55 protein-coding genes (1 of these 55 running past the window's edge) are annotated in these 57,671 nt (G+C 31.3%); all 55 read left to right on the top strand.

Annotated elements, in window-relative coordinates; genetic code table 11:
- Positions 1-987, top strand: partial view of a flagellar motor switch protein FliM gene (fliM, locus tag B5X81_RS13755; RefSeq protein WP_079492452.1) — the 3' portion only. It extends 9 nt beyond the left edge of the window; 987 of the gene's 996 nt are visible here — the last part of the coding sequence; the start codon falls outside the window, past its left edge; the stop codon is at positions 985-987.
- Positions 980-2,122, top strand: coding sequence for a flagellar motor switch phosphatase FliY (gene fliY / locus B5X81_RS13750; RefSeq protein WP_079492451.1), 1,143 nt, complete (start codon positions 980-982; stop codon positions 2,120-2,122). The genes fliM and fliY overlap by 8 nt, the downstream gene beginning before the upstream one ends.
- A gap of 21 nt (positions 2,123-2,143) precedes the next feature.
- Positions 2,144-2,506, top strand: coding sequence for a response regulator (locus B5X81_RS13745; RefSeq protein WP_079492450.1), 363 nt, complete (start codon positions 2,144-2,146; stop codon positions 2,504-2,506).
- Between the two features lie 25 nt (positions 2,507-2,531).
- Positions 2,532-2,855: a flagellar biosynthetic protein FliO gene (locus B5X81_RS13740; protein ID WP_079492448.1), complete on the top strand. Its 324-nt coding sequence runs from the start codon at positions 2,532-2,534 to the stop codon at positions 2,853-2,855.
- A 38-nt stretch (positions 2,856-2,893) separates the two neighbouring features.
- On the top strand, positions 2,894-3,676 hold the full coding sequence (gene fliP, locus B5X81_RS13735) for a flagellar type III secretion system pore protein FliP (protein ID WP_079492447.1): 783 nt from the start codon (positions 2,894-2,896) through the stop codon (positions 3,674-3,676).
- A gap of 10 nt (positions 3,677-3,686) precedes the next feature.
- The gene (gene fliQ / locus B5X81_RS13730; protein WP_079492445.1) at positions 3,687-3,956 is read left to right on the top strand and encodes a flagellar biosynthesis protein FliQ; all 270 of its coding nucleotides are present in this window, start codon (positions 3,687-3,689) and stop codon (positions 3,954-3,956) included.
- Between the two features lie 44 nt (positions 3,957-4,000).
- Positions 4,001-4,774 (top strand): flagellar biosynthetic protein FliR, encoded by a 774-nt coding sequence (gene fliR / locus B5X81_RS13725; protein WP_079492443.1) that lies wholly within the window; start codon positions 4,001-4,003, stop codon positions 4,772-4,774.
- Positions 4,775-4,778: 4 nt separating this feature from the next.
- Positions 4,779-5,861, top strand: a complete 1,083-nt coding sequence (gene flhB / locus B5X81_RS13720) for a flagellar biosynthesis protein FlhB (protein ID WP_079492442.1) — start codon at positions 4,779-4,781, stop codon at positions 5,859-5,861.
- An 18-nt stretch (positions 5,862-5,879) separates the two neighbouring features.
- On the top strand, positions 5,880-7,907 hold the full coding sequence (gene flhA, locus B5X81_RS13715) for a flagellar biosynthesis protein FlhA (protein ID WP_079492440.1): 2,028 nt from the start codon (positions 5,880-5,882) through the stop codon (positions 7,905-7,907).
- Positions 7,908-9,044 (top strand): flagellar biosynthesis protein FlhF, encoded by a 1,137-nt coding sequence (gene flhF, locus B5X81_RS13710; protein ID WP_079492439.1) that lies wholly within the window; start codon positions 7,908-7,910, stop codon positions 9,042-9,044. It abuts the gene before it with no gap.
- Between the two features lies 1 nt (position 9,045).
- Positions 9,046-9,933 (top strand): MinD/ParA family protein, encoded by an 888-nt coding sequence (locus B5X81_RS13705; RefSeq protein ID WP_170917419.1) that lies wholly within the window; start codon positions 9,046-9,048, stop codon positions 9,931-9,933.
- 67 nt (positions 9,934-10,000) lie between these two features.
- Entirely contained in the window at positions 10,001-10,663 is a 663-nt protein-coding gene (locus tag B5X81_RS13700; protein ID WP_170917418.1) for a flagellar brake protein, read from the top strand.
- Positions 10,664-11,746, top strand: a complete 1,083-nt coding sequence (locus B5X81_RS13695; RefSeq protein ID WP_079492435.1) for a protein-glutamate methylesterase/protein-glutamine glutaminase — start codon at positions 10,664-10,666, stop codon at positions 11,744-11,746.
- Positions 11,747-11,755: 9 nt separating this feature from the next.
- A complete protein-coding gene (locus B5X81_RS13690; RefSeq protein WP_330397381.1) occupies positions 11,756-13,780 on the top strand; it encodes a chemotaxis protein CheA in 2,025 nt (674 codons plus the stop codon).
- A gap of 152 nt (positions 13,781-13,932) precedes the next feature.
- Positions 13,933-14,367 carry a chemotaxis protein CheW gene (locus tag B5X81_RS27090; RefSeq protein ID WP_139380336.1) on the top strand — a complete coding sequence of 145 codons (435 nt, stop codon included), beginning with the start codon at positions 13,933-13,935 and terminating at the stop codon, positions 14,365-14,367.
- Positions 14,368-14,394: 27 nt separating this feature from the next.
- A complete protein-coding gene (locus B5X81_RS27085) occupies positions 14,395-15,015 on the top strand; it encodes a chemotaxis protein CheC (protein ID WP_139380335.1) in 621 nt (206 codons plus the stop codon).
- The gene (locus tag B5X81_RS13680; RefSeq protein ID WP_208985063.1) at positions 15,008-15,493 is read left to right on the top strand and encodes a chemotaxis protein CheD; all 486 of its coding nucleotides are present in this window, start codon (positions 15,008-15,010) and stop codon (positions 15,491-15,493) included. Before B5X81_RS27085 ends, B5X81_RS13680 begins: the two co-directional genes overlap by 8 nt.
- Positions 15,494-15,570: 77 nt before the next feature.
- Positions 15,571-16,308 carry a sigma-70 family RNA polymerase sigma factor gene (locus tag B5X81_RS13675; protein ID WP_079492431.1) on the top strand — a complete coding sequence of 246 codons (738 nt, stop codon included), beginning with the start codon at positions 15,571-15,573 and terminating at the stop codon, positions 16,306-16,308.
- Between the two features lie 25 nt (positions 16,309-16,333).
- Positions 16,334-17,749 (top strand): DUF342 domain-containing protein, encoded by a 1,416-nt coding sequence (locus B5X81_RS13670; RefSeq protein ID WP_208985062.1) that lies wholly within the window; start codon positions 16,334-16,336, stop codon positions 17,747-17,749.
- Positions 17,750-17,753: 4 nt separating this feature from the next.
- The gene (locus tag B5X81_RS13665) at positions 17,754-18,038 is read left to right on the top strand and encodes a hypothetical protein (protein WP_079492428.1); all 285 of its coding nucleotides are present in this window, start codon (positions 17,754-17,756) and stop codon (positions 18,036-18,038) included.
- A gap of 11 nt (positions 18,039-18,049) precedes the next feature.
- The gene (locus tag B5X81_RS13660; RefSeq protein ID WP_079492427.1) at positions 18,050-18,565 is read left to right on the top strand and encodes a DUF6115 domain-containing protein; all 516 of its coding nucleotides are present in this window, start codon (positions 18,050-18,052) and stop codon (positions 18,563-18,565) included.
- Between the two features lie 270 nt (positions 18,566-18,835).
- Positions 18,836-19,588, top strand: coding sequence for a 30S ribosomal protein S2 (gene rpsB / locus B5X81_RS13655; RefSeq protein WP_079492425.1), 753 nt, complete (start codon positions 18,836-18,838; stop codon positions 19,586-19,588).
- Positions 19,589-19,706: 118 nt separating this feature from the next.
- A complete protein-coding gene (gene tsf, locus B5X81_RS13650) occupies positions 19,707-20,357 on the top strand; it encodes a translation elongation factor Ts (RefSeq protein WP_079492424.1) in 651 nt (216 codons plus the stop codon).
- A 252-nt stretch (positions 20,358-20,609) separates the two neighbouring features.
- On the top strand, positions 20,610-21,335 hold the full coding sequence (pyrH, locus tag B5X81_RS13645) for a UMP kinase (RefSeq protein ID WP_139380334.1): 726 nt from the start codon (positions 20,610-20,612) through the stop codon (positions 21,333-21,335).
- Positions 21,329-21,883, top strand: a complete 555-nt coding sequence (gene frr, locus B5X81_RS13640; RefSeq protein WP_079492421.1) for a ribosome recycling factor — start codon at positions 21,329-21,331, stop codon at positions 21,881-21,883. The genes pyrH and frr overlap by 7 nt, the downstream gene beginning before the upstream one ends.
- A gap of 5 nt (positions 21,884-21,888) precedes the next feature.
- Positions 21,889-22,086: a hypothetical protein gene (locus B5X81_RS13635; protein WP_079492419.1), complete on the top strand. Its 198-nt coding sequence runs from the start codon at positions 21,889-21,891 to the stop codon at positions 22,084-22,086.
- Between the two features lie 207 nt (positions 22,087-22,293).
- Entirely contained in the window at positions 22,294-23,043 is a 750-nt protein-coding gene (locus B5X81_RS13630; RefSeq protein WP_079492504.1) for an isoprenyl transferase, read from the top strand.
- 92 nt (positions 23,044-23,135) lie between these two features.
- Positions 23,136-23,921, top strand: coding sequence for a phosphatidate cytidylyltransferase (locus tag B5X81_RS13625; RefSeq protein ID WP_079492418.1), 786 nt, complete (start codon positions 23,136-23,138; stop codon positions 23,919-23,921).
- 43 nt (positions 23,922-23,964) lie between these two features.
- Positions 23,965-25,110 (top strand): 1-deoxy-D-xylulose-5-phosphate reductoisomerase, encoded by a 1,146-nt coding sequence (locus B5X81_RS13620; protein WP_079492416.1) that lies wholly within the window; start codon positions 23,965-23,967, stop codon positions 25,108-25,110.
- 11 nt (positions 25,111-25,121) lie between these two features.
- On the top strand, positions 25,122-26,129 hold the full coding sequence (rseP, locus tag B5X81_RS13615; RefSeq protein ID WP_079492415.1) for an RIP metalloprotease RseP: 1,008 nt from the start codon (positions 25,122-25,124) through the stop codon (positions 26,127-26,129).
- A 13-nt stretch (positions 26,130-26,142) separates the two neighbouring features.
- Positions 26,143-27,207 (top strand): flavodoxin-dependent (E)-4-hydroxy-3-methylbut-2-enyl-diphosphate synthase, encoded by a 1,065-nt coding sequence (ispG, locus tag B5X81_RS13610; RefSeq protein WP_079492413.1) that lies wholly within the window; start codon positions 26,143-26,145, stop codon positions 27,205-27,207.
- 106 nt (positions 27,208-27,313) lie between these two features.
- Positions 27,314-31,588: a PolC-type DNA polymerase III gene (locus B5X81_RS13605; protein WP_079492412.1), complete on the top strand. Its 4,275-nt coding sequence runs from the start codon at positions 27,314-27,316 to the stop codon at positions 31,586-31,588.
- 180 nt (positions 31,589-31,768) lie between these two features.
- Positions 31,769-32,245 carry a ribosome maturation factor RimP gene (locus B5X81_RS13600; RefSeq protein WP_079492410.1) on the top strand — a complete coding sequence of 159 codons (477 nt, stop codon included), beginning with the start codon at positions 31,769-31,771 and terminating at the stop codon, positions 32,243-32,245.
- 3 nt (positions 32,246-32,248) lie between these two features.
- A complete protein-coding gene (gene nusA, locus B5X81_RS13595; RefSeq protein WP_079492409.1) occupies positions 32,249-33,304 on the top strand; it encodes a transcription termination factor NusA in 1,056 nt (351 codons plus the stop codon).
- Positions 33,305-33,337: 33 nt separating this feature from the next.
- Entirely contained in the window at positions 33,338-33,610 is a 273-nt protein-coding gene (gene rnpM / locus B5X81_RS13590) for an RNase P modulator RnpM (protein ID WP_280175278.1), read from the top strand.
- On the top strand, positions 33,600-33,908 hold the full coding sequence (locus B5X81_RS13585; protein ID WP_079492406.1) for a L7Ae/L30e/S12e/Gadd45 family ribosomal protein: 309 nt from the start codon (positions 33,600-33,602) through the stop codon (positions 33,906-33,908). The genes rnpM and B5X81_RS13585 overlap by 11 nt, the downstream gene beginning before the upstream one ends.
- Before the next feature lie 27 nt (positions 33,909-33,935).
- The gene (gene infB, locus B5X81_RS13580; RefSeq protein ID WP_079492404.1) at positions 33,936-36,017 is read left to right on the top strand and encodes a translation initiation factor IF-2; all 2,082 of its coding nucleotides are present in this window, start codon (positions 33,936-33,938) and stop codon (positions 36,015-36,017) included.
- 241 nt (positions 36,018-36,258) lie between these two features.
- Complete coding sequence (rbfA, locus tag B5X81_RS13575) at positions 36,259-36,642, top strand: 30S ribosome-binding factor RbfA (protein ID WP_079492403.1); 384 nt, start codon at positions 36,259-36,261, stop codon at positions 36,640-36,642.
- Positions 36,629-37,594 carry a DHH family phosphoesterase gene (locus B5X81_RS13570; RefSeq protein WP_079492401.1) on the top strand — a complete coding sequence of 322 codons (966 nt, stop codon included), beginning with the start codon at positions 36,629-36,631 and terminating at the stop codon, positions 37,592-37,594. The genes rbfA and B5X81_RS13570 overlap by 14 nt, the downstream gene beginning before the upstream one ends.
- 8 nt (positions 37,595-37,602) lie before the next feature.
- A complete protein-coding gene (truB, locus tag B5X81_RS13565; RefSeq protein ID WP_079492400.1) occupies positions 37,603-38,499 on the top strand; it encodes a tRNA pseudouridine(55) synthase TruB in 897 nt (298 codons plus the stop codon).
- Positions 38,500-38,537: 38 nt separating this feature from the next.
- Positions 38,538-39,464: a bifunctional riboflavin kinase/FAD synthetase gene (locus tag B5X81_RS13560; protein WP_079492398.1), complete on the top strand. Its 927-nt coding sequence runs from the start codon at positions 38,538-38,540 to the stop codon at positions 39,462-39,464.
- Between the two features lie 131 nt (positions 39,465-39,595).
- Positions 39,596-39,865 (top strand): 30S ribosomal protein S15, encoded by a 270-nt coding sequence (gene rpsO, locus B5X81_RS13555; RefSeq protein ID WP_079492397.1) that lies wholly within the window; start codon positions 39,596-39,598, stop codon positions 39,863-39,865.
- Positions 39,866-40,057: 192 nt separating this feature from the next.
- Entirely contained in the window at positions 40,058-42,160 is a 2,103-nt protein-coding gene (locus B5X81_RS13550) for a polyribonucleotide nucleotidyltransferase (RefSeq protein ID WP_079492395.1), read from the top strand.
- A 120-nt stretch (positions 42,161-42,280) separates the two neighbouring features.
- Positions 42,281-42,988: a polysaccharide deacetylase family protein gene (locus tag B5X81_RS13545; protein WP_079492394.1), complete on the top strand. Its 708-nt coding sequence runs from the start codon at positions 42,281-42,283 to the stop codon at positions 42,986-42,988.
- A gap of 98 nt (positions 42,989-43,086) precedes the next feature.
- Positions 43,087-44,358 (top strand): M16 family metallopeptidase, encoded by a 1,272-nt coding sequence (locus tag B5X81_RS13540; protein ID WP_079492392.1) that lies wholly within the window; start codon positions 43,087-43,089, stop codon positions 44,356-44,358.
- Between the two features lie 59 nt (positions 44,359-44,417).
- The gene (locus B5X81_RS13535; protein ID WP_079492391.1) at positions 44,418-44,687 is read left to right on the top strand and encodes a YlmC/YmxH family sporulation protein; all 270 of its coding nucleotides are present in this window, start codon (positions 44,418-44,420) and stop codon (positions 44,685-44,687) included.
- Positions 44,688-44,830: 143 nt separating this feature from the next.
- Positions 44,831-46,069 (top strand): aspartate kinase, encoded by a 1,239-nt coding sequence (gene dapG / locus B5X81_RS13530; RefSeq protein WP_079492389.1) that lies wholly within the window; start codon positions 44,831-44,833, stop codon positions 46,067-46,069.
- Between the two features lie 366 nt (positions 46,070-46,435).
- Complete coding sequence (locus B5X81_RS13525; protein ID WP_079492388.1) at positions 46,436-47,236, top strand: ClpP family protease; 801 nt, start codon at positions 46,436-46,438, stop codon at positions 47,234-47,236.
- A 159-nt stretch (positions 47,237-47,395) separates the two neighbouring features.
- Positions 47,396-49,660, top strand: a complete 2,265-nt coding sequence (locus tag B5X81_RS28475; RefSeq protein ID WP_079492502.1) for a DNA translocase FtsK — start codon at positions 47,396-47,398, stop codon at positions 49,658-49,660.
- Between the two features lie 96 nt (positions 49,661-49,756).
- Positions 49,757-50,803: a tRNA 2-selenouridine(34) synthase MnmH gene (gene mnmH, locus B5X81_RS13515; RefSeq protein ID WP_079492386.1), complete on the top strand. Its 1,047-nt coding sequence runs from the start codon at positions 49,757-49,759 to the stop codon at positions 50,801-50,803.
- Between the two features lie 122 nt (positions 50,804-50,925).
- Positions 50,926-52,272, top strand: coding sequence for a 30S ribosomal protein S12 methylthiotransferase RimO (gene rimO / locus B5X81_RS13510; RefSeq protein ID WP_244282099.1), 1,347 nt, complete (start codon positions 50,926-50,928; stop codon positions 52,270-52,272).
- A complete protein-coding gene (gene pgsA / locus B5X81_RS13505) occupies positions 52,256-52,789 on the top strand; it encodes a CDP-diacylglycerol--glycerol-3-phosphate 3-phosphatidyltransferase (RefSeq protein WP_079492383.1) in 534 nt (177 codons plus the stop codon). The genes rimO and pgsA overlap by 17 nt, the downstream gene beginning before the upstream one ends.
- A gap of 37 nt (positions 52,790-52,826) precedes the next feature.
- Positions 52,827-54,068, top strand: coding sequence for a competence/damage-inducible protein A (locus B5X81_RS13500; RefSeq protein WP_079492382.1), 1,242 nt, complete (start codon positions 52,827-52,829; stop codon positions 54,066-54,068).
- Between the two features lie 357 nt (positions 54,069-54,425).
- Positions 54,426-55,484, top strand: coding sequence for a recombinase RecA (recA, locus tag B5X81_RS13495; RefSeq protein WP_079492380.1), 1,059 nt, complete (start codon positions 54,426-54,428; stop codon positions 55,482-55,484).
- Between the two features lie 432 nt (positions 55,485-55,916).
- Entirely contained in the window at positions 55,917-57,458 is a 1,542-nt protein-coding gene (rny, locus tag B5X81_RS13490; RefSeq protein ID WP_079492501.1) for a ribonuclease Y, read from the top strand.
- Positions 57,459-57,671: the final 213 nt, after the last annotated feature.

The raw sequence follows: 57,671 nt of genomic DNA, 5'->3' as shown, positions 1-57,671 counted from the left end.
GTCCTTTCACAAAATGAAATTGATGATTTGCTACAAGCCCTGAGCACAGGAGAAGTGGACGTCAAAGAATTCCAAGAAGAAACAAAAGAGAAAAAGGTGAAAAAGTATGATTTTAGAAGACCTGATAAATTTGCCAAGGATCAATTACGTACACTTCAGATTATTCATGAGAATTTCTCTAGGCTTTTAAATACTTTTTTATCCGGTTATCTAAGAACTATAATCAATGTAGAAGTTCTTTCGGTAGAACAACTAACCTATTATGAGTTTAGTAATTCAATATCCGATCCGGCTATACTAGGAATTATTAATTTTAAGCCTCTAAATGGTCAAATAATAATGGATATTTCTACTGATATAGCCTTTACAATGATTGAAAGAGTATTAGGAGGAAGTGGGGGAACCCTTAAAGAACTTCGTGGTTTCACAGAGATAGAGCTGACTCTTTTAAAAAGGCTTCTTGTAAAAATAAATAAGCTTTTAATTGAATCATGGGAGAATATTATAGAGCTAAATCCATCATTGGAAAAAATAGAAACCAATTCTCAATTTGCTCAAATTGTCTCTCCAAATGAGACTATAGCATTGGTAACTTTAAATGTTAGAATTGGTGAAGTGGAAGGCATGATAAATATGTGTATTCCCCACTATGTTCTTGAGCCAATTATTCCAAAGCTAAGTACTAGGCTTTGGTATTCAAATACTAATAAAGAAGTCACAAGCGAAGAAAAAAATGCAATAAAAATAGGATTGGAAAAAACTTATGTAAATATTAGGGCAGTTATTGGTAGTGCAAGAATAACTGTTGGAGATTTTTTGAATTTACAGATAGGAGATGTGATTCAATTAGATACGAAGGTTAATGAGGATATAAAGGTGATTGTTGGAAATCAAAAGAAATTCACTGCAAAGCCTGGCGTTAAAAAGAAAAAAGTTGCAATAAAAATTAGTGAATTTATCCAGGAAGGAGATGATCTAAATGGCTGATATGCTTTCTCAAGAAGAAATAGATGCTTTGTTGAAGGGAACAGCTACCGATATTGAAGAAGATGATACGCTTACAAATGATGAAAAGGATGCATTGGGAGAAATAGGCAATATTAGCATGGGAACATCTGCCACAACCTTATTCACGCTATTGGGGCAAAAGGTTACTATTACCACTCCAAATGTATCTATAACAACCCTTGATGAATTATCTGAAGAATACGAAATTCCTTGTGTGGCTGTTACTATAAACTATAGAGAGGGAATAGAGGGACTTAACCTTCTTATATTAAATGAAAAGGATGTAAAGATCATTACCGATTTAATGATGGGTGGTGATGGTAGAAATGTTTCTCAAGATTTAACAGATATTCACTTAAGCGCTATTGGAGAAGCTATGAACCAAATGATTGGTTCAGCATGTACATCTCTTTCTGAAATATTTAATAAAAAAATTGATATTCTTCCGCCAAATGCTGTTTCTGTAGATTTGCCAAATAAGAAATATGATAATATATCAATAAGCGGTGATGAAAAGATTGTTAAAATAGCATTCAAAATGACTGTTGGAGATTTGATAGACAGTGAAATAATGCAGGTTATACCTATTGATTTTGCTAAACAATTAGTGGCGCCGCTATTAAGTGGTAGTTCTAAAGCCGTACCTGACCAGTCTGAGAAAAAGGAGCCACAAGAGAGCAAGAATAAGGAAAACCTTCAGAAATCTAGAGTATCTCAGGAAAGTCATGAGAATGTCGCCAAAAGTAGTAGTATTGGCAGTAATAAAAACATAAATGATAAGCCGCAAAACAATCCGGTTAACGTTAAGCCTCTACAATTTGAAAGTTTTGATCAGGAGGATGAAGGGTATAATTCCTATAGCGATATAGACCTTATAAAGGATGTCCCATTAGGTATAACTGTGGAATTAGGAAGAACTACAAAAAAAATAAGTGAAATTCTTGATTTTGGTCCCGGAACTGTTATAGAATTAGATAAGCTTGTAGGAGAACCATTGGATATTCTTGTAAATGGTAAACAAATTGCAAAAGGTGAAGTAGTGGTTGTTGATGAAAATTATGGTATTAGAATCACAGATATTATTAATCCGCAAAAGCGAATGAATAATTTCTAGTTAATTAAAGGAGGATGTATTATGGCAAATGGAATATTAATAGTTGATGATGCAGCATTTATGAGGATGATGATTCGTGATATCTTGACAAAAAATGGTTATGAAATATTGGGGGAAGCAGAAAATGGGCAAAAAGCAGTAGAGAAGTTTAAAGAGCTAAATCCAGATTTAGTAATCATGGATATTACTATGCCTGAGGTTGATGGAATACAAGCTGTTAAGGAAATAAAGAAGATTTCACCCGATGCTAAAATAGTTATGTGTTCAGCTATGGGACAGCAGGCTATGGTTATTGAATCAATACAGGCTGGGGCTAAGGATTTTATAGTTAAGCCTTTTCAGGCTGATAGAGTACTTGAGGCTGTTAAAAAGGTCCTAGGTTAAATAGGAAGGGAGTAAATGGATATAAATGGGACGATATTATCCGATTATTGTTTTTTGTGCCTCAATATTTATTATTATATTGGCTTTTTTCACAACAAGGATTATTTCAGGAGGAATTAACTCTAAAATTTCTAATAGAAATATTAAATTTATTGAAAAAATGCCCCTTGGAGTAGATAAATCTCTTATTTTGATAGAGCTGGACAATCATTTTTATCTTATGTATTTAAGTAAAAATGGTGCACAATTAATTGATAAGCTGGATTCATTGAAGATTAAAGAGCAGGTATCAGAGAATATTTCTTTTAAAGATATTTTATCTAATTTTAAGAAATTTAAGGATAAATAGATACACAGCATAATCTATTTATAGGTAAGGATGAAAAAATGAATAAAATATTGAAGTTCTTTATTATTATATTAACTATTACATTAGTAATTAGTGGTTTATGTGTTTTTTCTAATAATTATTTTGCGTATGCACAGCCTGAATTTTCAATTCCCAAAATAAGCTTAGATATTGGTGAGGCCAATAGTCCAAAGGATATTGCAACAAGCATTGAAATAATTGTGCTTCTTACTATTTTAACTTTAGCGCCATCGATACTTATAATGATGACCAGCTTTACAAGAATAATAATAATATTGTCTTTTTTGAGAAAAGCATTGTCTACCCAAACGACTCCTCCTAATCAGGTGTTAATTGGGCTGGCTTTATTTCTAACATTTTTTGTAATGGCACCAACTTTTGATGATATCAACCAAAATGCCATTATACCTTATACAAATGGTGAAATATCCTTTGAAGAAGCTACGGATAATGCAATAGAGCCTTTAAGGAAATTTATGTTTAAGCAAACAAGACAAAAAGATTTAGCTTTGTTTGTAAATATAATTGGTATGGAAACACCTAAAAGTATAAATGACATACCTACCAGAGCCTTAATTCCTGCATTTATAATAAGTGAGCTCAAGACTGGTTTTGGAATAGGATTTTTATTGTTTATACCTTTTATTGTTGTAGATATGGTAGTTGCTAGTACATTAATGTCGATGGGCATGATGATGCTACCGCCAGTTATGATTTCTTTACCCTTTAAAATATTACTTTTTATAATGATAGATGGCTGGAATCTGATAGTAAAGCATATTTTACTTGGATTTAATTAGGAGTGTTAAAATGGATGAGGGATTAGTGCTGGATTTATTCCAGCAGGCAATGTTAAATATAATAATCCTGGCATCACCATTGTTGTTGGCTGGATTATTTGTGGGGCTGGCCGTAAGTATATTTCAAGCAACCACTCAAATTCAGGAAGCTACTTTAGCCTTTGTTCCTAAAATATTAGCAGTATTTTTCACCTTGATTTTGCTAGGACCTTGGCTTCTAAAAAAGGCCACTGAATTTGCTACTTATATTTTTTCTAATATTAATAATTTTGTAAAGTGAAAAAGTTAGTAATCTGTTGAGCTAAATAGATTGGAAGAAAACTAATGAATATAATGGAAAATACAATTTTACTATTTTTGGTTTTTGCAAGAGTTAGTGGTATTTTCTTGTTGACGCCAATATTTGGTAGTACAAATATTCCCAAAAGATTAAAAATTGGATTAGCTGGATTCATGACTTACATTGCTTTTCCACTTGTTTCAGTTTCCGAAGCCATGAATGTTGTTAATATTTATCAAGTATTGTATTTTATATTAATAGAATTTTTTATTGGTTTGGTTTTTGGATTTGTATCTTTTTTGATTTTAACTTCAATAAATCTTGCAGGAATTATAATAGATAGAAATATTGGCTTTTCTATGGTTAATGTTATTAACCCTCAAGATCAGTCTCATATACCTGTAACTGCAAATTTCTTTTATATAATAGCGATGTTAGTTTTTTTAATTACTAATTCCCATCATATCCTCATTAAAGCTGTATTACATAGCTTTAATGTGATACCAATAGGATATGAAAGTGTAAATCTATTATTAGTCGATAAAATTATAGAAATACTTAGAACTTCATTTGTTCTTGGCTTTAAGATGGCTGCTCCAATAGTAATTACTATTTTAGCAACAAACGTTCTATTGGGAGTTTTAGCCAGGGCTATGCCACAAATGAATGTTTTTATAGTAGGGATGCCCCTAAAGATTTTTATTGGATTAATTACCATCTTTATAGTATTACCACTTTATTTTAAAATATTCAATAATATTTTTGAAATTATGTTTGAGTATATCAGAGACTTCATAAACGGCAGTGTAAGAGGATGATTGAATGAATCATTTTAGAATAAATCTACAGCTTTTTAACGAAGAAAAAACTGAAAAGGCAACTCCCAAAAAAAGAAGGGAAGCGAGGGAAAAGGGTCAAGTACTTCAAAGTAAAGAAATAAATTCTGCTTTAATATTAATTATTGCCTTTTTAGCTATAAATTTTTTGAACAAGTATTGGTTTAAGGAATTTTATTTGTTTTATCATAAGGTTCTAAATTATTCATCTAATATAGGGGTGGCTTACTCCTATAGAAATATAACTGCTTTTTTAAATGAAACTTTATTATTGATAATAAAGTTATCTTTACCCTTACTGCTTATTTCTATGGCTGTTGGACTCATATGTAACTATATGCAAGTAGGTTTTCTTTTTACAACTAAAACTCTTGCTGTTAAGTTTGATAAATTAAACCCTATAAGTGGATTTAAACAAATGTTTTCAGTAAAATCCCTTGTAGAACTTTTAAAGTCACTTTTGAAAACGTCTATACTTATTTATATAACAGCCAGTTATTTGTTAAAGGAATATGGTAATATTATAAAAGTCTTTGATATGGATATTCCACAGATGATGAAATATGCATGGGGTTTAATTCTAAATATTGCTATTAGGTCAGGAATTGTACTCATAATATTAGCTGTATTTGATTATTTTTTCAAAAAATGGGAGTACGAAAAGGGACTTAAGATGTCTAAACATGAAATAAAGGAAGAATATAAACAAACCGAGGGAGATCCGCAAATAAAATCAAAAATTAAAGAAAAGCAGCGTCAGATAGCCATGAGGAGAATGATGCAGGATATCCCCAAGGCCGATGTAGTTATAACTAATCCAACACATTTTGCTGTTGCGTTAGCTTATAATGATGACTCATATGAAGCTCCACAGGTTATAGCAAAGGGCAAGGATTTAATTGCCCAGAATATTAAGAGGATTGCAAGGGAAAATGATATTCCTCTCTTTGAAAACAAGCCTCTTGCAAGGGAACTTTTTTTTAACGTTGATGTAGGAGAATTTATTCCTCCTGATTTATATCATGCTGTTGCAGAAGTTTTGGCATATATCTATAGCTTGGAAAATTAATTTTTAGGAGGATTTTAGATGAAGTTTGGCGATATTGTTGTTGCCTTGGCTATAATAGCAATAGTTATTATTATAATAATTCCAGTACCATTAATGGTTTTAGATTTATTGTTAAGTATAAATATATCACTGGCGTTACTGATATTACTTATCTCAATCTATAATAAAGAACCTTTGCAATTTTCAATATTTCCATCATTGCTACTGATAACCACACTTTTTAGGTTATCTCTCAATATATCTACAACAAGGAATATTCTTTTAAAGGCCAATGCAGGAAATGTAATTGAAGCCTTTGGTAATTTTGTTATCGGTGGGAATGCAATTGTTGGTTTTATTGTTTTCATTATTATTATAGTTATACAATTTCTTGTAATAACTAAAGGTTCTGAAAGGGTATCTGAAGTTGCAGCAAGATTTACTTTAGATGCCATGCCTGGAAAACAAATGGCCATAGATGCAGATTTAAACTCTGGTCTGATTACAGAAAATGAAGCAAGGGAACGAAGAATGAGAATTCAGAAAGAAGCTGATTTTTATGGAGCAATGGATGGTGCCAGTAAGTTTGTTAAGGGTGATGCCATAGCTGGTATTGTAATTACTATAATAAATATTGCTGCTGGACTTATAATTGGATATTTGATCCATGGAATGGAGCTTGGTGAAGCAATACAAAAATACACACTCCTTACTGTTGGGGATGGTCTTGTTAGTCAGATTCCTGCTCTATTAATTTCAACGGGTACAGGTATTGTTGTTACAAGGGCAGCCTCTGATACGGATCTGGGAACTGATTTGATCAAGCAATTATTCAGACAGCCTAAGATAATGTTTATAATAGCAGGAGTTTTGTTTTTTTTAGGAATCACTCCATTACCAAATACCCCTTATTTTATGCTTTCAGCCACATTTATATATCTAGGTTATATTCTACGTAGTGAAATAATTAAAAGCGAAGGTAAGGGTGAAGAAGAAGAGGAAGAAGCTGAAGTAGAAGAAATAAGGAAGCCTGAGAATATCATTCCACTACTTCAGGTTGACCCCATTGAACTGGAATTTGGATATGGAATTATACCACTGGCAGATCCTAACCAGGGGGGAGATTTGTTTGACAGACTAGTAATGATTAGAAGGCAAATAGCTCTAGAGCTAGGAATGGTTGTCCCTATGATTAGGCTTAGAGATAATATTCAATTAGAAGCAAATAAATATTTGGTAAAAATAAAAGGAACCGAGGTTTCAGAGGGAAGTATTATGTTCAATCACTATCTTGCTATGAACCCTGGAAATGTAGAAGGTGATATTGAGGGTATTGATACTGTTGAACCAGCCTTTGGATTGCCTGCTAAATGGGTGACTGAAGAGAATAGAGAAAAGGCTGAAATCCTTGGATATACAGTTGTGGATCCGGCTTCAATAATCTCAACCCATTTGACGGAAATCATAAAGAAACATTCCTATGAATTGTTAGGAAGACAGGAAGTAAAGACTCTTATTGATAATGTTAAAGAAACTCAGTCTGCTTTGGTTGATGAGCTAGTTCCTAAGTTAATGTCCTATGGAGAAATACAAAAAGTCTTGTCCAATTTATTAAGGGAGAAAGTTTCTATAAGGGATTTAGTAACAATTTTAGAAACCCTTGCTGACTATTGCCTTATTACAAAGGATGTTAATATGCTAACTGAATATGTAAGACAAGCCTTAGGAAGAAATATAACAAGACAATATATACCGGGGAAAAAAGCTAAAGTAGTTCTATTAGACCCGCAAGTAGAGAGGTTAATTATGGAGTCAATTAAGCAATCGGAGCATGGATCCTATTTATCTTTAGAACCTAATGTAACTCAGGGTATACTAAATAATCTTTCTGTTGAGATACAAAAGCTAGTGTCTATAGGAGAACAGCCTTTAATTGTTACAGCACCAATTGTAAGATATTATTTTAAAACTTTAACAGAACAATTAATCCCGGATTTGATTGTTCTATCATATAATGAGATAGACCCTGATGTTGAGATTCAATCTGTAGGGGTGGTGAAATTATAAATGAGAGTTAAAAGATATTTAGCTAAAGATGTGCAAGAAGCTATGATAAAAGTCAAAAGTGAATTAGGCAGGGAAGCAATTATACTACATACTAGAAAAATAAAGAAACCAGGACTTATAGGTTTACTTAAAAAACCTTTAGTAGAAGTTGTAGCTGCAGTAGATTCTGTGAAGAATGAGGAAAAGAAAGTTCCGTATTATCCTTCTAAACCTATAATAAGGCCTGAAAGGATTAAAGAAAGTGAAGCTATGGATTCTGTTATAAGGAATGGTCATATAAACTCAGAAATAGATTCTATTAAATCCATGCTTACAACTGTATTGGATAGAATGGAAGGAGAATCTAATTTTCAAAAGTCAAATGTCCTAAGAAAGTATGAGAAAATATTTATGGAAAGGGGAGTTATTAAACCTGTTTCAGATAAAATTTTATCTATCGTTAAAAGGCAGATAAGTATATCCAAGGAGAATGATCAATCTATTAAAAATGCTTTGAAAATTATATTAAAAGATTACCTTGGCACTCCCTTTGTTTTAAACAATAATACAAAGAAGCAAAATATAATTTTCTTTGTAGGACCAACGGGTGTGGGGAAAACAACAACTCTGGCAAAATTAGCAGCTAAACAGAAAATTATGAATAAAAAATCCGTAGCATTTATTACTGCAGATACATATAGAATTGCTGCTGTGGAACAGCTTAAAACCTATAGTGAAATTTTGGATGTTCCTTTAACGGTTGTTTATGAATCAAAAGAAATGAAGGATGCTATCGAAGATTATTCTGATAAAGATTATATTTTTATTGATACTGCAGGAAGAAATCATAAAAACAAGGAATTGTTGTCAGAATTAAATAATTTGCTAAAACATGTAAAGTCTCCTGATATATTCTTGCTTTTGAGCTTAACTACAAGCTATAATGATATTAAGGATATAGTTAAATCCTACAGCTTTTTAGAAAATTACAATCTTATATTTACAAAAGCCGATGAGTCATCTTGCCTTGGCAATATACTTAATGTTAAATTTCTAACTACAATGCCATTATCATATCTAACTACCGGGCAAAGTGTACCCGATGATATTGAAGTGGCAAATATTGATAGCATTGTTAGTAAATTTGTGGGTGATTAATATGAAGGATCAAGCACATAATTTAAGGGAGCTCATAGGTAGTTTTAAGCAAAGCAATAATAAAATAATGAATATGAGTAAAAAAGCAAAGGTCGGTGCCAGGGTGTTAGCTGTAACAAGTGGCAAAGGTGGCGTTGGTAAAACAAACTTTACTATTAACTTAGGTATTGCCCTGAGTAACCAAAATAAGAAAGTGACAATAATAGATGCTGATTTGGGACTTGGTAATGTAGATGTTGTTTTTGGTATGATTCCTAAGTTTACATTGGCTAATGTAATAAAAAGGGAAGTAAGTATATTAGATATTATTGTTAAGGGTCCCAATGGGATTAATATAATTTCTGGGGGATCGGGAATAATTGAAATGGTCGATTTAGCCAGAGAAGAAATTGATAATTTGATTTCAAATTTTTATTTACTAGATGAAATTTCCGATTATATATTAATAGATACTGGAGCAGGTATTAATAACTCTGTGGTATCCTTTACAGAGGCTGCTAATGAAATAATTGTAATAGTAACACCTGAACCTACATCTATCACCGATGCATATGCTCTTTTAAAAAATATAAAGAGAAATAATAAATCATTGAAGTTGATTGTTAATAGGATTGAATCAACTAAGGAAGGGCATGAAGTTTTTAATAAAATAAATTCTGCCACAAAGAGGTTTTTGGGCTTTGAGATAGAAAATTTAGGTTTTATATATGAGGACTCGGCGGTAAAAAAATCTGTAAAGGAACAAAAACCCTTTATGTTAAAATATCCAAATACTCTGGCTAGTCAAGGCATAGATATGGTGGCTTATAACCTAATAAATAATAAAAGGGAAATTAAAAATATTTCAAATTTTAAATTATTTCTTAATAATCTCTTTAGTAATATGTAGATAGCCCTATGAAAATCAACTATAACCCACAAGCCACAATATGTTTATAAAAATAAGGAGGATTGTTTTGGAAAAAAAAATCACTACATTACTTAATATTGGAGACAACATTGAGATAGAAGTCGATAAAGGCAATTCTTTTTTAAATATGAAAAGCAATGTAGTAAAGGTTATCAGTGATAGAATGATTGCTGTATCAACTCCTATACATAATGGCAAAATTTATCCTATATCTATAGGAAGTAATATAAATATTGTTTTCAGCAAAGATAGTAAAGGTATATTTTATTTTATAGGAGAGGTAATGGAAAGGAAGAAAGAAGATAATATTAGATTTCTAATAGTTAAAAAGAATAGTGATATAAGGCATTTCCAAAGAAGAGACTTCTATAGACTAAATATATTACTCAACATAGATATACATGTAATTGAAAATGGAGAATATGTAAAAACCATACCATCAATCAGTAAAGATGTTAGTGGAGGCGGTATAAGAATAATTACCAAAGAAAAATTAGAAAAACATACCACCGTAAAATGCAGTATGATTCTTGATGGTGAATTAATTGAACCTATAGGAGAAATTATAAGATGTAACCCTGTGCCAGAATCTATATTAAAATATGATATTGGAATTTCTTTTACAGCTATTGATGAAAGTACACGTTCAAAAATTATATCATTTGTATTTAAAAACCAAAGAAAAATTATAAAAAAAGGGTTGATATAAATGTCTAAGATAAAGGTTATTGTAGTTGATGATTCTGTTTTCATGAGAAAAATACTTTCAGATATGATTAATTCACATCCTAATATAGAAGTAATAGATACTGCTAAAAATGGAGAAGAAGCAATAGAAAAAGTAAAAAAACAAGATCCAGATGTTGTAACATTAGATGTAGAAATGCCTAAAATGGACGGTATAACTGCATTACAAGAGCTGATGAAGGTTTCTCCTGTACCGGTGCTTATGTTAAGCAGTTTAACTAAAGAAGGTGCTGATGCAACAATTAAAGCCCTGCAGTATGGAGCAGTTGATTTTATAGCAAAGCCAAGCAATATATTTAAAATAAATGTAGAAGATACTAAAAAAGAATTACTGCGTAAAATCATTATTGCCTCTAAAATAGAATTTAGAAAAAAAGCTTTCAATGACATCCATTCTTTAAATATGTCAAAAAGGATCGACCATAGTAAAAATAAAATCTCGATTCAGAATAGAAGTGGAAGTAAAGGAGAGACAAAAAAAATTGTGGCTATTGGTACTTCCACAGGAGGTCCCCGGGCACTACAAGTCCTTTTGCCAAACATACCCAAAAACATAAATGCATCCTTTGTTATAGTACAACATATGCCTCCCGGATTTACAAAGTCCTTAGCTGATAGATTGGACTCAATGTCTGAAATTAATATTAAGGAAGCTGAGCATAATGATACCTTACTACCTGGACATGCTTATATAGCTCCTGGAGACAGGCATATGGAAGTTGTTAAAGAAGGTAATAAGTTTAAAATCAAACTTAATAATAATCCTACTGTATCGGGACATAGACCGTCAGTGGACGTACTTATGAATTCATTGGCTAGTATGGGTATTGATAATATAATTGGTGTAATTCTTACGGGGATGGGAGCAGATGGAGCCAAGGGTCTAAAAAAAATTAAAGAAAATTCAGGATATATAATTGCTCAAGACGAGGCAAGTTGCGTTGTTTTTGGTATGCCCAAGTCAACTATTAAACTAGGTGTTGTTGACAAGGTATTACCAATTCATGATATTAGCCATGAAATAATAAAAGCAGTGGAGGTGTAGAGTGTGGATATGAATCAGTATTTAGACATTTTTATTGAAGAATCTAAAGAGCATCTTCAAAACATGAATCAGATACTCCTGAAGTTAGAAACAGCTACTGATGATTTGACTCTTTTAAATGAAATTTTTAGAATTGCCCATACGTTAAAGGGGATGTCTGGAACCATGGGCTATACTAGAATGGCAAATTTGACCCATGAAATGGAAAATGTTTTACAATCTATTAGAAATAAGGAAATTGAGGTTAATGAATACATAATTGATGTTTTGTTTGAGTGTCTTGACACCCTTGAAGGCTATGTGAATGAAGTAGGCACCAGCGGAGTGGAAGGTGATTATGATCCTAAACCATTAATAGAAAAATTAACTAATATCATGAACAACAATACTGAGAGCAATGGTGATAAAAGCGATAATAGTGATGAAGAGGAAGATATCAACAAAGATGAAAAATTTACCATCGAGCTAGAAGAAATAACGAATAATGTAATAAGCAAAGCAAGCCAAAGCAATTTTAATTCATTTAAAATTAAAGTAGAACTAAACCCTAATTGTATGTTGAAGGCGGCTAGGGCATTTATTGTTTTTAACACTTTAGAAAAATTTGGTGAAGTTATAAAATCAAAACCCAGTGCAGAGGAAATCGAAGATGAAAAATTTGATGATTCCTTTGAAGTCATATTTATTACAAAATTGGATAATAAAACAATAGAAAATGAGATATTAAAGATATCAGAAATTGAAAAAATTACTATAGAAAAAATAGAAAGTACTTTAGATAAAGAAGAATCTGCTGAAGATAAGCTAGTAAGAAATACGGAAAAGCCAATTGATTATAATAAAAAAGAAAAGGCCAAAACTGACAAGCCTAAAAAGGTTAAATCTAGAACATCAAAAACAGTAAGGGTTGATATTGACCGTTTAGACAATTTAATGAACCTTGTAAGTGAATTAATTATTATAAAAACAAGGCTTGAAGATATTGAAGATTCAAAAGTAAATACTAATATGAATGAAGCTGTTGAGTATCTTGAGAGGATAACTACAAGTTTACATGATGCAGTTATGAAGGTTCGAATGGTGCCAATAGAAAGAGTTTTTAATAGATTTCCAAGAATGGTAAGAGATTTAACAAAGGAATTAGGTAAGGAAATAAATCTATACATGACGGGTGAAGAAACTGAAGTGGATAGAACTGTAATAGATGAAATAGGTGATCCTCTTATTCATCTATTAAGAAATTCAATAGACCATGGTATTGAAGATCCTAAAGAAAGAGACAAGCATGGTAAACCCCATGCTGGTAATGTTTATTTAAGAGCTTATCCTGATGGTAATAATGTCGTAATTGAAGTTGAAGATGATGGAAAGGGCATACCTATAGACAAAGTAAAAAATAAAGCTATAGCAAATGGATTGGTTACAGAAGAAGCAACTAATAATATGAAGGATGAAGAGATTATAAATCTTCTATTTAGACCTGGATTTAGTACCGCTGAAAAGGTTTCTGATATATCGGGAAGAGGAGTTGGCCTGGATGTTGTAAAAACTAAAATCGAATCCTTAGGTGGATTAGTAGAGGTTCACTCTGAATATAATAAAGGTTCTAAGTTTATCATTAGATTGCCATTAACTCTAGCAATTATTCAGGCTTTAATGGTAATGATAGGCGATGAAAAATATGCACTTCCTTTAAATTCAATCAAAGAAATAGCAACAATTAAAACGGAAAGTATAAGGAAAGTTCAAAATCAGGAAGTAGTATTATTTAGAAATAATACACTGCCAATTTTAAGAATGAATGAAATACTTCAAGTTAATTCCATTTATGAAGACAAAGAGGAGCTAATTATAGTCGTGGTAAAGAAAGGCGATAAAACAGCTGGACTTGTAGTAGATAATTTAATAGGACAGCAGGAAGTTGTAATAAAATCACTGGGTAAATATTTAGCAGGTATAAAAGTAATTGCTGGTGCTACAATCTTAGGAAATGGTCAAATCGCATTAATTGTTGACCCTAATTCACTTTTCTAAACAGATTATGCTTAAGTTATAGAGTTGATTATTACTATAGATATGTGTTTAAGAAATTTAACTAACTCCAGTAGCCACTGAGAATCTTTTTGGCTCATGGTTGCTTATATCTAAATGATTTGACCAAATGTATTGAAAAAGGAGGAAGCCTTATGTCTATACAAGAATATGTTCTTTTTAAACTAGATAATGAGTATTACGGTATAGATATTCACAATGTAGAAACAATTGAAAAGATTATACCCATAACCCGGGTACCATATACAAAGGACTTCGTAAAGGGTGTTACAAATTTAAGGGGTAATGTTGTTCCTGTAATAGATCTTCGAAAAAGATTTGAGCTTGCTAAGAAAGAATATGATGATAATTCAAGAATAATTATTGTAAAGCTAGATGAGATAATTGTAGGAATGATTGTAGACTCTTCATCGGAAGTTATTCAATTAAACGAAGACGAAATAGACGAAGCACCGTCCCTTAAGGGAACTAATGAAAAAACCTTTGTTAAATGTATAGGTAAGAAAAATAGTCGAATTATCATGATTATTGATCTTAAAAAAACCCTGGGTGTAAATGATATGGAATAGTATCTTTGTGGATTAAGGAGTGTTTAGATGAGTGATAATTTAGATAATATGGATTCTTTAGTTCTAGATGTTTTAAAAGAGGTTGGCAATATCGGAGCAGGAAATGCCACTACAGCCTTGGCTAAAATGCTTAACAAGAAAATTGATATGAATGTTCCAAAAGTCAATGTTTTAGATTTTAATGATGTTGCAGATTTAATAGGCGGGCCAGAAACATTGGTTTGCAGCATTTTCTTTAAGATTGAAGGAGATTTAAATGGAAGCATAATGTTTATGTTGGAAATTGAATCCTCTAAAATATTAATTAACCTATTATTGAATGGCTATGAAACAGATAAAATTGATGATTTTGCTAAATCTGCATTAAATGAGATAGGAAATATTCTTTCTGGAGCTTATATTTCTTCATTATCTGGACTTACTGGATTGAATATGAAAATATCAGTGCCATCCCTGGCTATTGATATGGCTGGTGCTATACTGAGTGTTCCTGCCATTGAATTTGGAAAAGTTAGTGATAAGATATTGATCATTGAGACAGAATTTTTAGAAGGAAAAGATAATGTTAGAGGCTATTTTTTCTTAGTACCAGAGTATGGTTCTTATGATGTGTTATTAAAGAGCTTAGGAGTAACAGATAATGGATAAAGTAATCAAAGTAGGTATGGCAGATTTAAAAACAACAAAATCACCGGGTATACTAATCACATTAGGTCTTGGTTCGTGCATTGGAATTTGCCTCTATGACCCAGTGACAAAGGTTTCTGGCATGGCCCATATTATGTTGCCATCCAGTAAGAGCATTAAAAACAATAAAAACATATATAAATTTGCCGATACAGGAATAGAAAAATTAATTAATGAAATGGTGGCTATTGGAGCTGTTAAACGTCGTATGATAAGTAAAATAGCAGGTGGAGCCCAGATGTTTTCTTTTTCCAGTAAAAATGATATCATGAAAATAGGAGAAAGAAATGCTATTGCTGTAAAAAAAATACTTAAAGAGTTTAATATACCTATTAAGGCTGAAGACACTGGTGGAAATTATGGGCGAACAATTGAATTTCACTCATTAAATGGAAAGTTATTAGTCAAAACAATAGGTCACGGTGTAAGGGAAATATAATTATAAGGATTTTTTAATTATGCAAGTATTGAGCTTTATAGAAATATTAGATTATTCTGGGGAGTAGGATATAGTTTATGGCTAATATAGAATTAATGAAATTATATAAGAAAAACAAATCAAAAGAAATAAAAGATCAGTTGATAATTGAAAATATTGAATTAGTCAAAATTATAGCTGGCAGACTATATCATTCATACAACTCAAATGTAGAATATGATGATATTGTTAGTTATGGTATTTTAGGATTAATTGATGCTATAGATAAATTTGATCCTGATAAAAATGTAAAATTTGAAACCTATGCTAACTTTCGTATTAGGGGAGCGATTATTGATAATTTAAGGAATCTTGACTGGGTTCCAAGGTCAACTAGACAAAAGTATAAAAAATTTGAAGAAGCTATGTCCAAATTGCAGGGTGAATATGGATTTGATATTGATGATGAAATCTTAGCAAAGGAGCTGGGCTTATCTATTGAGGAATTGAATAGTTTTCTTTCAGAAGTTTCAATTTTCTCAATTATTTCTTTAGATGAAAAAATAGCCGAAAACAGTAACTTTAGTATAGTTTCAGATGATTTTGATGCTAGGCCTGAATCAAATTATATAAAAAATGAAGATAAAGAAATATTAAAGGAGACCATAGAAAAATTACCTGAAAGGGAAAAGAAAATAATACAGCTTTATTATTTTTCTGAATTAACCTATAAAGAAATTTCTAAAATATTAAATGTTTCTGAATCAAGAGTGTCTCAACTCCATACGAAATGTATCGTTAAATTAAAGAATTCTTTAAAGAAAATATATACATAAAATGGGGAGAGGAATGAATGATTATATGATAAAAAATTTAGACAATCAAAAGAATGTCAATCTTACCGGGGGAGAAGAAAAGGACATTGATATTATAGTAGATTTATCTTCTGATTACTATGAGGCTTATATTACTATATTGTCTAGTAAAGATGAGGTTTCTGTAAGTAAAGATTTTTTGTTGGAGGAATTGAGGAAAAAAAATATTAGCTATGGAATTAAATATGACGTTATAGATAGAATTGTTCAAAACCCTGAAGATGTTTATCGAATCTCTATTGCCTTTGGGAAAAGACATGAAAATGGAAAAGACGGCAGAATAGAATGTTGTTTTAATACATCCTGTGATAAAACTCCCAAGGTTCTATCAGATGGAAAGGTTAATCATAAGGAACTTAATTATGTAAACCAAGTAAGGAAGGGAGATATATTAGCTAAAAAGATATTACCTGTACCTAGTAATGATGGAAAAACCGTCACTAATAGAGTAATTAAAGCCAAGGCTGGTAAGTATATAGACTTTAAAAAAGGCAAAAATGTAATGACTTCTGATGATGGTATGCTGCTATTGGCGGCAGTAGATGGACAAGTCAAATTTCAAGATGGTAAGATTAGCGTAATAAAGGTATTGGAAATTGACCAAGATGTCGGCGTTGCCACAGGCAATATTAGATTTGATGGAAAAATAATAGTTAATGGCAATGTGGGAACCGGTTATAAAATACAATCTAAAGAGGATGTTGAAATAAGAGGAATTGTAGAAGGAGCTGAAATTGAAGCTTTAAATATTATAATCCTTAAAGGGGTACATAATAAATCAAAACTTACCGCTAATGGAAATATAACTGCTACTTTTATGGAAAATTGTTATGCTGAGGCCAAGGGGGATATTATTTCTGATACTATAATACATTGTGATATAAAATGTTATGGAAAAATTATTGCAACCCAAAAGAAAGGATTAATACTTGGAGGAAGTATATGTGCAAGAAGGGGAATTGTGACAAAATCCATTGGAAGTCAAATTGGTTCTATTACCAAAATACAATTGGGTATAGATGAAGAATTAGTAAGCAATATAAAAAATACCAAAACTAAAATTGAAGAATCCAAATCTTGTTTAAAGAAAATAAATAAATCAATCGATATTCTTAAGATTAAAAAAAGTAAAGATTATAAAAAAGATATATTACTAGACAAATATTTTAAAACAAGAGCTCAATATAGGAAAGAGATTAAAATTTTAGAGGGAAAAATGAAGGAATTGTTTTTAATAGCAGAAAATCTAAAAAACAGCAGTATAAGCAGTAATCACATATACCCTGGAACTAATATTAAGATTAATAACACATATTATACAGTTAAAAAAGCATTAACAAATGTTACTCTGATAAGTGAAAATGGTGAAATTGTGATTTCTCCTAATTTTAAAAGGAGTTGATATTATGCCTATTAGACCTATAGATATGCAAGTATTAATGCCAAAGTCACAGGATATATCAAAAATAAGCCAGGTTATGGCAAATAAAAGTGAAAACATTGTACAGCAAGCTAATAATAAAAATAAAAAAATGGAAAAAGAAAAGCTAAAGAAAGTAAATACAACTGATAAGAAAGAAAACCCACTACTTAAAAACAATGACAAAAACAATTCGAGTAATAAATGTCTTTATAATAAAGAAAAGAAAACTGAAATTAGAAATAGTTCAAAAATTGATATAAAGTTATAACGAGGTGTAGGATGGAAAGCGTAATTGTACTTATAATTGGTATACTAATTATTATCTTTTCAAGTATTTTTATTAGAAAGAAATCAAAGTGTGATTTTATACCGCCAAAGCAAAACAATAATAACGATGAATTAGTTGCTACTCTAGAATCTTTAGAAAATATTATTGATGATATTAACATTACTTTTAACAGTACTATAAATGAAATGGAAGAAAAATATAGGCAACTTGAATTCAAAATTGATCAAGTAGATATAAAATCTGCTGAAAAAAATGATGAAGGTCAAGTATCTAATATTGAAAATCAGCATAACTACGAAAATAATATAAGTAATAATATAAATAGTATTGTAAATGATGATATAAATGCCCCTGATGAGAAAGAAAAAATATATAAAAGCATAGAAAAGAAGTGTGAAATGATCAAAGAATTAAAGAATAAAGGTCTTAGTATTTCGCAAATTGCAAAGAAATTAAATATGGGCATAGGTGAAGTCATGCTCATTTTGAACTTAAATAGAAGATAATAAACAGCTTTAAGGGCTATAAATTTTATGTTCTAGTGTTTTTTATCTGTAAAAGATTATAATATGGTTATATTTCTTTATTTTGGTTATAATATACTTTGAATATTTTATTATAAATAAAGCATATTTTTCTTGCATAATCAACATCTTATATGTTATACTACTTAAGGTAATAAATACACACGTCTCAGAATTCTTAAACTGGTGCCGCTAATCTAGGTTTTTTAAGAAAATGACTGAGACGGAGGAAAAACCATGGAGGTGTAGTTAATGGCAGTAATTTCAATGAAACAGCTTTTAGAAGCTGGGGTTCATTTTGGACATCAAACAAGAAGATGGAACCCTAAAATGGCTGAATATATTTTTACAGAAAGAAATGGTATATATATCATAGACTTGCAAAAAACTGTAAAAATGATGGAAAAGGCCTATGAATTTATAAAGGAATTATCTTCAGAAGGTAAAAAAATTCTTTTTGTTGGTACAAAAAAACAGGCCCAAGAAGCTATAGAAAAAGAGGCAAAAAGATGTGGTATGTTCTACGTTAATCAAAGATGGTTAGGTGGAATGTTGACAAACTACAAGACTATCAAGAAGAGAATTGAGAGATTGGTAGAACTAGAGACCATGGAAGAAGACGGTACTTTTGACCTTCTTCCAAAGAAAGAAGTAATTAATTTAAGACATGAAAAAGAAAAATTAGAGAAATTTTTAAATGGGATTAAAGAGATGAATGGTTTGCCAGATGCTTTGTTTATAGTAGATCCTAGAAAAGAGAGAATTGCTATTAAAGAAGCACAAAAACTAGGACTCCCAATAATATCTATAGTAGATACCAATTGTGATCCCGATGAAGTAGATTATGTAATTCCAGGAAATGATGATGCTATTAGAGCCGTTAAATTAATAACTTCAAAAATGGCTGAAGCCGTTATAGAAGGAAGACAAGGGGAACAATTTGAAGACGCAGACGAAGAAGAAGATTTAGAAGAAAATACAGTAGAAGAAGAAAAAGCAGAATAGGAAAAATGGTATATTAATTAATAACTTTAACGGTAAGGGCATTAAGGGAAACTTTCCCTTACTACTCTTACCTTTTATTATGCAAATTTCATACAGATTAAAAGAGGAGGAATATAAAATGGCAGTAACTGCTTCGATGGTAAAAGAATTAAGGGAAAAAACTAGTGCAGGTATGATGGATTGTAAAAAGGCTCTTGTTGAAACCAATGGTGATATGGAGAAAGCTGTAGAATTATTAAGAGAAAAGGGATTGGCTAAAGCAGCTAAAAAAGCTGGTAGAATTGCAGCTGAAGGTATAGTTGCATCATACATACATGGTGGAAGAATTGGTGTTTTAGTTGAAGTAAATAGTGAAACAGATTTTGTAGCTAAGAATGAAGAATTTCAAACTTTTGCTAGGGATGTGGCTATGCAGGTAGCTGCTTCAAGTCCACAATATGTAAGACGTGAAGACATTCCTAATGAGATAATTGAAAAGGAAAAAGAAATTCTTAGACATCAAGCATTAAATGAAGGAAAACCTGAGAAAATCGTTGATAAAATGGTTGAGGGTAGAATAGAGAAATACTTTAAAGAAGTATGCCTTTTAGAGCAACCTTTTATAAAAAATCCTGATATAAGCATACAAGATTTGCTAAATGAAAAAATAGCAAAAATTGGAGAAAATCTTAACATCAGAAGATTTTCAAGATTTGAAGTTGGAGAAGGATTAGAGAAGAAAGAAGAAAATTTTGCAGAGGAAGTTGCTAAACAAATTGGAGATAAATAACAAAAGTTATAATTACAAAGTTTTTACTTAAATCCCTATAATACTTTAGAAACGGTTATCTTTAGTATATAGAAAAACTAAAAATGAGAGCACAAATGTGTTCTCTTTTTTAAACATATATAAATTAAATTTTTTGCTAAAATTCCTATATAATATCTAAATATTGTTGTGAAAATTTTTAATAATTTTAAATAGTTGGTTATTTAATGAAGGTTTTTTAGCATTTTTGTAGAATAAATAGAACGGAGGTTAATTACTGTGAGGCCCAAATATAAAAGAATAATCTTAAAATTAAGTGGTGAAGCTTTAGCAGGAGACAAGGGTTTTGGAATTAATCAAGATGTAATAGATGCTATTGCAGTGCAAGTAAAAGAAATAGTAAAATTAGATGTAGAGGTTTCTATTGTAGTTGGAGGAGGAAATTTCTGGAGAGGCAGAAGCCATGAAGGAATGGACAGAACTACAGCAGACTATATGGGAATGTTAGCCACAGTAATAAATTCCTTGGCCTTACAGGATTCTTTAGAAAATATTGGTATTATGACAAGGGTTCAGACTGCTATAGAAATGAGACAAATTGCTGAGCCCTATATAAGGAGAAGAGCTGTTAGGCATTTAGAGAAGGGAAGAGTAGTAATATTTGCTGCTGGAACTGGGAACCCGTATTTCTCTACTGATACTACGGCCTCATTAAGGGCTGCTGAAATAGAAGCCGAAGTAATTTTATTAGCTAAAAAAGTAGATGGTGTCTACGACAGTGATCCGGTAGAGAATCCAAATGCAAAAAAATATGAGGATCTAACTTATATAGAAGTATTAAAAAAAGGCCTAAAGGTAATGGATTCTACGGCCACTTCTCTTTGTATGGATAACAAAATACCAATTATTGTCTTTAGTCTTAAAAACCCTGAAAATATTAAAAGGGTTGTTTTAGGAGAAAAAATAGGTACCTATGTAAAGGAGGAGGATTTATGTTAGAAGTTCATAAGCAATTTGAAGAAAAAATGAAAAGATCTATTCAAGTACTTAAAGAGGATTTGCATAGTATTAGAGCAGGAAGGGCGAACCCTTCATTATTAGACAGAATAACTGTAAACTATTATGGTTCTGAAACTCCCTTAAAGCAAATTGCAAATGTTAGTGCACCTGAACCAAGATTGTTGGTTATACATCCTTATGATGCCAATTCCATAGTTAATATTGAAAAGGCCATCATTCAATCTGACTTAGGGATAAATCCTTCCAATGATGGTAAAATTATTAGACTTGCTATTCCAATGTTAACGGAAGAAAGAAGGAAAGAATTACAAAAGGTTGTTAAGAAAAATGGTGAGGAAATCAAAATTGCTATTAGGAATGGTCGTAGAGAGGCCAATGAAAAACTTAAAAAATTAGAAAAACAAAAAGAGATTACTGAAGATGATTTGAAAAGAGCTGAAGAAGAAGTTCAGGAACTAACAGATAAATATATAAATATTGTTGATGAACTAGTAATAAAGAAAGAAAAAGAAATTTTGGAGGTATAGATTAAATGAAAATACCTGATTTAATAGGTATTAAAATAGAAAAAGCAAAAAAAATTATAGAAGATTTGAGTGGAAACTATAAAATTTTTATTAAAGAAACTGTATCTCCATTTATAAAAAATCCATATAAAGAAAATGAATGTAGAGTTGTAAGACAGCAAATTTTTGACAATACTATTATAATAACGGTCAGCTATTTTTAGCCCTCCTCAGGGTTATTTAAAAAATAACTTCCGATATTGCTTGATCTTTTATACATTTTCTTTGGAGCTTGATCACTTATATTTATGATATATAGGTGGTTAAACTCCTTGAAAAAAGTAGAATTTCTTAAAAATATCGGGAACTTATTTTTTCATAACCTTACTGGGAGGGTTAAATGCTTTACAGATGGGGAGGGGTTAAGACTTATGTTTAAAATAGAGAAAAAAAACACAGAGAAATCAAATAATATAGATAAAGAAAATATACCAGAGCATATAGCAATCATTATGGATGGAAATGGTAGGTGGGCTAAAAAAAGAAATCTACCTAGAATTTCTGGCCATAAGGCAGGAGTTGAGGCTTTAAGAAGCGTGATTAAAACCTGTTCAAACATAGGTGTATCCTATTTAACTCTATACGCCTTCTCAACTGAAAATTGGAAAAGACCAAAGGAAGAAGTCAATGGTCTTATGGACCTACTAGTGCTTTATCTTCGAAAAGAGATAGGTCAGCTCCATAAAAATAATGTTAAGATAAATATAATTGGAGATGTTTCAAAGCTTCCTAAGAAAGCAATTCTAGAAATTGAAAAGGCAACTAAGCTAACAATGAAAAATAATGGACTTAATGTAAATATAGCATTAAATTATGGTGGTAGATCAGAAATAATGATGGCAGTTAAAAATATTTGCCAATCTGTAATAAATAAGGATTTTTCAATTGATGAAATAGATGAAAGAAAATTTTCTGATTTTCTACACACAAGAAATATTCCTGATCCGGATTTACTAATAAGATCCAGTGGTGAAAAAAGAATAAGCAATTTTTTATTGTGGCAAATTGCCTATACTGAAATTTGGTTTACCGATGTATATTGGCCAGACTTTAAAGCAGAACATATTTATGAAGCAATTGCAGATTTTGCAAAAAGAAAAAGAAGATTTGGTGGTATTTAATAGAGATATAAAACTTTACAAAGGACTGTAGTAAAGTTTAGGCTATAGGGAAATAATGTATGTAAGGTTTATATTTATAGGATGGTGAATTTATGCTAAGGAGAATACTTACAGGTGTCTTAGGGGTGCCTTTGCTTGTATTTATAATAATAAGTGGAGGTTTAGTTTTGAAAATATCCACTTTATTGGTAGTAATAGTGGCATTAAGAGAGTTCTATATGTCATTTCATCTTAAGAATATCTACCCGTTAAATTATGTTGGATATCTGTTTACAATATTTATGTATTGGTCATCTTCAAGATTACATATAAATCTGTCATTTTTATTGATAATTTTTACCTTATTAATAATTTTTCTTTTCAATAAAAAAGTGACATTGACGGATATTTCAATAACTTTGCTAGGTTTTTTTTATATTTCATATTTTCTATTACATATTATATTGACATCAGAATTGAGTTCAAATTTGATAATATGGTATATTTTTATTATTGCCTGGTTAGCTGATACATCAGCATATTTTTCAGGGAGTTTTATGGGGTCTAAGATTTTTGGTCCTAAAAAACTTTTTCCAGAAGTTAGTCCTAAGAAAACTATAGAAGGATTCATTGGAGGTATATTGGGTAGTGTTTTTGCTTCATTAATTTTTTCCTATATATTTATACCGAATTTTACAACCCATTCAATAGTATTAGGGCTTTTAGGCAGTATTATATCGCAAACAGGAGATTTAGTTGCTTCAAAGATTAAGCGCTTTGTAGGAATAAAGGATTTCGGCAATGTAATGCCTGGCCATGGAGGCATATTAGATAGATTTGACAGTGTATTATTGGTTGCACCCTTTGTATATTATTACACATTGTTTTTCTTTAAGTAATATTTCAATTAATTTTTAATAAGCTATGTTAGGGGATAATTATATGAAGAATATTTCTATATTGGGATCAACTGGATCAATTGGTACTCAAACATTACAAGTAATTAGAAATAATCCTGACAAATTTAAGATTATCGCGATAAGTGGTAATAATAATATTGATCTATTATTGAAACAAATAGATGAATTTAAGCCAAGATATGTGGCTGTTTTTAAGGAAGAAAAGGCTAAAAAGCTGAAACAAAAAATTACAGGTTCACATACTAAAGTATTATGTGGAATATCAGGATTAAGGGAGATATCTACCCTTGATGAGGTGGATGTTTTAGTTACAGCTGTAGTTGGGAATGTAGGATTAATTCCTACACTAGATGCAATAAAGGCAAAAAAAACTATTGCTCTTGCTAATAAGGAAACTTTAGTAACAGCTGGTGAATTGGTTATGGAAGAAGCTAGGAGGAATGAAGTAAATATAATACCTGTAGACAGTGAACACAGTGCAATTTTTCAATGCTTACAGGGAAATGATATTAAAGAGGTCAATAAAATTATTTTGACTGCATCGGGAGGTCCTTTTCGAGGCTTTAAGAAAGAAGAGCTTGTTAATGCTAAAGCGGTGGATGCTTTAAAACATCCCAACTGGTCAATGGGAAGAAAAATATCAATAGATTCTGCCACTTTAATGAATAAAGGCTTGGAAGTTATTGAAGCAAAATGGTTATTTGATATGGATATAGAAAAAATAGATGTAATAGTACATCCTCAAAGTATAATTCATTCCATGGTGGAGTATATTGATGGATCGATATTGGCACAGCTCGGTATAACGGATATGAAGGTTCCAATTAATTATGCCCTTACATATCCTAAAAGAATAGAATCTAAAACTAAGAGGTTAGATTTTCAAAAGTTTTGCCAATTAACCTTTGAAAAACCCGATAAAAATACTTTTCCATGCCTTGATTTAGCATATAATGCCTTAGATATTGGTGGGACTATGACAGCTGTACTAAATGCTGCCAATGAAGAGCTTGTACTAAAGTATTTGAATAATAAAATTAAATTTTATGATATACCTAATAGAATAGAAAAGGCAATGAAGAAGCATAATTTAATTAGAAAGCCTAATTTAGATGATATAATAGAAGCAGATAAAAACACTAGAGAATATATAAATAAATCTTTCTAAGGTGGGATTACATGTATACTTTTATTAGTTTTATTTTTGTATTTGGTTTATTAGTTTTTTTCCATGAGTTTGGCCATTTTGCTTTAGCTAAATTGAATAATATAAAAGTTCATCAGTTTGCTTTAGGGATGGGCCCTAAGATTTTAAGCTATAAAGGAAAAGAGACTGAATATTCTTTAAGAATATTACCCATAGGTGGTTATGTGAAAATGGAGGGAGAAGACGAAGACTCCGATGATGAAAGAAGCTTTTCCAAAAAATCTCCATTGCAGAGAATCTCAGTTCTTGCAGCAGGACCAATAATGAATATTATATTAGCTATAATTTTGCTTACAATTATTTCATTTAGCATTGGAAATCCAGTTAATATAATAGATGAAGTAACTAAAAATTCACCTGCAGAGAAAATTGGATTAAAATCAGGAGATGAAATTATTCAAATTGGAAATGTTGATATAGGTAGTTGGGAAGATATTGTGGCAGCCATAAGTGAAAGCAAAGAAGAGGTTTTAAATATAGTGGTAAATAGGAATGGAGAGAAGATATCTTTTAATGTAGAACCAGAATTTGACAAAGAAGCTAATAGAAAGCTTATTGGGATTACTCCGGTTTTAAAAAAATCCTTTATCAATTCAATTAAAATTTCGGTAGAAAATGTTTTTTTAGCCACCAAGGCTATATTTGAATTTCTAATTAGCTTCTTTAAAGGTGAGGCATCTAGTGAAGGTGTAGTTGGACCAGTAGGAATGATTCATTTTGTAGGAAAAGCTGCTAGAACCAGTATATATTCATTATTATCATTGGCGGCAGTAATTTCTATCAATTTAGCAATATTGAATATATTACCCTTTCCAGCCCTTGACGGCGGTAGGATAATATTTGCTATAATAGAACTGATAAAGGGTAAGCCTGTTGATCCTAATAAAGAAGGTTTTGTTCACCTTATAGGTTTTGTTATACTAATGGTTTTAATGATATTAGTTTTATATAAAGACATTATAAGATTTAATATACTTTAGGTCGGTGATAAGAATGGGCATAAAAAGACGAAAAACAAAAAAAATAAGATGTGGAGATTTATTCATTGGTGGTGATTCACCAATTTCAATTCAATCCATGACTAATACAGATACCCGGGATATTAAAAAAACTGTTACACAAATAAAAAGACTACAGGAGTCAGGTTGTGAGATAGTTCGTATAGCAATACCGGATATGGAAGCTGCAATGGCTGTAGAAAAAATAAAGAGGGAAATTTCCATTCCTTTAGTTGCAGATATTCATTTCGATTATCGTCTCGCTCTAAAATCCATTGAAAGTGGTGTGGATAAATTAAGAATAAATCCTGGGAACATAGGCGATAAAGAAAGGATAAAGAAAGTGGTATGTAAAGCTAAAGAAAGGGAAATACCTATTCGAATTGGAGTTAACGCAGGTTCTTTGGAAAAAAAGATATTGGAAAAGCATGGTGTTACTCCTAAGGCTTTGGTAGAAAGTGCCATGAGTCATATAAGAATTCTAGAGGATTTAAATTATGATAAAATAATCGTTGCACTGAAGGCATCGAATGTTAAATTAACCTTTGATGCCTATAATCTTTTGTCTGAAAAGGTGGATTATCCTTTCCATATCGGTATTACTGAAGCTGGAACTGTCTGGAGAGGTACTATTAAATCTTCAATAGGAATAGGGGCTTTACTTTTAAATGGCTTAGGTGATACTCTAAGGGTTTCTTTGACTGGAGATCCAACCCAGGAGGTTAAGGTGGCCAAGGAAATATTACAGTCATTAAATATAAGAAGCTTTGGTATAAATTTCATTTCTTGTCCTACATGCGGGAGATGTCAAATTGATTTAGAGAAATTTGCTAAAGAAATAGAAGATAGATTAAGGGATATTAGAGCGCCTCTAACAATTGCAGTTATGGGGTGTGCTGTAAACGGTCCAGGTGAAGCAAGAGAAGCTGATTTAGGTATAGCTGGAGGTAAAAACTCAGCACTATTATTCAAAAAAGGAAAAATAATTAGAAAAGTTCCACAGGATGAAATAATAGATGCTGTTCTAGAGGAAGTTAAAAAGCTGGATGGAAACGACTAAAGGTATTTGATGGTTGCAATTTATAAGCCATATGTTCAATCAAAAAAGGACCTTAAAAAAGAACAAGAATACTTAGAACTTACAACTGTATTTTGGGGGTAAATAAATGAGTCAAAATATTGCACATAACAATCTTAAAAGTTTTTTAAATAATAGGTCAAATATTTACCTTGATTCGATAAGATATAACACTAAACTTAAAACTGTTAATTTGACACTGGTATCAAATAAAATTATCCATAAGAAAAATCTCTTTCTCTTAAAACAGAGTATAAACAAAAACCTACCATTTGTTGAGGATGTTCACATAGATACTGAATATAAATCATTATGTGAAGATATGAAAAAACTTGTTTTAGACTACTGGGATAATATATTGTATGAAATAAAAGAAAAGAGCCCATCGATGATAGGTTGGCTTAAAAACTGTAAGAAGGAATATGATGATTCTAAGGATGTATTAGAAATATGTATAGATAATTATGTTGGTCTGGAAAATCTAAATATTAGAAATTGTAATAAACTGATTGAAGATATCTATAAAAATGATTTTCATAAAAAAATAAAAGTTGATTTTAAGATAATTGAATGTAAGGATTCAAAGGACAATAAAAAATACATAAAAGAAAAGGAAAAAGAGCTTAATTTTATAGTTGATAAGATAATGTCACAAAAACCAAATACAAAACAAAATAAGACTAATAAAACAAATACTGAAAATGAAATAATCCATGGTAAAAGAATAAAGGGAGATACCACCAGAATCAAAGGTTTATCTGAAGAAGACGGTATAGCGATTATTGAAGGAAAGGTATTTGAAAAAGAGAGTAGAGAATTAAAAAGTGGAAAAATATTATTTATTTTAGCTGTCACCGATTATACATCTTCAATTGGCGTAAAAATATTTGCCAGCAAGGAGGATGCAAAGGAACTAGATGAGAAAATTTCAAAGGGTAGTTATTATAAATTCAAGGGGGCAGTAAGATACGATACCTTTGATAAAGAAATAATAATAATGGCCAGGGATGTTAATAAATCCTATGTTAAAGAGCAAATAAGGTTAGATAATAATGAGGAAAAGAGGGTTGAACTTCATGCCCACACGAAAATGAGTTCCATGGATGGCGTATGTGATCCGGCTGATTTAATAAAAAGAGCTGCTGATTGGGGACATAAAGCTATAGCCATAACTGATCACGGTGTTGTTCAAGCTTATCCTGAAGCTTTATCTGCTAGTAAAAAACATGGAATCAAGGTTATATATGGAATAGAGGGCTACATAATCAATGATGGTTCTTTGCTAGTTGAAAACAGCAATAATCAATCATTGGATGGTACATATATAGTTTTTGATATTGAAACAACTGGTCTTTCCTTTAAACACGATAAAATAACCGAGATAGGTGCAGTGAAAATAAAAAATGGAGAAGTTGTAGATAAATTTTCAGCTCTAATTAATCCAACTGTGAATATTCCGGCAAAAATAGTTGAACTTACTGGTATAACCGATGAAATGGTTAAGGATAAACCAACAATTGATATTATATTACCGGAGTTTTTGAATTTTGTGGGGGATGATCCCGTTGTTGCACATAATGCAGCCTTCGATACCTCCTTTATAAAGGAAAATGCAAAAGCATTGGGACTAGAATTCAATAATACTATTGTAGACACATTATCCTTAAGCAGAATATTGGTACCATCCATAAAGAGATATAAATTAAATACCCTGGCAAAGCACTTTAAGGTCAGTCTAGAAAATCATCATCGTGCTGTAGACGATGCAGTGGCCACCGGTGAAATATTTATTAAATTAATATCACTTTTAAAGGAAAGAAATATTAAAACATTAGATGATATAAATAATCTACTTAGTGATAAAGTAGATTATTCAAAGCTCGATACATACCATATTAATATTTTAGTTAAGGATTATAAGGGACTTAAAAACCTTTATAAACTTGTTACTCATTCCCATTTAGAAACATTTTACAAAAGACCAAGAATTCCTAAAAGTATGCTTAGGTCCATGGGGGAAGGATTAATTATAGGAACTGCCTGTGAAGCGGGAGAACTTTATAGGGCTTTATTAAATAACAAGAGTGACAAGGAAATTGAAGAGATAGTTAAATTTTATGATTTTTTAGAGATTCAACCCATAGGAAACAATAATTTTATGATTGAAAAGGGAATTGTAAAGAACCATGAGGATTTGGAAGAAATAAATAAGAAAATTGTCGCTTTAGGTGAAAAATATAATAAAAGGGTAATAGCAACGGGAGATGTTCATTTTTTAGATCCCCATGATGAGATTACAAGGAAAATATTAATGACGGGACAGGGGTATTCAGACGCAGATAATCAGCCCCCAATATATTTTAAGACTACAGATGAAATGTTAAGGGAATTCAATTATTTGGGAGAAGATAAGGCCTATGAAGTGGTAATAAAAAATACTAATGATCTAGCTGACTTGGTGGAAAATATTTCACCTATTCCCGATGATACATTTCCTCCTAGAATTGAAGGGGCCGATGAGGATTTAAGGAATATGTGCTATGAGAAGGCAAAGAGTATATATGGAGATCCCATGCCTGAGATAGTTCAAAACAGGCTGGACAGAGAGCTGGATTCAATAATCAGTAATGGTTATGCAGTTATGTATATCATTGCCCAAAAGCTGGTTGCAAAGTCTTTAAGTGATGGTTATCTTGTTGGGTCAAGGGGTTCAGTTGGATCTTCCTTTGTGGCCACAATGAGTGATATTACTGAAGTTAATCCATTGGTTCCCCATTATGTATGTCCCAATTGTAAAACTTCTGAATTTATTGAAGATGGTTCCTATGAAAGTGGTGCCGATTTACCCGATAAGATTTGTCCAAAATGTAATACAAAGTATAATAAGGATGGCCATGCTATACCCTTTGAAACTTTCCTAGGATTTGAGGGAGATAAAGAGCCGGATATTGATCTTAACTTTGCTGGAGAATATCAAGCTATTGCCCACAAATATACAGAAGAATTGTTTGGTAAGGGGTTTGTGTTTAAAGCAGGAACTATTGGTACTATTGCAGAAAAAACAGCCTTTGGATTTACAAAAAAATATTTTGAAGAAAAGGAGTTGCCTGTTAATAGTAGAGAAATTATGAGATTATCATCTAGTTGTATTGGGGTCAAACGTACTACAGGACAACATCCCGGTGGGATTATGGTTGTACCAAACTATAAGGATGTTCATGATTTTACTCCGGTTCAATATCCCGCTAATGATAAATCCTCAGGAGTTATTACTACACATTTTGACTATCATGCAATAAGTGGTAGGCTTTTGAAGCTGGATATACTTGGTCATGATGTTCCAACAATAATAAAAATGCTTGAAGAAATTACAGAAATAGATCCACAAAGTATACCCTTTGATGATGAAGAAACAATAAAAATATTTACATCAACGGATCCCTTAAATATAACAGATAAAAACTATAAAATGGAGGTTGGCTCCCTTGGCATACCAGAATTTGGGACTAAATTTGTCAGACAAATGCTTATTGATACACAGCCCAAAAGCTTTGCAGAGCTAGTTAGGATTAGTGGATTGTCCCACGGAACCGATGTATGGCTCAATAACGCTCAAGAGCTGGTTAGACAGGGAATAGCAGAGCTAAAGACTGTTATAGCAACTAGAGATGATATAATGAACTATCTTATATTAAAGGGATTACCTCCTAAGGATGCTTTTACTATTATGGAAAAGGTTAGGAAGGGTAAGGGTTTGACTCCAGAACAAGAAAAGCTTATGAAGGATAATAAGGTTCCTAATTGGTATATTAAGTCTTGCAAAAGGATTAAGTACATGTTTCCTAAGGCTCATGCTGTTGCTTATGTTATGATGTCCTTTAGAATAGCATATTTTAAAGTTCACTATCCCTTGGCTTTCTATTCGACGTATTTTTCAACTAAGGTTGATGATTTTGACGCTGAATTAATATGTAAGGGGAAGGATACTGTACTTGAAAAAATGAAAGAGCTGGGTAATATGGGAAATGTATTGACTCAAAAGGAAAAGGATCTGCTTACTGTATTGGAAGTAGCCTATGAAATGTATTGTCGAGGTTTTAAATTCTTAAAGGTAGATCTATATGAATCCCATCCGAATAAATTCCTTATTAAGGAAGGCGGTATATTGCCACCGCTTAGAGCTCTACAGGGAGTTGGAGAAAATGCTGCGGAAAGGATCGCAGAGGAAGGGAAAAGTGGAGAATTTTTATCAATTGAAGACATTAGATCAAGAACAAAGATTTCAAAAACTGTAATTGAAACCTTAGAAAATCATGGATGTTTAAAAAACCTACCGGAGTCCAACCAATTGTCATTATTTTAAAGTTGCACACATTTACTGTTTATGATATAATTTCCATATAATAATGTGTAATTCTCTAAAGAGTGGGTTTCTCCCCACTCTTTGTCATTGTTTCAACTTTAGTTTCATTCTTATAGGTATATAGTGTAGTATTTTACGGAAAAATACGGTTATAATTAAAATTATAAAGGAGGTTTGACTTTGAAAAGGAAACGAGTTGTAGATATAGTTAAAGAAATTGTTTTACCATTCATAAAGGATAAGGATATAGAATTAGTGGAAGTAGAATTTGTTAAAGAAGGCGAGCATAGATATCTTAGAGTATATTTAGATAAAGAAAGTGGATTGTCATTAGATGATTGTCAGGAAGTTAGTGAATATTTGAGTGGGGCCCTTGATAAATTAGACCCTATTAAAGAAAACTATTTTCTTGAAGTATCATCACCTGGCATAGAAAGGCCACTTAAAAAAGATAAAGATTTTGTGAAATATAAGGGAAGGTTTGTAGAAGCTCGTCTATATCATCCATTAAATGGTGAAAAGATTATTAAGGGGAAATTATTGGGACTTAAGGATGGTAAGATTATAATCGAGAGACAAGGAAAAGCAATTGTTGAGATTACCAGGGATAAAGTTGCTTTGATTAAGCTTTTAATGAACTTCGATCAGGGGGTATAAATTGTGAATAATGAGTTGTTTGATGCCTTAAGTCAGTTGGAAAAGGAAAAGGGGATATCTAAGGAAACGCTAATCGATGCTATTGAAGCTGCGTTAATTACTGCTTATAAAAAGAATTTTGGATCAGCTCAAAATGTAAAAGTTACAATAAATAGAGATAACGGATCTGTAAAAGTTTATTCACGTAAAGAGGTAGTGGAAAATGTAGAAAATGAATTGTTTGAAATAAGCTTAGAAGATGCTAAAAAAATAGATCCGAATTATGAAGTGGAAGATATTGTTGAAAAAGAAGTAACACCTAGAAATTTTGGTAGAATTGCTGCACAAACTGCTAAACAAGTGGTTGTTCAGAGAATAAGAGAAGCTGAAAGAAATGTGATTTTTGAAGAATATGTAAATAGGGAAAGTGAAATAGTTACTGGAATTGTTCAAAGAATTAGTAAGGGAACAGTTTATATAAATCTTGGGAAAATCGAAGCGGTATTACTTGCAAATGAACAAATTCAAGGTGAAATATATAAACACGGTGTCAGATTAAAAACCTATATTGTTGAAGTTAAAAAGACTACTAAGGGACCACAAATTGTGGTTTCCAGAACCCATCCTGGTCTTGTAAAAAGATTATTTGAATTAGAGGTTCCGGAGATTCACGATGGAACTGTTGAAATTAAGGGTGTGTCTAGAGAAGCAGGATCTAGAACAAAGATAGCAGTTTACTCTTCAGATCCTAATATAGATCCTGTTGGTGCATGCGTTGGCCAAAGAGGTGCAAGGGTTCAAAATATAGTAGATGAACTTAGGGGAGAAAAAATTGACATTATCAAATACGATGAAGATCCAGCTAAATTTATTTCCAATTCATTGAGTCCTTCAAAGGTACTAAAAGCTGTTATAAACGATACTAGCAATGATAAGTCTGCTTTAGTAGTTGTACCGGATTATCAATTATCTCTGGCTATTGGCAAAGAAGGGCAAAATGCAAGACTTGCTGCTAAGCTTACGGGATGGAAGATAGATATAAAAAGTGAATCACAATATGAAGGTTCTTTAGAAGCTTAGAAGAAAATACTAGCTTAAGAGGGAGGTATAATTATGAAAAAAAGAAAAATACCTCTTAGAAAGTGCGTGGGCTGTAATGAACAGAAGAATAAAAAGGAATTAATTAGGATTGTAAAAAATAAAAATGGTGAAATCAATGTAGATTTTACTGGAAAAGCCCATGGAAGAGGTGCTTATATTTGTCCTAATGAAGAGTGCTTAAAATCAGCTCAGAAGAAAAAATCTCTTAATAGAGCCTTTCAGCAAGAGGTTTCAAAGGATATATATGAGAGATTGATGGAGGAGCTTAATAATAATGAAGAATAAGATTTTATCACTCTTAGGCTTTGCTCAAAAATCCGGTAACCTTTATTCAGGTGAAAACACCTGTGAGCTCTATATAAAGAAAAATAAAATTAAGCTTTTAATTATTACCCAGGATACATCAGAAAATAGTAAGAATAAATTTGTAAGGCTTTGCAATTCAAAAAATATTCCATATATGATTTATTCCAATAAAAATGAATTATCGAATGCAATAGGAAAATATAAAAGAGGGATATTTGGAATTAAGGATGGTGATTTTTCTAAGAAAATTATGGACCTGTATAATGACGGTGTATAATCGTCAATACTTTAGGGGGTGAAATATGTGTCAAAAATTAGAGTTTATCAATTAGCAAAGAAAATAGGTTTATCAAGTAAAGAGCTTATATTAAAACTCAAAGAATTTGACCTAGAGGTAGTTAATCATATGAGTACTCTAGAGGATGAGGATGCAAAACTTATCCTTGAATACTATCATGAAAAAAAGGAAGATAGTAATAAAGAGGCTAATAATAAAGATGCTAGTAATAAATCAAATGAAAACTCAGTCAGCAATGCAAATAATAAGGAAGTTTCCAAAAATAAAAAAGATAGAGATGAAAAGAGAGAGGAAGAGAATTTGGCTAATCAAAATACTAATAATGATAATAAGGAACTAATATTTTCTGAAAAAACAATTGTAAAGGATTTAGCAGAAAGAATAGGTGTAGAGCCCAATGAGATAATTATGAAGCTGGTAAATTTAGGAATAATGGCTGCTGTAAATCAGGAAATAGACTTTGATACTGTGGAAATAATAGCAGAGGAATATGGAATAAAAGCTATTAAGGAAACTATAGAGGAAGAAGAGGAAGAGGATGAGGATATTCTTGAACAAATAGTTGACAATCCAGAGGATTTAGTAAAGAGAGCACCAATTGTAACTGTTATGGGACATGTTGACCATGGAAAAACCTCTCTTTTAGATGCCATAAGGAAGACTAAGGTTACAGCTGGAGAAGCCGGTGGAATAACCCAACATATAGGGGCTTCAGAGGTTAAAATTAATGGTGAAAAGATCGTATTTTTAGATACTCCTGGTCATGAAGCCTTTACTACACTCCGTGCCAGAGGTGCGGAAATTACTGATATTGCCATTTTAGTAGTTGCAGCAGATGATGGTGTTATGCCTCAAACTATTGAAGCCATAAATCATGCAAAGGCTGCTGAAGTGCCATTGATTGTTGCGGTAAATAAAATTGATAAACCTAATGCAAATCCTGATAGAGTTAAACAAGAATTAGCAGAGCATGGAGTTTTAATAGAAGAATGGGGCGGCGATGTTGTTTCAGTATCTGTTTCAGCCCTAAAAGGTGAAGGTATTGACCAACTACTTGAAATGATTATTCTAGTTTCGGAAATGCAAGAGCTTAAAGCCAATCCAAATAGGCCAGCTATTGGTACAATAATAGAGTCGGAGCTTAATAAGGGAAGAGGGCCTGTTGCTACAGTAATTGTTCAAACTGGAACCTTAAGTGTAGGGGATTCAGTAGTAGCTGGACATACCCATGGAAGAATAAGGGCTATGATTAATGATAAAGGTGAAAGGGTAACAAAGGTAGGTCCTTCGTCTGCCGTTGAGATACAGGGGCTTTCTGATGTACCCGAGGCCGGTGATAGATTTCAAATAGTTAAAGATGATAAAACTGCTAGGAAAATTGCTGAAAGACGTCAGCAAAAAATAAGAGAAAAGAACTTAAAATCCAGTCAAAGAGTATCATTAGAAGATCTTTTTGAACAAATTCAAGAAGGCAAAGTAAAGGATTTGAATGTCATTGTTAAAGCTGATGCTCAAGGTTCAGTAGAAGCATTAAAGCAATCACTTCTTAAATTAAGTAATGAAGAAGTAAGGGTTAATGTTATTCATGGTGCCGTGGGAACAGTGACAGAATCAGATATATTACTTGCATCTGCTTCTAATGCTATAATTATTGGTTTCAATGTAAGACCATCTTCCAGTGTTACAAATATGGCTGAAAGAGAAAGCATAGAGCTTAAGACCTATAGAATTATATATGAGGCTATAGAAGATATAGAAGCTGCCATGAAGGGTATGTTAGATCCTGAGTATAAAGAGGTTGTGCTGGGTAAGATAGAAGTAAGGGCCACCTTTAAAGTGCCAAATGTTGGTGTTATTGCTGGGGGATATGTTCAAGAAGGTAAGGTTACTAGAAATTCAAATATACGGCTTGTTAGAGATGGAATTGTTATACATGATGGAAAAATCTCTTCATTAAAAAGATTTAAAGATGATGTAAGGGAAGTTTTAACTGGATATGAGTGTGGTATAGGAATCGAAAATTACAATGATGTCAAAGAAGGAGATATTATTGAATCATATGTAATCGAGGAAATAAAAAAGATATAGCTTAACTATTTGTATAGTGATGCTGCTTCTAAAGATTAATAATTTTTGATGAAAGAATGTAGAAGCTTTTATTATTTGAGTAAAATTTATTTTAGACTTTAGGTAGCATGACTGTATAGTGAGAAAATTAGAAGGTAAATTTATATATTAAGAAAGTCTAAAAGCATAAGTGGTTTTAAAATATATAAATTAAAGTTAGAGATTGTTTCACTATAGTTAACCTATTAAGGATGGTGAAAAAATGCGTTACTCTAGAACTAGTAGGATTTCCGAAGAAATAAAGAAGATTGTTAGTAATCTTATAATGAATGAATTAAAGGATCCTAGAATTTCAAAATTTACAAGTGTTACTCATGTTGACACAACCGGTGATTTAAGATATACCAATATATATGTTAGTACATTTGATTCCAAATCAGATGACACAGAAACTATAGATGCTTTGAATAATGCCAAGGGTTTTGTCAGGAGAGAATTGGGAAAGCATTTAAAGCTTAGATATACACCTGAGCCAATATTTAAATCTGATAATTCAATTAAACAGGGAGTGTATATGAGTAAGCTCATTGAAAAATTAAATAAAGACAAAGATCCTAGGGGAAAAGTGGAAGATGATGATGAATAATATTCTAAATTTATTAAGGGGAAGCCAAAAAATAATTATTCTTCCCCATATACTTCCTGATGGAGATACTTTAGGTTCTTCCTTGGCCTTAAAAAGGACTCTTGAGATTTTGGGTAAAAAGGCATTGATTCTAATTGATGATGAAATTCCATCAAATTTAAATTTTATGATAAACCATAATAGTATTATGTCTACCAAAACCTTTTTAAGCTTGGATTTTAAACCTGATTTGATTGTAACTATAGATACTAGTGATATTGAAAGACTAGGTGATAGAAGGGAACTATTAGATTTAAATGATGAAATCTTAAACATAGATCACCATAAAACCAATATAAATTTTGGGAAATACAATTTAGTTGACAGTAATGCTTCTTCATGTGGTGAAATTATATATAAAATTATTAATGATTTAGAGATTGAACTTGATAAAGATATTTCTACATATCTTTATGTATCCTTATCTACTGACACTGGAAGTTTTAAATATAGTAATACTACTCCAAAAACATTAAGAATAGCAGCAGATTTGTTAGAAAAAGGTATTGATTCTACGTTTATAGTTACTATGCTTTATCAGAATAAACCTATGAATAAAATAAAACTTTTATCCGATGCTTTAAATACTCTTGAAATCCACTATGATGGGAAGCTTGCAATGATACATGTGACAAATAAAATGTTTGAAGAAAATAATATTTCTCCCTCAAATTCCGATGGTATTATAGAATATGCACGAGATATAGAAGGCGTTGAGGTAGCTGTTTTTTTAAAGGAGCTATCCTTTAATGAAATAAAGGTAGGCTTTAGATCTAAGTATTATTTTGATGTAAGCTTAATTGCAGGGGAATTTAATGGCGGTGGACATAAAAAAGCATCGGGCTGCACTATTTTTGATACTATGATAAATGCTAAAGAGAAGATAAAAGAAAAATTAAGGAATAAATTATAGGTGAAGCCATGAAAGGTATATTAAATATTTTAAAACCACCAAATATGACATCCCATGACGTTGTTTCTTTTGTTAGAAGGAAATTAAATATAAAAAAGGTAGGTCATACCGGAACTTTAGACCCAATGGCTGTAGGGGTACTACCAATATGTATAGGAAAAGCTACTAAAATTATAGAGTATATGCAAAGTGATACAAAAGCTTATAGAGGAGAGCTGACTTTAGGAGCATCTACAGATACTCAGGATAGATGGGGAAATATCATATCTACTACCGATAAAAAGGTGGCTAAGGAGGATATTATTAATATTTTTAATGCTTTTATAGGAAAGCAGCTTCAAATTCCACCTATGTATTCTGCATTAAAATATAAAGGAAAGAAGCTTTATGAGCTTGCTAGAGAAGGTAAAGAGGTAGAAAGAGAAGCTAGAGAAATCTTTATTTATCATTTAAATATTTTAAGAATAGTTGAAAATAGGGTTCTTTTTGATGTAAAATGTTCTAAGGGGACATATATAAGAACATTATGTCATGATATAGCCAAGGCTTTAGATACAGATGGACATATGTCATTTTTAGCTAGACTTGAAAGTGGCCTCTTTGAGATTGAAAATTCAATAACTCTAGAGGAGCTGGCTGAGGCAGATATAAATACTATTAAAAATCAATATTTATATAATATTGATTATCCTTTAAAGAATATTCCAAGAGCAGATATAGCTTTGTCAGCTTCTAAAGCTACTATTAATGGAGTACCTATAAGGGAAAAGGACTTTAAGCTATCTTCAAAAATTAATAACAAGGACATAGTTAGATTATATATAGATGATAGGTTTATGGGTCTTGGCATTTATAATAAAGGAAAAGATGCTTCTTTTATAAAAATCAAAAAAATATTTGTATAATGAACTAGCATTACTATAAATTAGTGAGGAGAAGCTTAATGGAAGTAATACATTCATTAGGGGAAATAGGCAGTTTAACAGAAATGACTGGAGTTTCTCTGGGAACATTTGACGGACTTCATAAAGGCCATATAACACTTATTAAAACCCTTAAGGAAGATTGTAAACTGCAAAATTTAAAGAGCGTTATTTATACTTTTTCCAATCATCCAAGAGAATTAATAAATTCGAAGAATTCACCTAGGCTTATTATAAATAATAAGCAAAAAATAGATTTGTTTTATAAGATGGGAATAGATTTTTTAGTAATGGTTAAATTTGATAATTTTCAAAAGAATATAAGAGCAGAGGATTTTATTGAAGAAATATTATTGAAAAAATTAAATATGAAAGCTGCTATAGTTGGTTGGGATTGTCATTTTGGAAGAAAAGCAGAGGGAAATATAGAACTGTTAAAGGAATTTTCTCAAAAATATGATTTCGATTTGACGGTTGTTCCGCCTTTAAAGATAGATAATGAAATTATTAGCAGCACATCTATTAGAAGCCAATTGTCAAAGGGTTTAATTGACAAGGTAAATCTATTTCTTGGAAGAAATTATTCTATTACCGGTAGAGTTATTAAAGGTAAACAATTTGGAGGAACCCAAGGCTTTCCTACCGCAAACATATCGGTGGATTTAAGTCTATGTCTACCGAAATCTGGCGTTTACATAACTAGAACAGTAATAGATAGAATTATATATAAGAGTATAACTAATGTGGGCTTTAATCCTACTTTTAATCAGCGGAATTATAATATAGAGACCTATATATTTGATTTTAGTAAAAACATATATGATAAAGAAGTTACAGTGGAATTTCTCCACAAAATAAGGGATGATATAAAGTTTGATAATGTAGAAAATTTATATAAGCAAGTAAAAACAGATATTGACTATGCCAAAAACTATTTTAATATATGAATATTTCAAATTTATATTTACAATTTTCATTTTTTATGTTAAAATTTCATAGCGGATAAACCTTTTGCTCAGTTTATCGAGTCACCGACGATTTTCTAGGCATAAGGGGATTATTAAGAGGAGGTGAAAATATGACATTAACTAAAGAAATCAAGGACAAGATAATTGAAGAGAACAAGGTTCATGAATCTGATACTGGTTCTCCAGAGGTACAAATTTCTTTACTTACTCGTAGGATTAATGATTTAAATGAGCACTTAAAAGCTCATAAAAAAGACCATCACTCAAGAAGAGGTCTATTAAAAATGGTAGGTAAAAGAAGAAATCTATTAAATTATCTTAAGAATAAAGATATTGAAAGATATAGGTCCTTAATTGCTAAACTTGGATTAAGAAAATAGTTTTTGAGCGGGTGTTTCCCGCTCTATTATTTTACTTTTTAGTAAAATAACCATTTAAATCCATATATATTGAAAATTAAATTCACTATATATTAAGTTTTTTTTTATACATAGTAGGAAATAATACTATCAATATAGAAATAAAGCATTATGCTTTTATGTTTCTATGGATATTATCAAAGGAGGTATACAATGGTTAAAGTATTTGAAATGGAACTTGCTGGTAGAACCCTTAAGGCGGAAATCGGCAAAGTTGCAGAGCAAGCCAATGGGGCTGTGCTTCTTAGCTATGGTGAAACCGTTGTACTTGTTACTGCAACAGCATCTGATAAGCCAAGAGAAGGTATAGATTTTTTCCCTTTAAGTGTTGATTTAGAAGAAAGACAGTACTCTGTGGGGAAAATTCCTGGAGGCTTTATTAAAAGAGAAGGAAAGCCAACTGAAAAGGCTGTTTTAACATCAAGATTAATTGATAGGCCAATTCGTCCGCTATTTCCCAAAGGCTATAGAAATGATGTACAGGTTATAGCAACTGTATTATCCGTTGATCAGGATTGTACTCCTGATATGGTGGCTATGATAGGTTCTTCCATAGCACTATCAATTTCAGACATACCCTTTGACGGACCAACAGGAGCAGTAACAATTGGACTTGTAGATGGAGAATTTGTTGTAAACCCTACTGCATCTGAAAGGGATATTACAACAATGAATCTAGTTGTTTCAGGAACGAAGGATGCAATAATGATGGTTGAAGCTGGAGGGGAAGAAATACCAGAAAGTGTTATGCTTGAAGGTATAATGTTAGCCCATGAAAAGATAAAGGATATAATTAAATTTGTAGAAAAAATTGTCCTTGAGGTTGGAAAAGAGAAGCAGGAAGTAGAATTATTTGAACCAGATGAAAATATAGATAGAGAAGTTAGAGAATATGCAATGGAAAAAATGAAAAATGCAATTCAAACTGAAGAGAAGCTTCAGCGCAATGAAAATATGGAAAATGTAAAAGAAGAAGTAGTAAATAAATTTATTGAGGAATATCCGGAAAATGAAAAGGATATACAGGCTTCTTTAACTACTATTATTAAAGAACTTGTAAGGGAAATGATTATAAAAGAGGGTATAAGACCAGATAATAGAAAAACAGAAGAAATTAGACCTATTACCTGTGAAGTAGGGCTTTTGCCAAGAACTCACGGTTCAGGTTTGTTTACAAGGGGACAAACTCAAGCTCTTACCATTGCCACTTTAGGAGCCCTTGGAGATGCCCAGGTATTAGATGGACTGGGACTTGAGGAAACTAAAAGATATATGCACCATTATAATTTCCCTCCATATTGTGTTGGAGATACTAGATTTTTAAGGGGACCTGGAAGAAGAGAAATTGGCCATGGAGCATTGGCTGAAAGAGCATTAGAACCTGTTATTCCTTCTGAAGAAGAATTCCCCTATGCTATTAGATTGGTTTCTGAGGTTTTAAGTTCAAATGGAAGCTCATCCCAAGCCAGTGTTTGTGGTAGTACATTAGCATTACTAGATGCTGGTGTTCCGATTAAAGCGCCTGTGGCTGGGATAGCAATGGGATTAATTAAAGAAGAGAATGATGTTGCTATTCTTAGTGATATTCAAGGCATGGAAGACTTTTTAGGCGATATGGACTTTAAGGTTGCAGGAACTAAGGAAGGTATAACGGCTATTCAGATGGATATCAAAATTCATGGAATAGACAGAGAAATTTTGGAAAGGGCATTGGAACAAGCTAGAAAGGGCAGATTGTTCATACTAGATAAAATGAATACAGCAATTTCTGAGCCTCGAAGTGAAATGTCTAAATATGCACCAAGAGTAATAAAAACAAAAGTCGATCCCGAAAAAATACGTGATATTATAGGTCCAGGTGGTAAAACAATCAATAAAATTATTGCAGAAACTGAAGTTAAAATAGATATTGAAGATAATGGAGAGGTATTTGTTACTGCTAATAATAGAGAGCAGGGTGAAAAAGCTTTAAGAATAATAGAAGAGATAGTAAAGGAAGTTGAAGTAGGGGAAATTTATGTTGGAAAAATTGTACGTATAACTAATTTTGGAGCTTTTGTAGAAGTTTTGCCTGGTAAAGAAGGATTAGTTCATATTTCTCAAATGGCAAAAGAGCGTATTGGAAAAGTTGAAGACTTATTTAAGGTTGGAGACGAAATTGTTGTTAAGGTAACTGAGATTGACAAGCAAGGTAGAATAAATTTATCTAGAAAAGCAGCACTGGCAGCAAATGAAAAGAAAGATAAAAAGGCATAAACCAAGAAGGTTTATGTTTTTTTATTTTTCTTTTTTCATCCCCTTGTTTTCTTTTGTCTTAATATATTAAGTATATAGAGAGACTTTCCTTCATAGAATTACTTTAGGGAGGGGATATATATGGAAAGGACTTTTAAAACCTTTATAATACCTGTATTTTTTCTAATTATCTTAATTGTATCGTTTTTTATGTGTAATGATAGTGTACTTTCAGTTTTTAAAAAAAATGAACTACAGGCTATTCGTAAGGGATACAATAAGGATTATATAGCATTTACATGTAATGTTGACTGGGGAACAGAATATATTCCGTCTATGCTTGAAATCTTTGAAAAGCATGATGTGAAAATAACTTTTTTTGTTAGCGGAAGATGGTCTAAAAATAATCCACAGATGCTAAAAAAAATAAATGATATGGGCCATGAAATAGGTAATCATGGGTATGGACATAGAATGCATAGCAAAATTGGCTTAGAGGGAAATCGGGAAGAAATTGTTAAAACCCATAATATAGTAAAAGATATAATAAAAAAAGATATGCTCTATTTTGCACCGCCGGCAGGAGATTATAACGATACTACACTTAAAGCTGCCAATGAATTTGGATATAAAACGATATTATGGAATATAGATACGATAGATTGGAGAAAGGATTCTACACGTGATAAGATAATTAAAAGGGTTTTAAATAAGCCCCTTGAGGGTTCTATTGTTTTAATGCATCCTAAAGAGGAAACTATTAAGGCTTTAGATTATTTGATTAAAACAATAAAGGAAAGAAATATAAAGGTCGGCAGGGTATCAGACGTTTTAAAGACTCTTGATTAAATATATAAACTAAATTATAATGTAATGTGTTGAATATTGTTTTAAAACAATATTCAACACAATTTTATATTAATATAATTAAAATAAGGGAGATTTTAATGTATAAAAAATTTATTCTTAACAATGGTATAAAGGTAATTGCACAAAAGATTCCCCATGTCAGATCAGTATCTATTGGGGTATGGGTAAATACTGGCTCTATTTTTGAGACCGAGGAAAATAATGGTATATCTCATTTTATTGAGCATATGCTATTTAAAGGTACTTATAAAAGAACTGCTAAGGACATTGCTTCCAGTATGGACGGCATAGGAGGACAATTAAATGCTTTTACAAGTAAAGAATGTACATGCTATTATTCTAAGGTAGTTGATTCCCATTTAAATATTGCTATTGAAATTTTAAGTGATATGCTATTTAATTCAAAGTTTGATGAAAATGATATAGTAAAGGAAAAAAGTGTTATTTTAGAGGAAATCAATATGTATGAGGATTCACCGGAAGATTTAGCTTATGATTCCTTATCAAAACTAATATTCAATAAACATTCCCTAGGACTTCCTATTTTAGGGACCTATGACTCCATTAAGTCTTTAAATAGAAATGATTTAAAGAAATTTATGGAAAACAATTATAATAGTGACAATATTATAATTGCTGTTGCTGGAAGCTTTGAAGAGGAAAAATTAATAGAAGAATTAAATGAAAAGTTTGGACAAGCATCTTTAAAGAAGGAAATTAAAAATCAAATAGAAAAGCCTGTGTTCCACAGCAGTTATATTTATAGAAATAAGGACATAGAGCAAATTCACCTTTGTATGGGTTTTGAAGGCTTTTCAAATGGAGAAGATAGTTTATATCCATTGTTTATTTTTAACAATATTTTTGGGGGCAGTATGAGCTCAAGATTATTTCAGACTGTAAGAGAAGAGCATGGATTGGCTTATTCTATTTATACTCATCCAAGCTTTTATAAAAAATTTGGATTGTTTACTGTTTATGTAAGCTTAAATCCATCTCAGTTATCAAATATTTTGCCTCTAATTACCAAAGAAACTAAAGAGCTTATCCATAATTATATTTCTGAAGAAGAATTAAAGCGTTCTAAAGAGCAATTAAAGGGTAACTATATTTTAGGCTTGGAAAGCACAAGCAGTATAATGACAATGCTTGGAAAATCAGAGATTTACGGCAAAAAAATTAGGAATAGTGAAGAAGTCATTGAAAAAATAAATAATATTACCATGGATGATATAAAGAATATAATAAATAAAATTTTTAAAAAGGATAAGGTTAGTTTATCAATTGTTGGAAATATAGATAAAGATACTACTAAGAATAGTTTTGAATATATTAAAAACAGTTTATAGTCATATTTCTTCCCTTCCAATTATAAAATAGTACAAACAGTAAAAGGAGGAAGAATATTATGAAATTCAGTGAACTTGGAGGTAAGGAAATAGTAAACTTAAGTGATGGTGCAAGATTAGGAATGGTTGCTGAATCTGATTTGCTTATAGATGAAAAAACCGGAAAAATAAAAGCTTTATTAGTTCCCGATATAAAAAGCAGATTTTCAATTTTTTCTGAAAAGGATTTTATGGAAATTCCCTGGGATTGTGTAAAAAAAATAGGGAATGATATGATTATTATTGAACTTGATAGTAATCAATATGGTAATAATAGTCTTTATATATAAATAAATCAGTATATAGGAACTAACGTAAGGAGCCAAAATATTATTAAAGTAACATCCCTATATGAGAAATCATAATATGTAATATAATTATAGTGCTAAAAGCCTGAAGGTTTAATACTAGGTATGGTACAAGGGGGATAAAGATGGAAATAGTTGTTCAAAAATTTGGCGGTACTTCTGTTGCTTCAAAGGAATTAAGAGATAAGGTGGCTAATAAGGCAATTCAAATAAAGGCCTCTGGTAAATATCCAGTTGTAATTGTATCTGCTATTGGTAGAAAAGGAGATCCATATTCAACTGATACTTTAATAAGCTTATCTCAAACTATATACCCAGAATTTTCAAGTCGAGAACTAGATATGCTAATGAGTTGCGGTGAAACCATATCAGCAGTTCTTATGGCAAATACAATAAAATCAAAGGGTTATGATGCAGTTGCTTTAACAGGATTTCAAGCAGGTATAATTACTAATTCTAATTTTGGAGCTGCTGAAGTTGAAAATGTTAATACAAAAAATATTATTAATTATTTAAAGAAAGATAAAATAGTTGTGATTACAGGTTTTCAGGGGATTTCTAAGGATGGGGATATAACAACTCTAGGTAGAGGTGGTAGTGATACATCGGCAGCAATTTTAGGGGAAGCTTTAAAGGCTAATGTAGTAGAAATATACACCGATGTTGATGGTGTAATGACTGCTGATCCCAGACTTATTTCTGAGGCAAATGTTATTGAATCTTTATGCTATGAAGAGGTTTATCAAATGGCCAGATGTGGAGCAAAGGTGATACATCCTAAGGCAGTAGAAATTGCAGAGAGATCAAATATGACCCTAAAGGTAAAAAATATATTTAATGATACCAATGGGACAATTATAAATAATAGGCCTTCCTATTCTAATATAAGGAAAAATGTAAATCATCATAAAAAGCTTATTACTGCTATAGCCCATATGAATGGGATAGTTCAAGTTGTAATCAATATAAATTCTGAAGATGAAAAAAACGATTATCTTTTGAAGGAATTGACAGATAATAAAGTTAGTATTGATATGATAAATTTTTTTGATGATAGGAAAATATTCACTATAAATGAAGAAGATTTAAAGGTTATTAATAAGGTTTTGGATAAATATAATTTTGACTATAGTCTTAGAAGTAATTGTAGTAAAGTAACAATTATAGGATACAAAATACATGGTGTTCCAGGGGTTATGGCGAGATTAGCTAGAACTTTGAATAAAGGAAACATAAAAATTTTACAATCTTCGGATTCCAATACAACTATATCCTGTTTAATAAACAGCGATAATTTACTTAAGGCATTAAAAACACTCCATAAAGAATTTGATTTAAATAGGGAAAATAAATTTGAAAATTAGAAAAAACACAGATATTTCAGTAAATTAGTTAATTTATACATATTAAAAATCCCCAGAAATACTGGATATTTTCATATGCATAAATTAAGTTTTACTATGGGAAATCTATATAGAGGTAAGTTTAATTTGCAGTCGTGGCCACTGAGAATCCTTTTGGCTCATGCAATAAACCTGTTTTAGATAAAATAATCAAAAGGATAAACAGGTTTATAAAAATCGCTCAAAAGGAAACCTCAGATGCCACTTCTTTTCTTAAGTTTTATTGGCGTATATCTATATATTTAAAACTACTATATTTTTTTCAGTATAGTAGTTTTTTTTATGGCTAAAATAATAATATTAATAATAAATTTAGGAGTGTTGATTATGGAATATTATAAAGATATTGATTCAAAATTAGAAGATATGGAGATTGAAAATTCCAAGAAAACTAAAATAAAAGTAAATAAAAATTCAAAGCTTGATAATATTAAAGAAATGGGAACACAAAATATTCCCAGCTCCAGCAATAACATCCAAAGCCTAACAATTATAGGCCATGTGGAAGGTCACAGTGTATCGCCTCCACAAAAAAAATCAACAAAATATGAGCATATAATTCCACAGCTAATAGCAGTAGAGCAAAATGATAGTGTTGAAGGCCTATTTGTAATATTGAATACTGTAGGTGGAGATGTTGAAGCAGGCCTTGCCATAGCGGAAATGATAAATAGTTTATCAAAACCAACGGTTTCATTGGTTCTAGGAGGAAGCCATAGTATTGGAGTTCCTTTAGCAACTTCATGTGACTATTCCTTTATAGTACCTACGGCCACAATGACTATCCATCCTATAAGGATGAATGGATTAGTAATTGGTGTTCCACAAACCTTTAAGTACTTTCAAAAGATGCAGGAAAGAATAGTTGATTTTATTACAAGAACATCTAAAATATCCAGAGAAAAGGTTCTTGAGCTTATGAATGAAACCGATGAGATTGCAAATGATATAGGAACAATTCTAATTGGGAAAAAGGCTGTTGAACTTGGCATTATTGATGAAATTGGTGGACTCAATACGGCATTAAATAAATTAAATGAGATGGTAAGGAAAAATAAAGAAGGTAAAGATATAGTAAATATAAATAAGGACAGTGATGGTAGTAACAGTGGTGATAATAATAAATAGGTCTATGAGTTTGTTTCACTATATGTTATAATATTTCTATAAAGTGTTAATCAAATTGACACTTTATTTTTTTTGGTGTTTGAGGAAATTTAAGAGGTGATTGTTTTGGCAAAGAAAAAGGGAAGAAGTAAAAGAAAATATGATAAAAAAAATGAAAAGATGAATGAAATAAAGGCATTAATTCAGATTTCATTTGGTATCATATGCATATTCAGCTTACATACTAATTCAGTAGGAAGATTAGGACTATTTATTAAAAATCTATTTATGGGCTTATTATCGACGCCTGCTTATGTATTACCATATTTAATAATAATAACCAGTTTTTTTTCTTTAAATAATATATTTAAAGAGAAAAAATCAAGATTTATGTTTAGCTTTATAAGCCTTTATATATGCTTTATTATTATTTATTCATTAATACATAGACAACATATACCCGAGGACATACTAAGCTACATTTCACTTAAACAATCCTATTATTTAGGAACTGAAGGTGGTATTGCCGGTGGAATTATAGGGAACATTTTGACATCAATTTTATTGTTTTTTGTTGGGGTTAAGGGAAGTTATATTATTGTAACTACAATGGCTGTACTATCACTTATATTAACTACTAATCTATCTATAATGGATATATTAGGCTTTATAGGTAAAGTTTTCAATATGATATTTAATTTCTTAAAATCTTCTATAGTAAATTTATTTTCATCTAAAACAATAGTTATTGATAATCAAGAAAAAGTATCTAAAAACAGAGAGAAATCTAAAAGTAAGTTAAAAAAATCAGATGGTACTAATAAAGATAAAAAGGATATTGTTGATGAAAAAATAAAAATATTGGACTATACTAGTAATACAAAGGCAGTGGCTTTACCTGATGATAATAAAAATAATTTAAATGATGGAAAATCAAAAAGTAAAGAAGACAATAAAGGAGAAAGTGAAGATGAAAGTCTTTCAAATATAAATGTTAAGGACAAAAATAATATAAAAGATTATAAATTACCTGATATAAATTTACTTAAACCCAATGAAAAAAGCAGTACAGTAAAGGATAAAAAGGATATTCTGAACAAGGCTAAAACCCTAGAAAGCACATTGCAGAATTTTGGTGTAGAGGCCAAGGTTGTACAAATTAGTAAGGGACCTACAATAACCCGTTATGAATTACATCCAGAGCCAGGGGTTAAGGTTAGTAAGATTGTCAATTTGTCCGATGATATTGCTTTAAATCTTGCTGCTCAAAATATAAGAATTGAAGCTCCTATACCAGGTAAATCCGCTGTCGGTATAGAGGTACCAAATGAAAGTTCTACGCTTGTTACATTAAGAGAAGTGATTGAAAGTAGTGCATTTAATGATAGTAATTCAAAATTAACCTTTGTTTTAGGTAAGGATATTTCGGGACAGCCTATTGTAGATGATCTAGGGAAAATGCCCCATATGCTTATAGCAGGAGCCACTGGATCCGGAAAAAGTGTATGTGTAAATAGTTTAATAACAAGTATTTTATATAAAGCTTCTCCTGAAGATGTAAAGTTTTTGCTTATTGACCCTAAAGTGGTTGAGCTTAGCTGCTATAATGGAATTCCCCATTTACTGCTTCCTGTTGTAACAGATCCTAAAAAGGCAGCAACTGCACTGAATTGGGTTGTACAAGAAATGACCAATAGGTACAAGCTCTTTGCTCAAAATGGTGTTAGGGATTTAGATGGATATAATGAAAAGTTTGAAGACTCAAAGGATGAAAAGCTACCAAAGCTTGTGGTTATAATAGATGAGCTTGCAGATCTTATGATGGTTGCACCTAATCAGGTAGAGGATGCAATATGCAGGCTTGCTCAAATGGCCAGAGCTGCTGGAATTCATTTGATAGTTGCAACGCAAAGACCATCTGTAGATGTTATAACTGGTGTGATTAAAGCCAATATACCTTCCCGTATAGCTTTTTCAGTTTCTTCTGGAGCTGATTCAAGAACTATTTTAGATATGGGAGGAGCTGAAAAACTGTTGGGAAAAGGGGACATGTTATTTTACCCAGTTGGATCTTCAAAACCAAGAAGGATGCAGGGAACCTTTGTTTCAGATTCAGAAGTAAATAAAGTAGTAGAATTTATTAAAAGTCAGGTAGAAGATGTGAAATATGAAGATGATATAATTGAGAAAATTAGTAATGAGGAAAATTCCGATGATGAAGAGGTGGATGAGCTATTATCGGCTGCTATAGAACTTGTTGTTGAAGCCCAGCAAGCCTCAATTTCTATGCTTCAAAGAAAACTTAGAATAGGATATAATAGAGCAGCAAGAATAATAGACGAAATGGAGAGTAGAGGAATAGTTAGTGAAAATCTTGGGAGTAAACCAAGAAATGTACTTATTTCAAAGGAAGAATTTGAAGAGATAAAAAGTCAGACGAGTTAAAGCGCCTATGGCGCTTTTAGCTATTGGTATTAAGACTTTAGCTTTAGGGGAATAATTAAGTTATAGTAATTCAATAGAATAGTGGTGATATAAAAAATGACACAAAGCATTATTAGTGTAGAAAAAGCTCTTAATTTACCAAATACAATTTTTATAGATGTACGCTCAGAAAGCGAGTTTTTAGAGGCATCTATACCTGGATCAATAAATATTCCCATTCTTAAGAATGAAGAACGTTCCGTAGTTGGTAAAGTATATAGAAATGAAAGTGTTGAAAAGGCAAAAAGCTTAGGCTTACGTTATGCGTCCTATAAGCTTGAGGAAATATATAAAAGAATAATGGAGCTTGAAAGAAATTATGATAATATAGTTATATATTGCTGGCGTGGCGGTATGAGGAGTAAGTCTGTTTGTAATATATTAAATACATTAAGTTTAAGGAATGTCTATAGGATTAGTGGCGGATATAAAGCCTATAGAAAATTCGTTTTTGATTTTCTTGATAATGAGATAGGGAAATTTAAATTTATTGTTCTACATGGCTTAACTGGTGTTGGGAAAACCATTATAATAAATAAACTTCAAGAAATGCAGATTCCTGTAATGGATTTAGAAAAATATGCGAAAAATTCAGGTTCAGTATTTGGTGATTTACTATTTGAGGGAAGTTCTCCTTCCCAGAAAGAATTTGAATCCTTAGTTTTCAATAGTTTATACTACAATAGTAGTAATCTTATCATTGTTGAAAGTGAAAGCAAAAGAATAGGAAGCATGAATGTGCCTGAACCAGTAATGAAGGCAATGGAGGATGGATACCATATACTTGTAGAGACAAGTATAGAAAACAGGATAGAAAATATTTATAATGATTATATTAAAAATGATTCTGCAATAAATGATAAGCTTATTAGATGTATTAAGCATCTTAAAAAAAGTCTGGGAACTAAAACTGTAGAAATGTTAACTGAAAAAATTAACAGTGGAGATTATCGATATGTTATTGAATTTCTTATAAATAACTATTATGACCCACTTTATAAATATTCAATTAAAAAATTAGAAACATTAGATTTAACTATAAAATATGATAAAATAGATGATGCAGTGGACTCTGTAAAAAATTTTATAAAAAAGCATTTTTAATTTAACCTGTTGTGCTAGTAAACCATATTTTGTTGTGAAATATTAAAACTTCTGATATAAGAACTAGCACAAGGAGTTAATTTAATTTTGGTTACTTATATATGAGAGGAGTAATTAAAGTAGTGAAAGAGAAAGTATATTTGGAGACACTAGGCTGTTCCAAAAATCAGGTTGACTCTGAAATAATGTTAGGAATTTTAAATAAACATGGATTTTCTTTAGCCAGTGATGTAGATAAGGCAGATGTTATTATAATTAACACCTGCGGCTTTATAGAAAGTGCTAAGAGAGAATCAATTGATACAATTTTGGGGCTGGCCCAGATGAAGGAATTTGGAAAATGTAAGATTTTAATTGTTACAGGTTGTCTTGCACAAAGATATTCAAAGGAATTATCGGAAGAAATCCCTGAAGTGGATGTATTTTTAGGTACCACCAATTTCAATGAAATTGCACAGATAATAAATAAAACAATAAATAATAAGGAAAGGGTAGTTTATACAGTCAGTGCTGACAAGGCTTTAGAATACGATCTTCCAAGAATTTTAACATCACCATCATATAGTGCCTATTTAAAGATTGCAGAGGGCTGCGATAATTGTTGTACCTATTGTATAATACCTAAGCTGAGGGGAAGGTATAGAAGTCGTCCAATCGAAAAAATAGTAAAGGAAGCAAAAAACTTATCAGAAATGGGTGTGAAGGAATTAATAATAATTGCACAGGATATAACCAGATATGGTATTGATTTATATGGCAATTATCAATTGGTCAGGCTCTTAGAAGAACTTAGCTCTATTGAAAAAATAAAATGGATAAGACTCCAGTATTCATATCCGGATATCATAAGTGATGAGCTAATTGATTTAATTAGCTCCAATAATAAAATATGTAAATATATAGATATTCCAATACAGCATTGTAATGATGAAATACTGAAGAAAATGAACCGCAGAACAACTAAAGCCCATATACTTAAGGTTATAAAAAAGCTTAGAAATAAAGTACCGAATATAAGTTTAAGAACATCTTTAATAGCAGGATTTCCTGGGGAAACAGATGAGCAATTTAAAGAGCTGTATGATTTTGTAAAGGATGTGAAATTTGATAGATTGGGAGTATTTACTTACTCAATGGAAGAGAATACTCCGGCTGCGCAGCTACCTAATCAGATTTCTGAGGAAGTTAAAGAAAGTAGAAGAGATAAAATAATGCTTATTCAAAGGGATATATCCTTAAAGAAAAACATGGATAAAATAGGCAAATTATATGATATACTAATAGAAGAAAAAGTTGAGAATGAAAATGTATATATTGGCAGAACAGAGTTCGATGCTCCTGAAGTTGACGGTGTAGTTTATTTAAATTCCGATACGGAAATAAGTATTGGTGAGTTTGTAAGAGCAAAAATTACTGATGCTCTTGAATATGATTTAATAGGAGAGGTTGTGAATGAATTTAGCAAATAAAATTACCATTGCTAGAATTTTGTTAGTTCCTATTTTTATGTTTTTTCTTTTGACCAATATACCCTATGGCGTTACAATAGCAACTTTGATTTTTATAATCGCTGCACTGACAGATAGTTTAGATGGATATATTGCAAGGAGTAGGAATCAAATTACCAAGCTTGGTAAATTTATGGATCCCTTGGCTGATAAACTTTTAGTTACGGCTGCTTTAGTTTCATTGGTTCAAATGGACAGGCTTCCGGCATGGGTTGTAGTTATTATTATATCAAGGGAAATTATTGTGAGTGTTTTTAGAGCCGTAGCAGCATCAGAGGGAATAGTTATAGCAGCTAGTCCCTGGGGAAAAGCCAAAACTGTTTCACAAATAGTTGCAATTTTAATATTACTTTTTAATAATGTTTCATTCAATTTACTTAATATCCCCTTTGATATTTTAGCTGTTTGGGCTGCTGTAATACTTACGGTCATATCTGGTTTTGACTATATTAATAAAAATAAGAAAGTGCTTATGTAAACCTTAAGCATTTTCTTAGCAAAGGGGAGAAAGATATTTGAACTGTACAATATTAACTGTGGGTACTGAGTTGTTAATGGGGCAAATAGTGAATACAAATGCAGCATTTTTATCAAAGGAGCTTAATGGACTGGGTATTAATGTTCTTTATCATCTTACTGTTGGAGATAATAATGATAGACTTGAGAAAATGTTTAAAAATGTTCTTGAAATTTCTGACTTGATTATTACAACTGGTGGCTTAGGACCTACTCAAGATGATTTGACTAAGGAAACTATATCTAAATCTTTAGGAAGAGAATTGGTAATGCATAAGCCTACATATGAGAAAATATTGAGCTTTTTTGAGAGAATAAATAAAGAAATGTCAATTAATAATGAAAAGCAAGCTTTTGTTCCAGAGGGTAGTATTATATTGGATAACAATAATGGAACAGCGCCTGGCTTTATAATTGAAGAAAACGAAAAGATTATAATATCTTTACCGGGGCCACCAAATGAAATGAAAGGAATATTCTTAAATTCTGTTATGCCATATTTACTTAGTAAGTCAGAACTTAAGATAAAATCTAAAGTTTTAAAATTTGTTGGTGTAGGTGAATCAAAGCTTGAAACTTTATTGGAGGATCTTATAACTGGGCAATCCAATCCCACCCTTGCAACATATGCTAAGAGTGGAGAGGTGAGTCTTCGTATATCTGCAAAGGCCCAAACAGATGAAGAAATTGAAGCATTAATTAATCCAATTTGTGAGGAAATTGAAAAGAGATTAAGGGAATATATATATAGTTATGATAATGAATCCTTGGAAAAGGTAGTTGCCGATATGCTTATAGGTAATAATTACTCTATCTCTTTGGCAGAATCCTGTACCGGTGGATTGTTGGCATCTAAGCTTACTTCGATTCCAGGTATTTCTAATGCTTTAGACAGATCTATTGTTACATATAGCAATAGGGCAAAGCATGAAGAGCTAGGTGTTGATAAGGAAATACTTAAAAAATTTGGAGCAGTAAGTGAAGAAACTGCCGCTGCCATGGCTGAAGGTTTGAGGGCCATAACAAATAGTGATATTTGTCTATCAATTACTGGTATTGCAGGTCCATCTGGAGGCACTCCAGAAAAGCCTGTTGGATTAGTATATATTGCTATAGCCACTAATAAAAATACTATCATAAAGAAGCTTAATTTAAATGGTGATAGAAATAAAATAAGAAATTATACTGCTGTTCAAGCTCTTAATTTAATTCGGAAAACTATAATTAGAAATTTGGTATAAGAATATAAAATTTGTGAGAAAGAATTCTTTATAATTTTTCACAAATTTTATTTATTGAGGAAATTGCATAATTACTTTATTTAAAAATTATTTACTACATATGTTTTGGATTTTTTAGAGTTATATCATATATATTATATAAGTAAGTTAGGTTAGATTGATGCAATTTCTTCAATTAAATTAAAGAGACAAAATCTATAGTTGACCTAAGGATGAGAAATAGGTATAATTAGATTGTGGAACATTTGTTCGCAAAAAAGGAGGTGAAAACCAGAAATAATAATAAACAACTTTATTATAATGAGTTTTGAAGATTAAAACATTATATTGTGAGTTGATTATTTTATCTGGGAAAATATGAGTGATAAAAGTAAAGCTTTAGATACTGTTCTAGGTCAGATTGAAAGACAATTTGGTAAGGGCTCCATAATGAAGCTTGGAGACGATAGGACTAGACTAAATATAGAAAGCATTTCAACAGGATCAATAGAGCTAGATATTGCCCTTGGAATAGGCGGAGTTCCAAGGGGAAGAGTTATTGAAATCTTTGGTCCCGAATCATCAGGAAAAACTACAGTTGCTCTTCACATCATTGCAGAGGCTCAGAAAAATGGAGGTACAGCGGCTTTTGTAGATGCTGAACATGCCTTGGACCCAATATATTGTAAAAATTTAGGGGTCGATATAGATAATCTTATTGTTTCACAACCGGATACTGGTGAGCAGGCCCTAGAAATTGTTGAGGCTTTAGTAAGAAGTGGTGCTATAGATGTAATAGTAATTGATTCTGTTGCAGCCCTTGTACCTAAAGCGGAGATAGCTGGAGAAATGGGGGACAGTCATGTGGGATTACAGGCAAGACTTATGTCCCAGGCTCTTAGAAAATTAACTGGTGTCATTAATAAATCAAAAACTTCAACAATATTTATTAACCAGTTGAGAGAAAAAGTGGGAGTAATGTTTGGTAATCCGGAAACCACAACAGGTGGTAGAGCATTGAAGTTCTATTCATCGGTACGTCTTGATGTTAGAAAAGTAGATATTATAAAACAAAATAATGAATTTATGGGAAATAGAACTAAAGTAAAAGTTGTTAAAAACAAATTGGCCCCACCATTTAAGAAAGCTGAATTTGACATCATGTATGGTAAAGGAATATCTAGAGAAGGTGGAATTTTAGATAGTGCCGTAAATGCTGAATTAATCAAAAAGGCAGGCTCTTGGTACAGCTATAATGATATGAAACTAGGACAGGGACGTGAAAATGTTAAACAGTTTTTAATAGAAAACCCAAAATTACTTGAAGAATTGGATTATAAGGTTAGAAAGCATTATAATTTACCTGTTGAAGAGAAAAAGGAAAAAAGCACTGATCAAGAAGAGACTTCAAATAATAAAGAAAAGTCTTCAAAGTAAATTGATTTTTTGAATGAATTAAAGCCCGGCTTTGACCGGGGTTTTTTTCATGCTTATATCTTACATATAATAGTAAAATAGTGTTAAATTTTTATCTTTTATTTTGTTTCACTGTTTTACTATATCAACTATTAATTCATCTTGACAGTAAATTGAAAAAGATATAAAATTAAAAAGAGCCGGAATGTAGCACCATTTCCTAGATTCATTCCCTTTATAAACTTGTAATGTCTCAAATCTGAGAGTGTTGGTTTATATTTTTGATTTATTAAAGATAATTTCTTTTATAAACGCTAAATTATTTTGTTTAAGAAAAATAATGAACTTATATATAATTTACTTAAACAAGGAAGAATTTATGAAAAAATCAAAAGAAATTAAAAAATGTATAATTTTAAAAATGAATTTACTAATTTATAGGAGGTGAAGTATATTAATTATTTACCAATAGTTTTAACAATTGCAATATCAGCCCCTATTAGTTTTGGGATTGGATATATATTGAGGAAAATGACTGCTGAGAAAATAATAGGTAGTGCAGAGCAAAAAGCCGAACTAATTATTTTTGAAGCAAATAAGGAAGCAGATACCAAGGGTAAGGAAATTCTTCTTGAAGCTAAAGAGGAAGTCCATAAATTAAGGAATGAATTTGAAAAAGAGAATAGAGATAGAAGAAATGAACTTCAGCGTTTGGAAAGAAGATTACTTCAAAAGGAAGAAAATCTTGATAGAAAATCAGAAAATCTTGAAAAGAAAGATGATTATTTAAATAAATCACTTAAAGAGTTATCAAACAAAGAAGCAATGATTGATAAACTTTATAAAAAACAACTTGAAGAACTTGAAAGAATATCTGGTCTTACAACTGAAGAAGCAAAGCAAATATTACTTAGTGATATAGAAAAAGAAGTTAAGCATGAATCTGTAGTTATGATTAAGGACATTGTAAATAAAGCAAAGGAAGAAGCTAACAAAACAGCTACAGAGATAATAGCTTATGCTGTTCAAAAATGTGCAGCTGATTATGTTGCTGAGTCTACAGTTTCTGTTGTAAGTTTACCAAACGATGAGATGAAGGGAAGAATTATTGGAAGAGAAGGTAGAAATATAAGAGCTCTTGAAACCTTAACAGGGGTAGATTTGATAATTGATGATACTCCTGAAGCTGTTATTTTATCGTCATTTGATCCAATAAGAAGAGAAATAGCAAGGGTGGCTCTTGAAAAACTTATTATAGATGGAAGAATTCATCCAGCTAGAATAGAGGAAATGGTTGAAAAAGCTAGGAAAGAAATAAATGATCATATTAAAGAAGAAGGCGAAAAAGCAACTTTCGATTTAGGAATCCACAATCTTCATCCTGAATTAGTTAAGCTACTTGGGCGATTAAAATATAGAACCAGTTATGGACAAAATGTTCTACAACATTCTATAGAAGTATCATATTTGGCAGGATTAATGGCAGCTGAACTGGAAGTAGATGTGAAAATTGCAAAGCGTGCAGGATTATTACATGATATTGGTAAAGCTGTTGACCATGAAGTAGAAGGTACCCATGTAGAAATAGGTATTAATTTGCTTAGGAGATATAGAGAATCTAAAGAGGTAATCCATGCTATGTCTACTCATCATGGAGACTATGAACCTCAAACAATTGAGGCTGTATTGGTTACAGCTGCAGATGCAATATCAGCAGCTAGACCAGGAGCAAGAAGAGAAACTTTAGAAACTTATATCAAACGTCTTGAAAAGCTTGAAGGTATTGCGAATTCTTATGAAGGTATAGACAAAGCATTTGCTATTCAGGCTGGTAGAGAAATCCGAATAATGGTCAAGCCTGAAGATGTATGTGATGATAATATGGTATTATTGGCAAGGGATATTAGCAAAAGGATTGAAAATGAGCTTGAATATCCTGGCCAAATAAAAGTGAATATTATTAGGGAAACTAGAGCTATAGATTATGCAAAATAGGAGCTATCATCAGATAGCTTCTTTTAATACAAAAGATGTTAAAATTTATGAAAGTTTTTAATTTATCACAATATTTAGCAGGAATTTCTTATTAAATGTAGAATACATAGTAATAAGTGGAAAACTATTTAAATTTTAACTCATTGGGAATTTATATGTCTGTGGGTTAATAAGTAAACAAAACACTATTCAATCAAAATTTTTAAGGGGGCT

The organism is Maledivibacter halophilus, assembly GCF_900167445.1.
Lineage (GTDB): Bacteria > Bacillota > Clostridia > Peptostreptococcales > Caminicellaceae > Maledivibacter > Maledivibacter halophilus.
Note: the sequence above shows the minus strand (reverse complement) of the source record. Positions and strands in the feature narration are given on the sequence as shown.

What these genes read in the sequence shown, in the direction of transcription:
- fliY (WP_079492451.1), top strand. Translation starts at nt 980, where the DNA reads ATGGCTGATATGCTTTCTCAAGAAGAAATAGATGCTTTGTTGAAGGGA.
- B5X81_RS13745 (WP_079492450.1), top strand. Translation starts at nt 2,144, where the DNA reads ATGGCAAATGGAATATTAATAGTTGATGATGCAGCATTTATGAGGATG.
- B5X81_RS13740 (WP_079492448.1), top strand. Translation starts at nt 2,532, where the DNA reads ATGGGACGATATTATCCGATTATTGTTTTTTGTGCCTCAATATTTATT.
- fliP (WP_079492447.1), top strand. Translation starts at nt 2,894, where the DNA reads ATGAATAAAATATTGAAGTTCTTTATTATTATATTAACTATTACATTA.
- fliQ (WP_079492445.1), top strand. Translation starts at nt 3,687, where the DNA reads ATGGATGAGGGATTAGTGCTGGATTTATTCCAGCAGGCAATGTTAAAT.
- fliR (WP_079492443.1), top strand. Translation starts at nt 4,001, where the DNA reads ATGAATATAATGGAAAATACAATTTTACTATTTTTGGTTTTTGCAAGA.
- flhB (WP_079492442.1), top strand. Translation starts at nt 4,779, where the DNA reads ATGAATCATTTTAGAATAAATCTACAGCTTTTTAACGAAGAAAAAACT.
- flhA (WP_079492440.1), top strand. Translation starts at nt 5,880, where the DNA reads ATGAAGTTTGGCGATATTGTTGTTGCCTTGGCTATAATAGCAATAGTT.
- flhF (WP_079492439.1), top strand. Translation starts at nt 7,908, where the DNA reads ATGAGAGTTAAAAGATATTTAGCTAAAGATGTGCAAGAAGCTATGATA.
- B5X81_RS13705 (WP_170917419.1), top strand. Translation starts at nt 9,046, where the DNA reads ATGAAGGATCAAGCACATAATTTAAGGGAGCTCATAGGTAGTTTTAAG.
- B5X81_RS13695 (WP_079492435.1), top strand. Translation starts at nt 10,664, where the DNA reads ATGTCTAAGATAAAGGTTATTGTAGTTGATGATTCTGTTTTCATGAGA.
- B5X81_RS13690 (WP_330397381.1), top strand. Translation starts at nt 11,756, where the DNA reads ATGAATCAGTATTTAGACATTTTTATTGAAGAATCTAAAGAGCATCTT.
- B5X81_RS27090 (WP_139380336.1), top strand. Translation starts at nt 13,933, where the DNA reads ATGTCTATACAAGAATATGTTCTTTTTAAACTAGATAATGAGTATTAC.
- B5X81_RS27085 (WP_139380335.1), top strand. Translation starts at nt 14,395, where the DNA reads ATGAGTGATAATTTAGATAATATGGATTCTTTAGTTCTAGATGTTTTA.
- B5X81_RS13680 (WP_208985063.1), top strand. Translation starts at nt 15,008, where the DNA reads ATGGATAAAGTAATCAAAGTAGGTATGGCAGATTTAAAAACAACAAAA.
- B5X81_RS13675 (WP_079492431.1), top strand. Translation starts at nt 15,571, where the DNA reads ATGGCTAATATAGAATTAATGAAATTATATAAGAAAAACAAATCAAAA.
- B5X81_RS13670 (WP_208985062.1), top strand. Translation starts at nt 16,334, where the DNA reads ATGATAAAAAATTTAGACAATCAAAAGAATGTCAATCTTACCGGGGGA.
- B5X81_RS13665 (WP_079492428.1), top strand. Translation starts at nt 17,754, where the DNA reads ATGCCTATTAGACCTATAGATATGCAAGTATTAATGCCAAAGTCACAG.
- B5X81_RS13660 (WP_079492427.1), top strand. Translation starts at nt 18,050, where the DNA reads ATGGAAAGCGTAATTGTACTTATAATTGGTATACTAATTATTATCTTT.
- rpsB (WP_079492425.1), top strand. Translation starts at nt 18,836, where the DNA reads ATGGCAGTAATTTCAATGAAACAGCTTTTAGAAGCTGGGGTTCATTTT.
- tsf (WP_079492424.1), top strand. Translation starts at nt 19,707, where the DNA reads ATGGCAGTAACTGCTTCGATGGTAAAAGAATTAAGGGAAAAAACTAGT.
- frr (WP_079492421.1), top strand. Translation starts at nt 21,329, where the DNA reads ATGTTAGAAGTTCATAAGCAATTTGAAGAAAAAATGAAAAGATCTATT.
- B5X81_RS13635 (WP_079492419.1), top strand. Translation starts at nt 21,889, where the DNA reads ATGAAAATACCTGATTTAATAGGTATTAAAATAGAAAAAGCAAAAAAA.
- B5X81_RS13630 (WP_079492504.1), top strand. Translation starts at nt 22,294, where the DNA reads ATGTTTAAAATAGAGAAAAAAAACACAGAGAAATCAAATAATATAGAT.
- B5X81_RS13625 (WP_079492418.1), top strand. Translation starts at nt 23,136, where the DNA reads ATGCTAAGGAGAATACTTACAGGTGTCTTAGGGGTGCCTTTGCTTGTA.
- B5X81_RS13620 (WP_079492416.1), top strand. Translation starts at nt 23,965, where the DNA reads ATGAAGAATATTTCTATATTGGGATCAACTGGATCAATTGGTACTCAA.
- rseP (WP_079492415.1), top strand. Translation starts at nt 25,122, where the DNA reads ATGTATACTTTTATTAGTTTTATTTTTGTATTTGGTTTATTAGTTTTT.
- ispG (WP_079492413.1), top strand. Translation starts at nt 26,143, where the DNA reads ATGGGCATAAAAAGACGAAAAACAAAAAAAATAAGATGTGGAGATTTA.
- B5X81_RS13605 (WP_079492412.1), top strand. Translation starts at nt 27,314, where the DNA reads ATGAGTCAAAATATTGCACATAACAATCTTAAAAGTTTTTTAAATAAT.
- rnpM (WP_280175278.1), top strand. Translation starts at nt 33,338, where the DNA reads ATGAAAAAAAGAAAAATACCTCTTAGAAAGTGCGTGGGCTGTAATGAA.
- B5X81_RS13585 (WP_079492406.1), top strand. Translation starts at nt 33,600, where the DNA reads ATGAAGAATAAGATTTTATCACTCTTAGGCTTTGCTCAAAAATCCGGT.
- rbfA (WP_079492403.1), top strand. Translation starts at nt 36,259, where the DNA reads ATGCGTTACTCTAGAACTAGTAGGATTTCCGAAGAAATAAAGAAGATT.
- B5X81_RS13570 (WP_079492401.1), top strand. Translation starts at nt 36,629, where the DNA reads ATGATGATGAATAATATTCTAAATTTATTAAGGGGAAGCCAAAAAATA.
- truB (WP_079492400.1), top strand. Translation starts at nt 37,603, where the DNA reads ATGAAAGGTATATTAAATATTTTAAAACCACCAAATATGACATCCCAT.
- B5X81_RS13560 (WP_079492398.1), top strand. Translation starts at nt 38,538, where the DNA reads ATGGAAGTAATACATTCATTAGGGGAAATAGGCAGTTTAACAGAAATG.
- rpsO (WP_079492397.1), top strand. Translation starts at nt 39,596, where the DNA reads ATGACATTAACTAAAGAAATCAAGGACAAGATAATTGAAGAGAACAAG.
- B5X81_RS13550 (WP_079492395.1), top strand. Translation starts at nt 40,058, where the DNA reads ATGGTTAAAGTATTTGAAATGGAACTTGCTGGTAGAACCCTTAAGGCG.
- B5X81_RS13545 (WP_079492394.1), top strand. Translation starts at nt 42,281, where the DNA reads ATGGAAAGGACTTTTAAAACCTTTATAATACCTGTATTTTTTCTAATT.
- B5X81_RS13540 (WP_079492392.1), top strand. Translation starts at nt 43,087, where the DNA reads ATGTATAAAAAATTTATTCTTAACAATGGTATAAAGGTAATTGCACAA.
- B5X81_RS13535 (WP_079492391.1), top strand. Translation starts at nt 44,418, where the DNA reads ATGAAATTCAGTGAACTTGGAGGTAAGGAAATAGTAAACTTAAGTGAT.
- dapG (WP_079492389.1), top strand. Translation starts at nt 44,831, where the DNA reads ATGGAAATAGTTGTTCAAAAATTTGGCGGTACTTCTGTTGCTTCAAAG.
- B5X81_RS13525 (WP_079492388.1), top strand. Translation starts at nt 46,436, where the DNA reads ATGGAATATTATAAAGATATTGATTCAAAATTAGAAGATATGGAGATT.
- B5X81_RS28475 (WP_079492502.1), top strand. Translation starts at nt 47,396, where the DNA reads ATGAATGAAATAAAGGCATTAATTCAGATTTCATTTGGTATCATATGC.
- mnmH (WP_079492386.1), top strand. Translation starts at nt 49,757, where the DNA reads ATGACACAAAGCATTATTAGTGTAGAAAAAGCTCTTAATTTACCAAAT.
- pgsA (WP_079492383.1), top strand. Translation starts at nt 52,256, where the DNA reads ATGAATTTAGCAAATAAAATTACCATTGCTAGAATTTTGTTAGTTCCT.
- recA (WP_079492380.1), top strand. Translation starts at nt 54,426, where the DNA reads ATGAGTGATAAAAGTAAAGCTTTAGATACTGTTCTAGGTCAGATTGAA.